The sequence below is a fragment of the Geobacillus sp. PK12 genome (assembly GCF_004123125.1).
In the GTDB taxonomy this organism is placed as follows: domain Bacteria; phylum Bacillota; class Bacilli; order Bacillales; family Anoxybacillaceae; genus Geobacillus; species Geobacillus zalihae.
The window spans coordinates 57,672-108,391 of sequence record NZ_SDKL01000040.1 but is presented as its reverse complement, the minus strand read 5'-3'; the positions used below and the strand labels follow the sequence as shown (position 1 = coordinate 108,391).

The following is a 50,720-nucleotide window of genomic DNA, read 5'->3' as shown; positions in this document are numbered from 1 at the left end:
AACGACCCAAGAATCCCACGCCCTTTAGGCGTGTGGAGTGTCAAGCATAAAAACGGCTGGTTTTGCGCAAAATGGAATTAAAGGAATATAGATGCAAAGCGAGGGAACAAGCGATGGCGGAAAAACGAAAACGCGAAAAAGCGAAGCATACGCTGACAAGCGCCCAAGAAGTAAGCTATGCCCGCGATTTTAAAATGGCGGACCAAGCGGGCGGCTATACGGCCAAAAAGGCGCGCCACTAGAAACGATTGCTATTTATACGCTGGCGCCGTCCATGCCATCCTAATGATTGAATCGTACGATTCACACTTCTCTATAGGGGGCATGGATGATGGGCCGTTCTCGCGGACAACGAACACGCGACAAAAACAAGGCGACTTTGCCGCAAGTGCCGAAACAGCTGAAATCTGACGGCATCGATGTGGAATACTCGGCAGAATTTGCCGACCATGAAGACCTTGAAGCACAGGCACGCGCTGCGGCAGCCGGCATCCGCCGGCAAGAGCGCAAACAGTAATCGAACATGGCGCCCGCTTTGATGGGGCGCCTTTTTCCTGTGAACCGCTTCCGCTTCGCTTTGCTTGGAGTGAGAGACTTTCTTTGTTCAACGCGTCTCTCAAGCCACGCTACACCGTCGCCTCGCCCTCGAGCTCCAACACTTGGCTGTACCGTTTGTAAAACCGCCCCAACTCCCCTTTGTAATGGTCTTTCCACGGTTTTTCCTTGCCGCAATAATGGATAAAAACGGTGTTTTCCTCAATCCAAGCTAAATCGTGTTTCGGGTTGGGCAAAAGCTGCAAAAAGTCATAATAGCGTGCGTCGTAGTTGTAGCGGTAGCAGTCGACCGGTTTAATTTTGTCCCAGTACAACCCGTTTAAGACGTCTTGGTCAGGAAGAACAAGCTTGAACCGGTTGTCGCGAATGAACTGGTAAATGTCCGCAAGCCGAACGTGTTCGCGCATCATCGCAATGTTCATCATCATCACACCCGTGTTGAAATACCCTTTCGCGTTCGGCGTTTTTAACCGCAACTTGTTGAACAAGTTTGCCACCTTCGTCGAATGGGTATGCTCAGCCGCAATGAACAAGTTCCCTTCAAAATCCATGTCATACAGCTCATCCATCGGGTTGATCGCCACAATATCCGGATCAAGGTACAAGACACGGTCGACATCTGGCGGCAAAAACAAATGCGCCGCCAGACGGTAATACATCTCCACCGTATAGTGGCGGAAAACAGGCGCATCATGAAACAGTTCTGGATCAACGTAAATCGGCACCAGCTCATGCCCCTGCCGGCGAACAAACTCGCCAAGCGCCTCAATCTCCTCCCCACTAATACGTGAATATAACAAGTAAAATCTGAATGGGCGGCGATTATGGCAAAATAATGAGTGCATCAACACTTTCAGCGGCGGCAGATAGTTGGCGTCTGTCGTCACTAAAACATGAAACATGCTCCATCACTTCCTTATCTCATCGATTCCCCTTTCTTTACAATTATATCTGAACACGGGCAAATGTTGCCCCCCTTTTGGCCTTGGACAGCAATGTTTTCCCATCATCCTTTTCGTTGGATCATATTTCCTGTCCATGATATAGTGGAAAGAGAACAGAAAAAGGGGGATTGGAAACATATGGGGAATGTTCGTTGGGTGTTGGCTCTCATTTCGTTTTTAGCAATCACACTTTTCTCCTGCAGCAAACCGCCATCGCCGCACGATGCATTAAAAACGTACACCTCCTACTGGACGAAACAGCAATTTGCGAAAATGTACGACATGCTCTCAGAAGAAACGAAAAAAACAGTCGGCAAAGAGCAATTTGTTGACCGCTATAAAAAAATTTACGGCGACATCCAGGTGTCTCACTTATCCGTTGCCCCAGTCCCTGTTCAAACTGATAAAAAAGACGGTGACAAAACGGAAATCTCCTTGCCGTTTTCCGTAAAAATGGACACAGTCGCCGGGCCCGTGCAGTTTCGCCACGAGGCAAAGCTTGTCAAAGAACAATCCAATGACAAAGAACAATGGCGCATAAAGTGGGATCCGTCTTATATTTTCCCACAGCTTGGCCCCAATGACAAAGTGCGGCTGAACATCACGCCGGGAAAACGGGGAGAAATTATCGACCGCAACGGCCAGCCGCTTGCCATGAACGGTACGGCATATGAGATCGGAGTAATTCCAGGGCAAATGGGCGACAATGCGGAAACCATCAAACAGAAGCTTGCCTCGCTGCTTGGCGTTTCGCCCGAAATAATTACAGAAAAGCTAAACGCGCCTTGGGTGCGTCCCGATTATTTCGTACCGATTCAAAAGGTGTCGAAAACTGATAAGCGGGTTGAGGAAGCTCGCCGCATCCAAGCCGTCGCCGTTAAAGAAACGCCCGAACGGGAATATCCGCTTGGCGCAGCAGCCGCTCATTTAGTCGGGTATGTGGGCACGATCACGAAAGAAGAATGGGAGGCAAAGAAAGATGAAGGCTACTCGCCAACCTCCCGGATTGGGAAACGCGGTCTTGAGGAGCTTTGGGAAGGGCGACTGCGCGCCCATGACGGAGCCCGCCTTTATATCGAAAAAGCGGACGGATCGACCGTGACCATCGCAGAAACAAAGCCGAGAGACGGCGAAACGATTGCGGTAACGATTGACGCCAAAGTCCAGCAGGCCATTTACCGCGAAATGAAAGGTCGCGCCGGCACAGCGGCGGCCATCCATCCGCAAACGGGAGAAATTTTGGCACTTGTCAGTTCCCCGTCGTTTGATCCAAACCGGTTCGTGCTCGGCCTTTCATCATCGGAATACGCAAAATGGCAAAATGACCCGCTCCGCCCGCTCGTTAACCGCTTTGCTGCGACCTATGCACCGGGATCAGCCATCAAACCAATTATTGCCGCCATCGCTCTTGAACAAGGCGCCATCACGCCAAAAGAAACAAAAACGATTCACGGCCGACGTTGGCAGCCGGATCGTTCATGGGGCAACTATTTCATCACCCGCGTCCACGATGGACCGGAGCGCGTCGACCTGACCAAAGCCCTTGTTTACTCTGATAATATCTACTTTGCCATGGCCGGCCTCGAGCTCGGCCCGGAACGGATGGAGTCCGGCCTTCGCTCATTCGGGTTTGGAGAAAAGCCACCATTTCCGTACCCAATTCCGGCGTCGCGTTTTTCCAATAGCGGGAGCTTGAAAACGGGACCACAACTGGCCGATACTGCCTATGGACAAGGGGAAATGCAAATGAGCATTCTTCACCTTGCCGCTGCCTACACCCCGTTTGTAACGGGAGGTGATTTGCTTCAACCGGTGCTCGAAAAAGGCCAACCGAAAACCGTCTGGAAACAAGGCGTCATCTCCAGCCAGACAGCCGCCATCGTCGCCGGCGATTTAGTCCGTGTTGTCGCTGATCCGAACGGAACGGCTCATGATGCTTACATCAAATCTATTCCGCTTGCCGGCAAAACCGGGACCGCCGAGCTGAAGCAGGAAAAAGGAACACAAGGAAAGGAAAATGGTTTGTTCGTTGCCTACCCGGCCGACCGCCGTGATCTGTTGCTTGCCCTGTTGATCGAAGGGGTGGAAAACGACGGCGGCAGCCGCTACGCCGTCAACGCAGCGAAGCGCATCTTTACTTCCCTCCGCTAGCCGATTAAGGCTGGCGGATGTTTTTTATACAAGTTAGATTATTTACAATTATCAAACAATATTTTATAATAAATGTATCGAGTCGTCTCCTGCCCGCTTCACCGCCCGGCAGATCAGACGGCTGGCATCACTGTTCATTGACTTCGCTACCCGTCACGGCAGCATTCATCGCTATGTTTGCCTTCCATATTATTGAAAAAGAACTGTGCGGCCTGACGGCATTTCCGCGCCGGAATGCCTTCTCAGTCCGTTCAAGCCGGTTCCTGTCTTTACCTTGCCTGGGAACCGGCTTTTTGCATGTCAGGAAAGGGGGGGAAACGAATGGCGGGAGCGCTTGATGGCGTGCGCGTCCTTGACTTGTCGCGCGTATTGGCGGGCCCGTATGCGACGATGATTTTAGGCGATTTAGGGGCCGATGTCATCAAAATCGAAGCGCCGGGCGGGTCGGACGACACCCGGTTTTGGGGGCCGCCGTTCCAAAATGGGATGAGCGCCTACTACACGGCCGTCAACCGCAACAAGCGAAGTGTAACCGTCGATCTAAAAACAGAACAAGGGCGGGAAACCGTTCGCCGTCTGGCGGAGACAGCCGATGTCGTCATCCACAATTTCAAAACCGGGACGATGGACAAATGGGGGCTTGACTATGAAGCGCTGTCCCGCCTCAACCCGCGCCTCATCTACTGCTCGATCACCGGGTTCGGCGAAACCGGTCCGCTCGCTTCGCTTCCCGGCTACGACTACATCATTCAGGCGATGAGCGGCTGGATGAGCATCAACGGCACCGCGGACACCGGCCCGCTCAAAGTGGGAGTGGCCGTCACCGACGTGTTTACAGGGTTGTATGCGGCCATCGCCGTCGAAGCGGCGCTTTTGGCTCGTGAAGAAACGGGGCGCGGACAAAAAATTGATTTATCGCTCTTTGACTGCGCTGTCAGTGCATTGGTGAATGTGGCGGCGAACTACTTAATGTCAGGTGACATTCCGCAGCCGCTTGGCAATGAGCATCCGAACATCGTTCCGTATTCAACGTACGAGGCAAGCGACGGTCCGATCGTCATCGCCGTCGGCAATGACCGGCAATTTCAGGCGCTTTGCTCGCTATTGTCCGACCGCTCGATCGGGTCTGACCCGCGTTTTCAGACAAACCCAGGCCGCGTCGCCCATCGGGACGAACTAAACCGGCGGCTGAATGAAGAAATCAAGCGGCGGACGCGCGCCGAATGGCAGCGCCTTCTCGCTGAAAAAGGGATCCCGTGCGGCCCGGTGCAAACGATGGACGAACTGTTTCGCCATCCGCAAACCGACGCGCGTCATATGACGGTCACCATGCACCACCCAACCGTCGGTCCGCTGAAACTTGTCGCCAGCCCGCTCAAGCTGTCTGGGACACCGGTCTCCTACCGGCTGCCGCCGCCGCTCGCCGGCGAACATAACAACGAAGCCGAAACCAGGTGGCAAAACGATCCAGAAGCCGAAGGCAACGATAACGAATCGCCATAACCAACGCGAAGACAAAGTTTCTGGAAACGGCCGGCTGAACGCCCGCCAGTGCACTGGCATGCAATGGAAACCGCCTTTACACAACAACGGATGCATAGGGGGATGGAAACGATGATGAACTTCGACTTTACACCGGAACAAGAAATGCTCCGGCAAACGGTGCGCAAATTCGTCGACAAAGAGATCATGCCGTATATCAAAGAATGGGACGAACGCGGCGAATTCGACCGCAACATTTTCAAACGGCTCGCCGAGCTCAATTTAATGGGAGTGTGCATCCCGGAAGAATACGGCGGCATGGGCATGGACTACAACTCGCTTGCCATCGTCTGCGAAGAGCTTGAGCGCGGCGATACGGCGTTTCGCACCGCCGTGTCGGTCCACACCGGACTCAATAGCCTCACTCTTTTGCAATGGGGAACTGAGGAACAAAAACAAAAATACCTTATCCCGCAAGCCCGCGGGGAAAAAATCGGCGCGTTCGGCCTCACTGAACCAAACGCCGGCTCGGACGTCGCTTCCATCCAGACGACAGCCGTCCGCGACGGAGATGACTACATTTTAAACGGACAAAAAACATGGATTTCCCTCGCTGACATCGCTGACCATTTTCTCGTATTCGCCTATACGGACAAATCGAAAAAGCACCGCGGCATTTCCGCCTTTATCGTCGAACGGACGATGCCCGGCTTTTCGTCGCGCCCGATTAAAGGGAAACTTGGCATCCGCTCTGGCAATACGGGCGAGCTGTTTTTTGACAACGTCCGCGTCCCGAAAGAAAACTTGCTCGGGGAAGAAGGCGAAGGATTCAAAATCGCCATGTCAGCGCTTGACAACGGCCGCTTCACCGTCGCCGCCGGCGCGGTCGGCCTCATTATGGCATGTCTTGAGGCGAGCGTTAAATACTGCCACGAACGAAAAACATTCGGCAAAGAAATCGGCCGCCATCAGCTCGTCCAGCAAATGATCGCCCGCATGGAAGCTGGTTTGCAAATCAGCCGCCTGCTCGTTTACAAAGTCGGCTTTCTCAAAAACGAAGGCCGGCGTTGCACGAGAGAAACATCGCTCGCCAAATGGATCGCCTGCGACTACGCGAACCAGGCGGCCGACGATGCCGTGCAAATCCATGGCGCCTACGGCTATTCGAACGAATACCCGGTCGAGCGCTACTTGCGCAACTCGAAAGCGCCGGTCATTTACGAAGGAACACGGGAAATTCATACGATCATGCAGGCCGAATATGTGCTCGGTTACCGCCAAGACAAACCGTTGCGCAAAACGCTGCCGGCATGGCGGCCGGCTGAAAACTGAATCACCAACGAAATCATGGGCGGCCAAACCGCTGACCCGCACCAAAACGCCGCTGCCCCCCATCAACCGATGAGGGGCAGCGGCTTATGGCTCTTTCTCCTCCATTTTGCAATATTGTTTGTACAAATCTTTTAGCGCCGCGCACAGAGCAGAATGGGCTTTCCCTAAATACCCTTCGTCAAGCTCGGCGAGCAGACCGTCGATGCCATCGCGCAGCGAATGGCCGCGAAGCAGGCGGGCCACGTAATCGCGCCCATGTTCAGTAGCCAGTGTGCACGATGCCTCCACGATCACCCCGTATTTTTTATCAATTTCCGCTGTGATCGTCAGCGTATCGTAAAGGCTTTTCGCCGCCATTCCGGCCGGCAGCCGCGCATGACCGGCGATAAACTGCGTTTTCATCCGCTTTCCCTCTTTCCTCGTCTTTCCTGTTGCTGTTATACCAGCTGCTATCTTATTTCGCGGCGTGCATCCATTTTCCCTGCCTCGTTTGGCGGTCAACGAAAAAAAGCCGCCGGCCAGACAAACCCAGCAAGCGGCATATCGTTGCTTTTTAGCGCTGCTGCACCGACGCAAGACGGCCTGCCTCCCAGTTCACCCACGCCCCGCTGTCTGGGTCAATCGAGGCGAGACGGAGCCAGCCGTTTTGGACTTTGCGCCGAAATTCGCTGTTTTCATCGAGCAACCGCTCGATATAGGAAAACGGCGCTTCAATGATGACGAGCAACCGAAGCGGAGAGTGGAACCACTCACGGTCAGATGCGGCGACGGACTGCCACGGCAAGCCGGCTAGCAAGTCGCTTCCGTTCCCTTGCATGACGCCGATGCCGCCGGTCACCGTCTGGGTCGTTTTGTCGCCGCTTCCGTAATGATGCGGTGCCACTGTCGAAGCATAATATTGCAAGTTGATCCACTGCCCAACCGTAGCCGGCCCAGCGATGATGCCGGCCAGCGCCTCACCGGTCGGATCTTCGCGCCAATCGTAGCTATGCAAAAACACCCGGCCGTCTAAATGAACGCCCTTTGTCAACGCCCGCCGCCCAATCAGGAAAGCGGCGTTCCCCGCCAATCCCCACTCCGGACGAATTTCACTCCAGTCGACGGCGCGCCGTTGCGCCTCCGCCACCGGATCGCGCGGCATGGCGCCGACATGCGGCAGCTTCGCCATCCGCTCAGCATTGGCTTGGCGGCTGACGTCGGCAAGCGCTTGTTTCAGCTGTCGAAACGCCGCCTCAGCCGCTTCGGATAACGGCGGCACTTCCACCCAACGCAACTCGTCAACGGTCGTGATATGTTCAGCGGCGACGAACACGGTCTCATCCGGGATGATGATTCCCTCTTTCGCCAATCCATCCCGCACGTGCGGTAAGTTGGCCAACGCGGCGAATACGCGGGCGTTGAACGCCCCAGCCGCGCCGCCGCACGCCCCGCAATCGAGCGCGGACGCATACGGGTTATTTGTCGTCTCGCTCTCATGGCCGCAGACGACGACAAGCGGGGCAAATGAAGACGTCAGGCCGATGTTCACGAGAAGCTGTTTTACGTATTGCACTTGCTCTTCTTTTGTCAACCCGATCGGCAGCCCAGTCGTTTCGTCATGCCCTTGGCAATCAAGCGACAGCGTCGTCTTCGGTTTTTGTTGCGCCGACATTTCCGCCTGATGAATGGCTTGCCCGGCCCAAGCCGGCGCCGCGCTGCGGGCGATCGTATGCAAACCGAGCCACGGGCCGCTCATTTCCGGAAGCAGCAAACCAGCCAGCAGATGCTGCTTGATTTTTTTAAACGTCCGGCCGACAAAGCGGAACAGATCGCGCCGCCGGCGGTACGGCGCCGCCGTTTCGGGAGAAGCGGTTTCGTTGATTTCATGCCGCGGCGCCACAATCGCCGGGCAAGATGGATGGGCGTCATCTCCGTCAAGCACGCGCGTTTGGATCGGCAAGCCGAAAAAGCCAGCGCAGCCGTACGTTTCAAACGGGCCGACCGCCTCTACATGACGGCGGAACGGCTCGGAGCGCACATCAATGCAAAACAATAGCTGCGCTGCCGCCTGCTCTTTTGGCTCCTCAGGTTGACGGGTGAGAACCGCTTCTTTCAACTTCGCTTCATACGTATCTTCCCACGCCTCAAGCCAAAGATGGCGGCGGCCAATCCGCCAGAACCGATCGGCGAACACCAGACGAGCTTGGCGGTCTTCGAGCGACAGGCGCCGCCAGTCGTCCAGCGTCATGCCGCCCCAGTGGATCCAGGCGGCCAACAGCGGCCCAACCGCACGATCGTCTTCGTTTTCTTCCTCCTTCAGCGGCAGATGGGGCGCTGTGAACACCCACTCCAGCGACAAACGAACGGCCAAGTAGTTGATCAGCCCGCCGATTTCGTCACCTGCACGGCGCGATTGCCAGACCATCATCCCCGCCCAGCCGGGCAGAGCTAATAAATGCGCTTCTAAATAGGCCACGGCTTCCTCATCCTGCACCCCGAGCTGCTCAAGCGCCCGTTGCAGCGCCTCCTCTGGATGGTGAGGCCAATCGAAAAGCCGTTTCCGCTCCTCCTTGGACAAGGACGGATCAAGAGGCGCCAAACGACGCCAAGACCCGTAAAAGCCGTGTTCACGGTGCGGCAGCGCCCACACCGCCTCTCCCCGATCGTAAAACAGCTTGCACCATTTGATCATTTGTTGATTCAACCGCTTTTCCAAACCAAGGCGCACAGACCGCGTGCGGATGGAAACAGAGCGCAGCGGCATAGCGGCGGCCAACTCGATCAGTTTCGGCATCTGAAGCGCTTCTTCGGGCACCGCATCGTTCCAAAGGAGGGCGCGGCATAGCCGTTCCGCTTCATGGCGCGGCGCAGGAAGCGGCTCGTCATCCAACCATCGTTGCAGACGCCGCTCGATGAAGGAAACGTCAATCTCCCCTTTGGATAGCGCCGCATGAAAAACGGCCATTGGCGGATACAAGTCGATGCCGTAAGCTTCTTGCAGCCGGTCAGCCGCGTCGACAAACGACTTGTCTTCCATCCCCATCCACGGATGGCGGGCGATAAACGCAGAAATCGGCCAAAGCGGAGCGATCACCTTCGCCGCTTCGCTGACGATCGCCTCGAGCGGACAAGCGGCTGCTTTTTTTGCCTCCGTTGACCGTTCAAGTGATATGACGCTTCTACTCATGAGCCATCCCCTCCTTTAGATAGGACGCCAAATAACGCGGGTGTGCTTCGGTCGCCGCCGGACGCGGTTCACCAAGATGAACAAACCACATGTACAGGCGAATGGCAAGCATGGAACTGCGCCGGTTCGCGATCCATACAGCAACCAGCGCCGCGGCAACAAACAGAGCGCAGACCAGCCATTCGAACGAAGCGGGCGGCAAAAAAGCGGACGACATCCCGTTATGAAGCAGCGCCATAAATTGATGGCGCACCGTTTCGGACACCAACGCCAAAGCAACGACAACCGCAAAGCCCAGCCAACGGCCTTCGCGAAAATCCGTAAGCCGTCCCCAGGCAACCGTTGCCGAGGCCGCAAGCAAAAGCGCGCTCAACAGCCGGGCCGGTTCGTGCGGAGCCGCCTGCCAAAACGCCCACCCAAGCAGCACGCCGAGGATGATGCCGCCCGGCCACGAACTGCCTGTTTTTCGCAATCCTGCCCGACCGACTCGCGGCACGACGGACCCGGACTGCAAAAAGAGCGTCGCTTTAAACAACCCGTGCAGCACTAAATGCACTACTGCGGCCCCGTAAGCGCCCAGGGCGCATTGCACAAGCATGACACCCATTTGCGCCATCGTCGAACCGACAAGCTGGCGCTTATAGTCGACGTGAACTAAGCTGATGCCCGTGCCAATCAAAATCGAGGCAAAAGCGATCAGAAACAGCGCCACATGCGCCCATGTTTCGTGAAAAAGCGGAGAAAAGCGCCAAAGCAAGAGCCCCCCAGCGTTGACAAGACCGGCATGCATCACCGCTGACACCGGCGTCGGCGTCACGGCTGATTCCATCAGCCAGCGATGAAACGGCCATTGCCCAGCTGGAATGACGGCAGCCAACATGAGCAATCCGCTCATCACCGCCCTTTCCCATAGAGCGAGACGAGCTAAACGTTCCGCCGACAACGCCGAGACGAGCGTCCATTCACCGACTCTCGCCCCAAGCCAAACAGCGGTGAGGGCCACAGCAATCCAACTTGCCAAAAACAGCATGCCCATCTGCCGGGCAACGAACTGAGCCGGCTCCCATTCTTTTTTCAACGCGGTCAACGCCACAAGCCCCACAAGCGGCAGCCCCCAGCACACTGCGATCAACCGCAAGTCGCCGGCCGCCCACGTGAGCGAAGCGGCAAACGACGTCCATGTCAAGAGCGAGAAATACAGCCGATAGCGGCGGTGGCCGTGCAAATAGCGAACCGCAAACCGTTGAATCGCCCAGCTGAGAAGCGAAATATAAACGGCGGACAGCCAGCTCGTCGCATCAAACCGCCACGGGCCGATGTCGACCGCGCCGGCGCCGATCCATCCGAATAGCGCCGCCGCCCCCGGCAACAGCAACAGCCAAACGTGCACATGCACATATCGTTCCGACACGCGCGGAAACAGCCACACGATCGCGCTTAGGAAAACGACCGCAATCGCCGCCAGCCATCCCCATGCGAACCATTCGTTCCCCATTGCCATCTCCTCCCCTCATCTGCTTGCACATCGTTCGAGAGAAAAAAGAAAAAACCGGCTATGTCAATCAGGCAAAACGGCCGAAAAAGGCCGTTCCATTGCCTATCGATTGCCCATAGCCGGTTTACCTTCAACCAATCATCGCTCGATTGTTTGAAGATCTCCCGTTCGTTGTCGCGCGGCAGGCGACGGTCGGTTTCCCTTCAACGAACCTAAGCCCACGTAGGTTTTTTGAAGGGCTCCCGACAGCATCGTCCACTATTTTATTCTATATAAGTTGCAATAAAGATTTTCCGATTGTTCGATTCTGTTTTCCTTCATAACAAGTCATTTTGATAGAATGCAGCGGGCGCTCTACTGGATGTAAAACAAAGTTTCAACTTATATATACTTACTATACAAAAGTTGTTTCAATTATACAATAACTTTGTTGATTTGTCATGGAAAAATTTATTTTGTCAACTGTTTCTCCAAATCGTTGAACAGCTTAAAGACAATAATCCGCTCACCCGTTCGGGTGCTTAAATCGGTATGAAAGCTTTTTACTTTTTCACCCGTGATTTCCAAAATCATCTTCTTCAAATCATCGACGCCCGATTCCACCAAACTCGTCCGCGACCGTTTCACCGCCAGCATCCCTTCCTTCGATTCACAAAGAGCGTACTCAGCAGGCGTCAGGATGCCGTGCAAAGAAACAATGATCATATCGCGCAAAATATCGGTTTTCACTGACACCGAGCCGCGGCCGAGAAAATCTTTTTCCCATTTCGTCAACGCTTTGCTGATTTCCGATTCCATCCAACCTTTTGACTTGTTCATGCCCTGATCCCCCTAACCAACCCGCGGCTTCTCGCCGCCATCCGCCACGTTGCACTGATAAACATTATTATAGCCGTAATTGGTGGATAGCGCTAGAGCAAAATGGGCAAGGCGCCGACAGAAAGCGGATTCATTCGCGTTTTGCCAGAGGCATGAGGCATCGTCTATTGGAACAAGTGCAGCGGCCCCGCACCGGTCGCGCCTGGGTCGATACCGGCACACGGCCGCCCCTGTTGAAACAAGAGCATCCGTTGTTCCGTTGGCCAGCAGGGAAACCAAACGCCCTTGCCGCACATCCTGTGACCCTATTTTTTGTTGCAACTGGGAAAAACAAAAACCAAGCCATTCCTCCTCCCCAATAACCCCGTCATCCAACCTGCGCGGAAACGTCGCCAAGAACAAGCAAACCGGCTTTCTCCTTTCCAAGCTGGCTACTGCTTTATACACCGGAGCGACCGCAGCCGGTTCAGCGCCGCCGCCAGCTCGAAGCGGCGCGGGCGAGCAAGTTCACCCGGATTCCCTTTTCGGAACGAAACGGAGCCTAGCCCTTGACGGTCCCATTGTTCTTCGATCGCATCGAGTAGTTGGCGGATGGTTTTCTTCCCGTCGAGCCATCCTTTTCGTTCCATATACAGCAGCGCCGCGGCAATCGCCCGAGTCTGGCTGTCATCGACCAGCTGCTCAAGCGCATAAAGCAATAGATCGGTTTGCCCGTACTGAATAACGTGCCGTCCGCGCGCGACGGCTTTTGCTTTTTTTCCTTTTTGGCTGTTCAAACTTTCGGGCAGCGGAATGCGCTCGTGAATGCGGCCGAACGACTCTCCGCCTTCCGCTTTCCGTCCCGACGGCATCTCTGCAGCGATCCGCTTCGCCTCCCCGGTCACATCAAACGGGACGTACTGCTCCATTTTGATCACGCAATCCGCGATGTCCAAGTAATCCCCCAACCCGCCGACGACAAGAACCGTCGAAATGCCGTAATCGCGAAATAGTTGACGCGCCTTGTCGATATACGGCGTGATAGGTTCGGCTTCTTTCGCCACGAGCGCCTGCATGCGCGCATCGCGGATGAGCAAATTCGTCGCGCTCGTATCTTCGTCAATCAAAAACGCCGATGCCCCGGCTTCAATCATTTCAATCATGCTCGCGGCCTGTGAGGTGCTGCCGCTCGCGTTTTCCGTCGAAAACTGCGTTGTCTCTTTGCCGTACGGCAACGCGCCAATGAGCGGCGAAATGTCAACACTGGCGACGCTCCGGCCGTCTTCGGCGCGAATTTTCACCGCCCCGCTGTCGGTGATGACAAACTCCCGCCCGTCGCCGGCGATATGGTCATACACGCCGTGCTCTAACGCCTGAAGCAGCGTCGATTTGCCGTGATACCCGCCGCCGACAATAAGCGTAATGCCTTTTCGGATGCCCATGCCTTTGATCGGTTCAGCGCGATGCGGAACGGGGATCGCGATCTCCAGCTCCGGCGGGCTTTGAAACGGCACCGCTCCACGTTGCAGCGGCTTGTCGCTCACTCCGCTCTCCCGCGGCAAAATCGCGCCGTTTTTGACAAACGCCACCAAACCATGCTCGCGCAAATAACGGCGAATGGCGTGCTGCTGATCGGCCAGCTCCACCGCCGGGCGGATGTCTTCTTCCCGAAGGCCGTACACCGCTCGCTCAATGACGGATGGAATTTGCTCGAAAAAGATGGCCTCGGCTTCTTTCGCCAAAATGCGCCGTCCATTCGCCGGCAAACCGACCGATAAACAAACCGTAATCGTCTCGTCAGCCACTTGCACCGCCGTCCGCTCGAGCACTTTTTGCCCCGGCGCATCAATCAAGACGAGTCCACTTTTTCCCGACCCGCGCGCCCGCAGCGGCCATTGCCGCAATGCATGATGGATACGGCGCGCTAGCACATCTTCGCAGCGGACGCGCCGCGGTTTCGTATTCGTCCACTCCGCTGCCAGCGCTGTTTTCGCCCGCGGCACGATCACCCGCACCTTGGACGGCTCAGCGAACGGATCGCCTTGTACATGGTCAATCGCAAGCGTAAACATTGGAAATCGATATGTACCTTCAATCGCTTTATACGCCTTATAGCCTTTTTGGTCGATCGACCGCAGCCGTTGTCTCAGCGTTTCCATCCAACCATCCCCTTTCTTTTCCCTTCATCTTTCCACGGACACCTTGAAATTGGAGGCAACTCCATGAATGCCCCATAGTCCTGCGTGACACGTTCATCATCATGTTCAACCATTGTGCGCCCCTATGCACCATTTTGATTGTACCGCAAACCCATCCCCTTCATCCATCACCAGCAAAAACAGCGGCCCGCCTATTTTTAGAACGAGCCGCCTGCTGCTTAACGATTTTTCATCCCTGTATAAATCAAAATCGCTTCTTTGAGAAATTCCGCCGCCCCCGGGTGGACGCGGTCATAGTACGCTTTGAACCGTTCGTCCTCAACATATAGGCGCGCCAACCCGGCGTGCGCTTCTTTAGAATAATGATCCCACCAAAAGCTAAGCCACTGCCGATGCAAGGCAACGGCCCGCTGCGCCTCCTCTCCGGCCGGGTCGCCGGACAACATCGCTTCTTTCAATGCCTCAAGCACGTCCTTGCTGAGCTTCTCTGCCTCATCAAACTGTTCCTTCGTCATGTTCCGCAGTGTTTCGTTTGAGCGATTCACTTGTTCCTCCCCATATTTTTGCCGGATTTCCTCCCCATATTTCTGTTCATTTTCTTCAATCAGCCGCTCCTTAAACGCGGCGAATTTCTCCTTGTCGCTCATCATCATTCCTCCTTCTTTCGCGGCAATCGTTTTTTCAACACTCGCAATCAACGCATCAAGATGACGCCGTTTTTCCAACAGCTGCTGGCGGTGCTGTCTGAGCGCCTTCAGTTCATCGAATGACGGAGAATGGACGATCTGTTTGATCGTTTCCAAATCGACGCCAAGCTCACGGTAAAAGAGAATTTGCTGCAAACGATCGACTTCGCGCCGCCCGTACAGCCGATACCCGGCTTCGCTCAACCGCGCTGGCTTCAGCAACCCAATCTCGTCGTAATACCGAAGCGTCCGGCTTGTCACCCCCGCCAGTTTCACCAGCTCATGCACCGTGTACTCCACTTCCTTCACCTCCTTATTCATGACGATACACCTTGACGCAACGTAAAGGTAAAGAGGAAAAAAGAAAAAAGGGCTCACGACCAGCCCCTCATTGAACAATCGCTGTTTTATTTGTTAAAAGCGATGCCTTTCATCAATTTTTCCTCGTTTTCTCGATATGCGGCATCTTCGTTATCACAATCGAATGGTTCAAATCGACGTTAGGCAACAGCTGCGGCTCGCTCGTTGTTTCCATCGCCCCTGCTTGTTTCACATGAGGCGAAAGCGGCTCGCCAACCGAATCGCGGATGATGATACGCTGGTGAAATGACGCATATCGTTCCTTTGTTTTGTCCGTCCCGTCCCATTGCAAGGGAAAGAGGACAGCACATACAACCAATATTCCCACCGCGGCCAACAGAAGAACATTTCGCTTCACTTAACCACCTCCATCCAAATTAGACGATGCAAAAGGCGATCTCGTTTCTCCTTTGCCGCTAAACAAAAACGCCATCACGTCCCGCAAAACGTCCGGTACGGGCGGGCGGACGGCGGGGGCAGTTCCGCGTATTTCTCTTGCTCCCGCGAGTAGGCGTACGGGTCGGCCAGCGCTTCCAAGAAACGCTCCATCACGCTGTAGTCGCCGCAGTTGACCGCGGCGGCCAACGCCTCTTCAACCCGGTGGTTGCGTGGAATCACAGCCGGATTATGGCGGCGCATCCGTTCATACGCTTCCTCTCTTGACACCGATTCTTGGCTGAGCCTCGTTTGCCAGCGCTCGTGCCACTCGCGAAACTCGGAAGCATCAAAGAGCGCCATTCCGGTGTACTCGCCTAACGTCAACGCCCGGAACGTGTTCGTATAATCAGCGCGGTGCGCCTCCATCAGCCGCAATAAATCCGCAATCAGCTTCTGATCTCCTTCCTGCTCCTCGGCAAGGCCGAGCTTCGCCCGCATCCCGCTAAGCCAATGGTCGTGGTATTGCTTCGGATAGTGGTCAAGCGCCCCTTGGGCAAGCGCGATCGCTTTTTCTTCATTCTCATCAAGCAACGGCAACAAGCTTTCCGCAAACCTTGCCAAATTCCAGCCCCCGATGTACGGCTGGTTTCCGTACGCATACCGCCCTTGCGTATCAATCGAACTGAACACCGTCGCGGGGTCATACGTATCCATGAATGCACACGGCCCATAGTCGATCGTTTCCCCGCTGATCGTCATATTGTCCGTGTTCATCACCCCGTGGACAAAGCCGACAAGCTGCCATTTCGCGATCAGTTCCGCTTGGCGTTCGATCACTTGTTCAAGCAAAAACAAATAGCGGTTCTCATCTTCCTCAAAGCCAGGAAAATGGCGCCAGAGCGCATAATCGGCCAGAGCGCGCAACTCCTCTATCGTCCCCCATTGCGCCGCGTATTGAAACGTCCCGACGCGCAGATGGCTCGAGGCGACACGGGTCAACACCGCCCCAGGCAATTCCGTTTCGCGCATAATCGTCTCTCCCGTGGTGACGACCGCAAGACTTCGCGTTGTCGGGATGCCAAGCGCGTGCATCGCCTCGCTCACAATGTACTCCCTCAGCATCGGCCCAAGCGCCGCCCGCCCATCACCGCCGCGCGAATACGGCGTCCGGCCCGAGCCTTTCAGCTGGATGTCCACCCGCTCGCCGCTTGGGGTGACGTGCTCGCCAAGCAGCACCGCCCGTCCGTCGCCAAGCATCGTAAAATAACCGAACTGATGCCCCGCATACGCCTGCGCCAGCGGCTCAGCTCCGTCTGGAATTTTGTTTCCAGCTAAAACGACCACCCCATCTTCACTTCGCAACGCTTCCTCATTCAGCCCAAGCTCTGCGGCCAGCGAACGATTCAACACCGCAAGCTTCGGCGCGCGCACCGGCGTGGGGAGGACGTTGCTGAAAAAGCGCTCCGGCAGCCTTGCATAACTGTTGTCGAACTTCCATCCTGCGTCCAACATCGTCATCTCCTTTGCGGCCAAAACAGCCTTTTTATATGAGTTTATTGTACGGCAAAGCGGGCGGCATGATAAACCGAAAACGCGCGATCCTAAACCAAAAACCGAACCGTCAACGTTCGACGAAAACCACCATATTTTCTCTTTCTTTCTCGCCCCGTTTCTTTGTATAATACCTGTGAGGAGGTGAGAAAAAGTGGAAGAGAAAACAATCATTCAAGCGGTGCTTCAAGCGCTCGAACAGCATTCTGACAAAATCAGCTCGAAAATGCAGGAAATGGAGCAACGACTGCATCATGAAATGCAAACGATGGAACAGCGACTTCACCATGAAATGCAAACAATGGAGCAACGACTCCGCAGTGAGATGCAGGAAATGGGACAACAGCTCCGAGCAGAAATCCGTGCTGTTGAGACTCGGCTTGAGGCCAAAATCGACTCCCTTCGTGAGGAAATGCAACAGATGAACAGACAACTGAACGAACGAATCGACCACCTTGAAGAAGAATTAACAGACACGCAAACCTCGGTTGAAGTGTTGACGACGAAAGTGCTCCACCACGACCGGAAGCTTCGCCAATTGGCTAAACAAGCATAACTCCTCTTAGTCGGCAATTTCCCTGTCCACCGCAAGCCCATTCGAGAGGATGCAAAATGTGAGGATCATTATGCGACGTCGCTTAATTATGGTTGAAAGGCCGAGACGTACACAAAGGCAGGTTCTGAGACGTTCTGTGAACAAATAAGACGGTTACGAATCACGACTGTTGAGAAAAGAAAACAAACCTACAAACAAAAAATTCCACCGGCCGTTTTATACGTGCTTATATATTCTTTTAACATTTGCAAGTATTCTTGAGAGTCCACAGAGCCGCCCATTGATCGAACCCACGATGACGCCAGGCGGCTCCCTAATTCAGGACTGTTGACCATTAGCAACAATCCAATGAGAGAAAGAACAAGCGAAACAAACTTCATTCTGTTTGAGTCTTTGAAAATATTCATTTTGAGTGCCTCCTTATCCGTCTAGGCCAGTTGAAGCATAAAAACAGAAGCAAGTTCCACAGGAAAACTTACTCAGATAACAAAACATTACTCATAGTAATAAAAACATACCCCTACAGGTTTAGCAGCATATCCATATCCTACTTTAGAATCCCATCCGATAAGCGGGTCGTACCAAACATCAACGTTATAAACTTTGTAATACGGTCTAGCAATGATGGTATAGGTTTTTCCTGCTGGAACTTGAATTTGATCAGTGTCTGTAACTTCATAAGATTTTGTCACAGTGACATACTCCCACCACCTGCGCTTCGCTTAATGGTGGGGGCTTCTCGGGTAATCCCATCTCATGATGGGAAGTTGACCGAGCAATCCCCGTGTGCCCCACGGTTCGAGGACAAGTTAGACTACCGCTAATCGTTTCATGCCCTCCTGTTTGATATTGATGGCCGCATTGACGTCCCTGTCGCTCTCGAATCCGCATTTACAGCGGAATATACGCTCAGAAAGCGATAGAGACTTCCTCACTTTGCCATAGCACGAACACGTTTTCAATGTTGGAAACCATTTGTCGATTTTGATCAGTTTCTTCCCCTGTTCGGCCAACTTGTCCTGCAGGAAAGAGGTGAACATGCCTCAGCCAACATGCTATCACCACCCCTTAAAACAATATACGGTAACAGCATGTCCCTGATTGCTTTTAATTATAATCGATCATGATCTCAAACGCCACGGAATTGGCCGAATCGTTACGTAAAACTCACAAAACTTTACAAGAGACTTACAGACGTTTTCTTCCTTATTCATAGCGCCCAGCTTCACCGAAGCTCCTCCCGTTTGATTGACGCTCCGAATACCTCACGTCGCGTGTCACTCACGGTATCAATCGCTATGCAGGATATCTCGAAAAATTGATACTGGCGTTTCGGTCTCTGTCCATTTCAAGTCTACAAGCATCACATCGAACTATCCGTTCAGACAGCTTTCACGATTTTTTACATACCCGCATGCACTGCACATTTTCGATGATCGATGCCATCTATCGGCTTCCATCCATTCGATCTATCATCGCACTTAACACTTCCACGAGAGCCTCTACTCCAACATTAAAATTCACGTTTTTTATAAAACTGTAACGAAAGCAAAAAGGAAATCGTCAACAATAAAATCATCACCGCTATAATGATTACCATCACTTCAACTTTAGAAAGATGATAAAGATAATGAACTACATTTTGAATAAACGGATAATTAACTTGTTCAAAAAATTTTGGAACAAGCGCAAATGTGCCAAAAAATAAAGCAAAACTCACCAATCTAGAGTGAATAAATCCAACTTTAAAAAATACCGGAAAGTAAATGCTGTTAATAAAAATGACAGCACATAACGCAATTATTATACTTTCGAGTGAAACATTGTGAACTTGAACGGAAGGATTTATCATTTGCAGTATATACGCAATCACTAGGTAATACGCAATAGCGATGACAGTAAAAACAAATATAGAACAATATCTTGCCATAACAACAGTTCGCCGTGTCAAAGGAAAACTATTTAACAAAATATCAGCTTTATTTTTATCGTCATGCGCACATGCTGATAGTATTAGGACATAATTCACCGCAATAATACTAATAAGAAAAACGACTGCGCTATCTTGTTTTAGAAATATCATCATCACTATAATATAAATTGCGGCAAATAAAAGTGTTTTCTTAAGAAGCAGTATATCTTTCAATATAAGCTGAAACATTGTTACATCCCCCTTTGAAAATACACGATAATATCTTCCAGAGAAGGCTTATCCACAATAATTTTATCTCCTAATATTCTTTTTATTTTTTGCTTATCTTTCGTTAACGCCTCAAATCCAAATTGATTTTCTTTAACGCTAATGAAAAGCGGCTGTATACTACTATGTAATAGTTCCTTTGGCCCTTTAACAAGCCCGTAGTTTTCAAATATTTCGTCTTTTGTACAAGAAAATATAATGTTCCCATCATTGATAAATGTGATGTAATCCGCGATCTTATCTAAATCTGAAGTAATATGCGTAGAAAAAAACACGCCCCTGTTTTCGTCTTGTATAAATGAAGATAGTATATCAAGTAGTTCGCTTCGAATAATTGGATCAAGCCCTGAAGTTGGTTCATCCATTATCAATAATTCAGCATGATGAGACAATGCGATTGCAAGTGAAAGTTTCATTTTCATCCCTTTCGATAAATGTTTAATTTTCTTTTTTAAAGGTAATGAAAACTCTTTTATATACTTATAAAACAACTTGTCATCCCAATTTTTATAGAAAGGCGCGACCACTCTTTTCACTTCGGATATGGTTAGTTCATCATAAAAATAGTTTTCGTCAAAGACAAATCCGATCCGTTCTTTTATTTCTTTCTCATATTTCACATTATCCAAGCCAAAAACTTTAATTTCTCCCTCATCTTTATGAATAAGGTTCATAATAAGCTTAATCGTTGTGCTTTTTCCCGCGCCATTTGGACCAATAAACCCCATAATATATCCTTTTTCGAGAACAAAACTAATATTTTTTAATGAAAAACCCTTGAACTCTTTCCGTAAATTTCTGACTTCTAAAACAGGTGACATATTATCCCTCCTCATAAATCACTTTCAATATTTCCTGCATCTCTTCCAATGTCAAGTTAATCGATTTCCCCGCTTCGACTGCTTCTGTTAACTTTTCCTCGATTATCTTTAGCTGGCTTTCTTTTAATAATTCTTTGTTTTGCGCTGCTACATATGTTCCCTTTCCTTGCACCGTAACAATATAACCTTCATTTTCTAATTCTTGGTATGCCCTTTTGGTCGTAATCACACTTATTTGCAGTTCTTTTGCCAAAGTTCTTATAGACGGCAGCATTTCATTTTCCGCCAACTCTCCCTTTATAATCAAGTTTTTTATCTGTTTGACAATTTGTTGATAAATAGGTTCATCTGATGAGTTAGATATAATAATATCCATTGCTATCACTCATTTCTTTTAAATAAAAACAAGCAATACTGTATATATTGAGTATACACAGTATTATTTGTTATGTCAATGGCGATTGATTGTCGCGAGTCTATGAACAGCTGAGGCAAGCGAAGATCGAAGACGATGGATGTACGTGGCGGATTCCGCTGCGATGACGAAGGACACGCTGGCGCAAACGAAAGCCGCCAACGCCTTTTTGATCACCAGAGAGCCGTCGTCGCTATACATCGTCAAAACAGTGCTTTCGGAGACGGAAAACATCCCGGTTTGTCCTCGTCACGACCGTTCCAAAGGAATGGAAGAGTCAACCCATGGATGCCCAAGAGATCTTGAAGCTGTATAAAGGGCAGATCACGGTGGAAATGAGCTTGGCTTTTTTGAAAGACCCTTTTTTTCACGGATGAGATCTATATAAGTTGAAACTTTGTTTTACATCCAGTAGAGCGCTCGCCGCACTCTATCAAAGCGACTTTGTATGCAGGAAAAACAGAATCGAACAACTGGGAAAATCTTTATTGCAACTTATATATGTCAAAAAGCCAGAACGAGTGGCGGTGTTGGGTGATTTGTTTTTTCTGGTCTTGGCCATTTACCGCGTCTTCCAGCGCCGGGTGCGTCCGTTCATCACACCCGAACGCCCATTACAGGGCGTAGGAGGCCGGAAATGGACCCGACCAACCGGACAAACGATTTTTCAATTGTTTTGGTATGTCAGAGTCGTCCTGTTGGAACGGCCGGATGGGCAAATCCAACACAGGCTGGGGAAACCACTCACCCCTGATCAGCGAAGGATTCTGCAAGGATTAGGGATGGATGAGAGCATTTACGTGTAAAGGTCATACGGAACGACTAGCTATGGTAAAAAAAGGATTGCCATCGCTTGTTGTGTTGGTCAAAAAGTTATTCTGAAAAACTAAATAAAAAATCCTTTGTTTCTACCTTGTTAGGGTGCGAAATGTGAGATTTCACGAGGCCTTAAAAAATAAAACTGACAGCCATGTTGACATGACTGCCAGTTTCAGAAACAATTCCCATCCATTTAGAAGTGTTGATCATCCCTTGTTGTTGGATCACTGATGCGATTGTCAGCCTCCGGAATGGCATCATACAGCGCCGGGTCAATATCATGAATGGAGCCGTCAGCCATGGCTTTGAACACCTCGTCTTCGCGCCCAAACGAATCCATCACCTTCGCTTTCGCATATTTAGCCTTCGGATCCTGTTCGTCGTGAGCAAGCTGGAGATGCGCCACGGTCGTTCCATCTTTGTTTTTGCGTGTCACCTGTCGTATGTTCGGGAGGGGGGCGAAAGGTGAGTCAAATGAAGTAGCGTCCCGCTTCAACCCAAGTCTTTCACGTTATCATCATAACACCTCTAAACCAAAACGTTGTGCCATCTTTTTGCCGAAATGGCGCCTTTATTGATTTTGTTCAATCAAAAAACGAGCAGCCGGTTTCTTATTTCATCCTTGGAAACCGACTACTCTTCATTATCCTCTCCAATCGATACACGTGAGTTCTTTGATAACCAACTTGCCAATTTCTTCTGACATACTTCCTTTTTGGCAACTTTGATACACATTTCAAATAATTCATCATCCGAAACAATTAACTCATAGCCATTCTTCATTAGGAAAGAATATGCAGCCATCACCACTGTTCGCTTGTTACCATCTGAGAAATAATGTCCTGTTGCTATAGCTATCATATAAACAGCAGCCTTTTCAAATTAAGGAAGGATACTGTTCTTCTCCGAACAAAATTGTGAATGGCTTTTGACATACATATTCAATCATGCCAGGGTCTTTTTCCCCAGGTAACCCTCCATAGCGACGCAACATCTCATCATGGATGTAGCGCAACTCTTCAGGATAAAGTCTTTCTATCATCTCAGTTTTTAGCTAACTTTTCTAGCGCTTTATCATAGCGCTTAATCCCTTGTTTTAAAATGGATTGAATTTTACGTGTATCGATGTTCTTTTTCTTCTGATTCAATTCTTTCTGCAACAGGTCCATTTCTTCTTCCCTCTTCCAATCGTACATGCTATCACCACCCCTAAAACAATATACGGTAACAGCATGTCCCTGATTACTTTTAATTATAATCGATCATGATCTCAAACGCCACGGAATTTGCCCAACCTCCTGTTCTTCATAAACATCCACTTGCCCATTCCATGCATTTTATCTTTCGGTTTGCTTCGAATAATGCTGGATACATCCACCGTCGTCAGCTTCCGATTTCCGATCCGATAGCTCTTTTTGTTGAGTCCCTGCACTACTTTCGTGACGCTTTCCAACTGCACATACAAATACACCGCTTCTTCTTCCGTCGTTGTCGATATGTAGCTTTCAATCATCTGAATGTATTCTCGCAAATATTCGCCCGGTGGACGAAACGGATCGCTATGGCACAAGCGTTTCTCCAACAAGAGACGGCCTAACTTTTTTTGTCCGCTGGAGCCCTTTGAAGAGAAAACCTGCCGGATTCGGCGAAGCGAACCCTTGACCAACCGAACACCACCAAAAGTAAAATGCGGTAAAGGCAAGGGCAGCTTTTTGATTACCTTCTTTTTTGTCCCCGTCGCCCTTGACGACTCTTTCTCGCCTTTGGCGGGTGTTGGTCAAGGGCGAATCCGGCTCCAAGGATGTCTCGCGACGCTCAATGAGATGGCCTGTGTGGAGTTTTCATAGAACTTTTGACGCTACCCTGTTTAGCTCGTTGAATACCCGTTCAATCTCGCGGTGAAGTCAATATATCGAAATAAGGATGTTAAAAGTGGATCCATTTCATAAGACCATGCATGTTCTTTGTTTAAAATTGGAAATCATGATGGTGTCCACCTCTTGGTAGTTGGTTTTGGTCACTGTATATGATTTACAAGGTGGTGGATCTTTTTATGTGCATTTATGCATCATTATGCGTTTTGCAACACGTTCTTAATAAGAAAACAGCACATTCTTTTCGATTAGTGTCTTTTCGAGCCTTTTAAATTTTTTAATTGATTCCTCTGATGACCGTTTACCAATTTCAATTACCAATGCCTCTATCAACGCAACAAGGGGAACTATTGAAAAATGTTCTTTGCTAACTTCTACTCTCAGTGTCACAGACGCGCATGAAATAACCGGACATGAAATATAGTCAGTGATCAATATAATATCATTGCCTAACTCATGGGCTAGTTTTACCGCTTCGATAACCCGGTTAGTATATGGTTCAAATGCAAAAGCCACTAAAATCTCATCTTTTTCAAATTGCAAAATCCTATCATAAATAACCTCCGTATCATGACTTAGTTGCCTTATCTTTGGATAAAATTCTCCAAGCAATTGTTCAAAATATAATGCAGTTGCTTTGTAAGGCCGGGTACCCAACACGTTGATATGGCTTGATTTTTCCATGAGATCAATCGCAACCCCAAAGTTCTCCATTAAACTAGAGTCCAAAGATTTGTTTAACAAATTTACCGATTCATTCCAAACTTGTACTAGGGTGGGGGCTTCCCCTCCCCATTTTCTAATATCTTCAATGGATTTTTTTAATGTCCACTTTGATTCGAAAGAGAATGATTCATCGTAGAGATCTTTTCGCAAGTCATTAAAATTTTCGTAACCTAAGGCATTGATTGTTCTCATTACAGTTGAGATCCCAACTTTGGCATTATTGGCAAGTTCTTTAATTGTCATCAAGCCTATTGATTGATAATTTTTTAAAATATAATCACATAACTGTCTTTGTTTTTTTGGCAAGGACTCTTTAATATGAACTATTTTATCAATTGTTGTTTTTGAATTATCTAATTCCATTTATATCCCTCCTCGTTTCCTTATCAATGATCTGTCAACATTGTCGATCTACCTTGAGTCCATTATATAACATGTTCAAAAAAAACCTAATGAAAACTCTATTTCGATAGTTTTGAACCCATTTTCGCAAATGACAAGGGACAAAATGGTTCGCCCCATCGTGGGCAGACTCTCATGTCATGATCACTACGCCAAAAAGACAAAAAACGGTATGTAAACGGACTCTGCTCCATAACGGATCAAGAGTTCCCGTATACATACCGTCACACATTGGCTTAATCAAAATCATGGATGACTAGATTACCTTAATCCAAATAATCACATAATTTTCAGTCAATAATAAAACGGTTAAATTCCTTGGTGAATATCTACTCCCATATTACTGCTTTTTTTATTGATGGAACTTGCCTCTTCTAAACTCATATTCTTTGTTTCCGGTGCCATGATAAGCGAGATGACAAAACCGATGAAAAACAATGCACCACAAATATACAATGTAACTGCCAACCCATAATTCGCCAAAATAGATGGGAAAAGGAACGTACCTACAGAAGAAGCGAAACGGCTTACGGCTGTAGCAAATCCCACTGCCGTACCTCGAATATGGGTTGGGAAAAGCTCATTCGGGTAGATCCATTCATGCATGCCCATTGCGTTATTGAATATTCCATAAATAATAAAGAGCACAAGGACAAAAACAAATGGCATATCCGATCCCGAGAATGCTCCTAGTATGAATAAAGAGATGGAAGATACAAAAAATGGCCAAATAAGCGTCGGTCTTCTGCCCCACTTTTCAACTAAATAAAGAAAAGGAACCAAGCCTGCGAGATAGAATATATTAATAATTGCTGATCCCAGATACTCCTTTGCTCCATCGGCGAAACCAAATTCTGCGAGGATCTCAGGAATATAAGTACCTATTCCAAAGGTCGGGATAACTTGGAGTGACCAGAAAACTGAAACGAAAAATGTCCATTTTCCATTCCCATTTCGAAATATATCAAGGAAAGAGGTTTTCGCTTTGGTCACTGGTTCGACTGACATGACCACATGCTCTCCGAATATTCTCTGGATAATAGCGTTTGCTTCTTTTTCCTTACCTTTGCTAGCTAACCAACGAGGAGACTCTGGCATATTTAAACGTGCGAGGAGCAAGAAAAGTACTGGGACTGCACTACTTGCAAGCATCCATCTCCAGCTTGTATCACCGATAGAAAGCATAAAGTATCCGATCAAAAAGGAACTAGCGTAACCAACATACCAGAGCGAATTAATTCCTCCAAGCAGGGCACCGCGATTTTTTTTCGGTGAAAATTCTGCCATCAAGGCTCCTGCAATCGGGTAATCTGCTCCTATCGCAATCCCTAAAATAAATCGTAAAATAATCAACTGTACAGGATCTTTAATAAAAAATTGTAGTATTGACACGACAAGCATGACAAACATATCGATGAGAAACATTTTCTTCCGGCCAATAAGGTCTGTAAGATAGCCCCCGATTATTCCACCGACAAACATTCCTGCAAGAGTAGCTGTTCCAAGCAGGCCCATTATGGTTAAAGACATATCGAACTGAGTCTTCATAACAGAAAGGGCTACCCCAATAATTCCAATAATATACCCATCGAGAAATGCACTTCCAGCGGAATAGGCAAACATTTTATAATGAAATCCACTTAATGGCATTTCCTCCATAGTACGTACTGCTGCTTTCATCAAATCTCCCCCTTGCGTACTTGTGGTTACTTTACAAATATCAAACCGTGTTATTGGTAAGCGTTTTCAAATAAAATTATGTTTCATGTTTCTCCCCTTTATAATAGCTGGGATCACTTTCACTATTCATTTTTGAATGATCGCCGGAATGACATGGCCTAGTTCACTCTCCCATCGCCTCAACTGATACACTGATTTCTGCTTCGCAAACAACTGTTGCCTATTGGGCGATGGGAGAAGATAAATAGTTAGGTAAAAGTCACAAGGATTTCTTTCTTTTATAAGATTTCTTAACATCACGTTGAGAATAACAGTAAAAACCCGTTTTTCCAAACTGTAAGATTGGCTAGGAATAGATGAATCTTCATAAGCCAAACAGCTACATAGGAATTTTAATCACAAAAATGGAGATATCATACATCAAATCCCCGTCATTCTAAATGCCTTTGAAGCTTCATTACCGATGTTCACAGCTTCAGTTCCTAGAAAACTCAAAATATCCTGTGCTGCACTAAAACCAGTTTGAATAGCTGTTTCCGTATAAAAGGTACCTAAGTAGTCTCCAGCTAGGTACAATCTTCCAGAAGGTCGCGTCAGAATAGGCTGAAGTTTATGGCGACCAGGAAAAACGTAAGCGGATCCAAGAGGGAAACGACTTACACTGGCTTCTACTACGTGACGGCTGAATCCAGGGAATATATCATCAAGATCTTTTAGATACCTTTGGATGATTTCTTCATCTGTTTTGTCTAGAAGTTGACGCCCTCTATCCGCTGGTGAGAAGACCATAAAACTACTGCCTGGTTGTCTAACGGTTTCAAAAGAACGTATAAGATTAGAGCTATGAATTAAAATATCAAATGATCTCTTAGGTGTGGCGATGGAATATACGTTATCCCAAATTTGCGGGCCCGTTTCATTAGTCAAAAATGCGGCACTAACGTGAGGCCCGTATTTTATTTGATCAAGAGCTGCTCCAACTTCAGGGTCGATATTGACAGCGATTTTGCGTGTAATAGGAGCAGGAGTTGCAAGAATCGCATAGCGTGCTTCCTCTTCGTGAGAAACTCCATTTTGGGTGTACCGTACGACGACAGAGTTTTTTTTCTGTTCTACTTCCTGAACAACAGCACCAAGTTGTATCCGGTCACCTAGTGCTGCCGCAATAGTATCTGTAAGAGTGGACGGCCCACCAACGATATTTCTAGAAAGCCCTTCGCTCTTGTTCCATATTAAATGAAAGTATCCTACTCCAGCCCCTGCAGTTATTTGTTCCGGATTCCCGGTAGAACGGCTAACCGTTGGACGAAAAATAGCGTCAGCATCTTCTGGTAATTCACCCACAAAATCAGTAAAAGTACGGTCGCCCAAGAAATTATAAATCCGTTGCTGATGAATTCGATAATCTTCCCCCGGACGTCGCGTAGCGATCTTTCCGTACTTCTTAACTGCAAGACGAACCTTTGCTCCCGCCCGTATTAAAGCAAAACGAGAAGACCATGACATAGGAATTCTAAAAGGATACCATTCAACTCGTCCATCGACTAAGATTTTTCCATTCATCGCCATTGCCGTCACAACTCCAGGGACCGGCAAAGCATCTATCCCTACGGAACGAAGCAAAGCGTCAGTGGCGGTATTAGGACCGGCAAATACGTGTCCTCCCCAATTTAGCCAGTAATTCCCCCGACGTTCTGATTTAATTCTCCCTCCTACACGCTTTTCCGATTCCAATAACAAAATATCGCGAAATCGAAGACGCCATGCGGCAGACAAACCAGCAAGCCCACCACCTACTATAATTACATCTTTCATTGGAGTTCCTCCTAATGCTTCCTATTTACCTGATTTTATTTAATTTCGTTCAAATCTTAGTTCCCCTAACTTATCTAATATCGTTCCAATTTTTAATTTGAATTTTTCAGAGGCAGGCACTAATGGTAATCTACTTGGTCCACCTGATAATCCGAGAACTTCTAGGCCTGCCTTAACTGTTCCAGGAATAGGTTCTTCTTCAATAGCATCGTATAACTCTAATAGTTCCTGATTTAACTTCATCGCTTCTTTCAAGTTGTTTTTATTTACAATTAAATCGTATAACTTTGCTAATTTTTTCGGAACCAAGTTGTGGACTACCCCAACAGCACCATGTCCCCCTAGTGCTAAAGTAGGTAAGATCAAATGTTCAAATCCAGTCAGCACTTTAAAGTTTGGATTGTCTTTTACTAATGCAATAAGTTTAGAAGTATGGATTCCATCAGCAGTGTTTTTAATACCGACAATTCCATCTATTTGACTTAATTCATAGATTAGTTCCGGTTCAAGCTCAACTCCTGTGGCATCTGGATAATGGTAAATGACAATTCCAATGCTAGAGTTCTCTGCTACTGCCTTGTAGTGGTCAATAATTCCTTTTTTGCTAGTTTTCATATAATAAGGGGTGATGACCAAAGCACAATCTGCCCCAACTTCAGCTGCGTATTGGGTGAGCTCAATCGTATCTTCTGTTCTATGGCATCCTGTCCCTGCCATAACAGGTAATCTACCATTTGATTTTTCACACACAAATTTAATTACTTCTTTTCTTTCTTCCATGGTCATTAATGAGTATTCTCCAGTACTTCCCCCCACTAAAAGACAGTTCATCCCCCCGCTTATCAGGTGTTCTATTAGTTGCTCCAGCCCATTATAGTCTATACTGTTGTCCTCTTTCATCGGCGTAGGTAAAGCCGGGATCATTCCGAAAGGTTTATACATTTTTATCCCCCCTAGTTTAATTTTTTAATTCAATACATTCTGCAAATTCATAACAATTTGCCTTTGAATATATATTACTAAACAGACGGAACTTTGTAAATCATTTTTTATAAAAAAGGAACTTTTATGTTCATAGATTTAATTTTTTTAATTTTCAAACCATAAAAAGGAAATGCTTAGCCGCAGCAATTCATAACGCCGTTCCCTGTCTAAGCTAATGGTTCACTGAGTCATTCCAGCCGGGGCGTTAAATACCTATCGAACACATTGGGCTAGGAATGCGCGCTAATCATGACAGTTTGGAATTCCTGATGTCAGAAATTCCTGTTGCTTAAATACATACCTTCATATACAGCGGAAGTATGGTATCTTTCCTAAATTTCGGTATAAGAAAGTTGACAGGCGGCTTTTCAGGGAAACACTTGGCCTGGCATTTTAGATCGGCGCCATCCACACCTTGTCAGGTGTATTCCATCCTTAAATAAATAAACGACAGCGAAGCGGTTTAGCCCCTATTCCAAGGGTGCGGACTGCTTCGCTGCCAATCTTGTCACTCATAGTCAAGACGGCTAGAAAGTTCAGGACGCCTAGTTAGCCCAACAGTAGCTTCGCCACCGCCTCAACGTGCGCCGTATGCGGAAACATGTCAACCGGTTGGATGTAGTCGACGTGATACGCCACGGCCAAGGCGTCGAGGTCGCGGGCGAGGCTGGATGGGTTGCACGAGACGTAAACGACCTTCTGCGGGCGGAAGCGCAGAATCGTTTCAAGCAGCGCCCGGTCGCAGCCGACGCGGGGCGGGTCGACGATGATGACGTCCGGCTTCCAGCCTTCGTTCACCCATTTCGGCAGCCAATATTCCGCTTTGCCGACGACATAGTGCGTGTTGGTGAAACCATGCTTTTTGGCGTTGTTTTGCGCGTCTTCGATCGCTTCCGGAATCGTGTCCATGCCGCGCACTTCTTTGGCATCGCGAGCAAGCCACAAACCGATCGTGCCGACGCCGCAGTAAGCGTCAACGATCCGCTCCGTTCCGGTGAGGGCGGCCGCTTTTTTCACTTCGTCGTACAATTTCACCGTCTGCAACGGGTTGAGCTGGAAAAAGGCACGCGACGACAGTTCAAACGACAAATCGCCGAGCGTTTCTTGAATATATTCGTCGCCGGCGAGCACTTCTGTCTCGTCGCCGAAAATAAGCGACGTTTTTTCGCCGTTGATGTTTTGCACGATCGATTTCACTTCTGGGAGGCGGCGGCGAATTTCGTCAATGAGCAGCTGTTTGCGCGGGATGTCTTTTGTCGCCGTCACCAGCACAAGCTGGATGTCGCCCGTATGGAAGCCAACGCGGACGACGATCGTCCGCACGACGCCCGTTCTTGTCCGCTCGTTGTAAATCGGGATGCGCAAGTCTTGCAAAATCGTTTTCACAATGTTCGTGACGCGCGTCGTTTGCGGATGCTGGACGCGGCATTCCGATAAATCGATGAGCCGGTGGGAGTTGATGCCGTACAGCCCGGCGAGCACCTTCCCTTCCTTCATTCCAACTTGAAACTGGCTTTTGTTTCGGTAATGCCACGGGTTGTCCATGCCGATCGTCGGGCGGATGTCAAGCTTGTCGACATCGAGGCGCCGGGCATGGCGGCGGAGCGCCTGGATGACAATGTCGCGCTTCGCCTCGAGCTGCGCCTCGTACGATAAGTGCTGCAACTGGCAGCCGCCGCACTGGTCATAGAGCGGGCATGGCGGCTTGATGCGGTTTGGCGAGCGCTTGCGGATGCGCTTGATTTTCGCCTCGGCGTAGGTTGGGTGGATGTCCGTCGCCTCAACGATGACTTCTTCCCCCGGCAACGCACCGGGGACGAAGACGACTTGTTTTTGGAAATAACCGACCCCTTCGCCGTTAATGCCGATCCGTTGAATCGTCACGGGAAATTGCTCGCCTTTTTTGATTTTGATGTTCATTTGTTGCTTTGCCATATCGGTCCCTCTCATTCGATACTTCTCCATAAATAAAGCGCCGCATAGCTGGCGTACGGCTTCCACCGCTCGCTAAGCGCCGCCATCTCTTTGACAGTTGGCCGCTGTTGAAGCCCGAATTGTTTTTCAACCGCCCGCTGCAAACCGATATCCGCCGGCGGAAAGACGTTCGGACGGCCGAGGCCGAAGAGGAGGAAATTTTGCACGGTCCACGGACCGATGCCGCGCACGGCGGTCAACCTCTCCATCACCTCGCCGTCTTCCATCTGCTCGAGTTCATCAAGCCGCAGCTTCCCCTCGGCAATGAGGCGCGACACATCGACGATATATTCGGCTTTCCGCCCGCTCAGCTGCAAGGCGCGCAAGTCATCGTACGAACGGGCGGCCACTTCTTCCGGGCGCGGGTAAAACCAAACGCCGTCCCGCTCCTCGCCAAACGCTTTCACAAACCGCTCTGTGAGCCGGTAACCGACTTTAAGATGAAGCTGCTGGTGGATCAAACATTTCATTAGGCAAAAATACAAGTCAAAATCGAGCACAAGCGGCAGCCCCTCATACTCGGCAAACAGCGGCGCCAGCTCGGTCGCGCGAAAATGATCATACACCAGAACGAGCGGCGTCCGCCATTGAAATAAATGAGAGACGCGCTCGATGATGTCTTCCTGCCGCTTGGGATGCGGCGCCGAGACGACAAAGCGAGGATCGTCTTTTGTGCCGATGCTTTCAATCACGACCGGCACCTTTAAACCATCGAGATGAAGCGGCACGGTGATGCGCCGCCGCTCTAAATCGACCGCCAGGAGCGGATCCAATGCAAGCCGTTCAAGCGCGTGGGCGAAATCATACGGCGCCGGCACAGTGATCGTTCGTTTCCACATCGTTCTCACCTTTCTCATTTGTCCGTGCCCCTATTATAACGAAAAACGCCCCGTCGAACCAACTTGTTGGCAGGACGAGGCAGCGGCATATGGTTCGGTTGACAGAACGAGGCGGGTTTTCGAATGGTCCGACACAAAACGTTTCGTACCGCTTTTGTGCTCAAGTGATGAAAGCGGCTTATGGGCGAAACAGCCACGGATGAAGGCCGGTCTTTTTGGCCATAAGGTCATCAAGGCTGGCGAACGTGTACCCTTGTTTGCGCAAGTCGTCGATCACGTTCGGCAATGCTTCGGCGTTGTCTTTGGACACGGAATGCAACAGCAAAATCGCCCCCGGATGGATTTGTTTCATGATTTGGTCGTAAGCATATTGCCAGCCGCGCTGGCGGTCGGTTTGCCAGTCGACGAACGCCAGCGACCAAAAGACGTGATAATAGCCAAGGTCGCGGGCGAGAGATAACGTCCGCTCGCTGAAAATGCCGCGCGGCGGGCGAAGGTACATCATCCCTTTTTGCCCGGTCAACTCTTCTGTCTTTTCCTTGACTTTTTCCAGCTCTTCGCGCACCTGCTCATCGCTTTCAGTTGTTAAATCGGGATGATGCCACGAATGGTTGCCGATGATATGCCCTTCCGCCGCCATCCGTTTGACTAAATCGGGCGCTGTTTGCAAATAATGGCCGGTGACAAAAAAGGCGGCCGGCACATGTTTTTCCTTTAACACGTCCAAAATTTGCGCCGTATAGCCGTTTTCATACCCGTTGTCAAATGTTAAATAGATCGTTTTTTCGCTCGTGTCGCCTAAATAAAAGGCGTCATATTTGGCGAGCAGCTCATCGAGCTCTTTTCCCGCCGATGGGGGCTCGTGGTTTTCGCTTCGCTTCAATCCCCAATGGATCGGCGCATTGCTTATGGCAAAAGCAGGGGCGGGAAAAAGCGCGAGCGCTAAAACGAGAGAAATGAGCCATCTCATGCCTAGTTCCTCCTTGGCCGCCATCTTTTCCTCTTTCTTATTGTTTTCACCCCTGACCGCTTTACGCGCGCCATTTTTTGCAAAAAAAAGCCCCAAAAGCGAGCGCTTTGGGGACAGAGAAGAAAACGGGATCAGCTTGTGAATACCAATAGCCATGTGCTTGAAATTCAGCTCTCCCTCTTACTTGAACACCGGCTCTTTGAACTGGGCCAGCTTTTCAAGCGACGATTTTTCCACATCTTCATGCAAGCTGTTGCCGTGCGAATCCATCGTGACAACAGCAGTGAAGTTTTCGACGCGCAAATGCCACATCGCTTCGGGGATGCCAAACTCCAGCAAATCAACGCCTTCCACGGATTTGATGCAATCGGCGTAATATTGCGCCGCGCCGCCGATGGCGTTCAAATACACGCCGCCGTGTTCTTTTAACGCTTGCAGCGTCTTCGCGCCCATGCCGCCTTTGCCGATGACAGCACGGACGCCGAATTTTTTCATGATGTCGCCTTGGTACGGCTCTTCACGGATGCTTGTCGTCGGGCCGGCAGCTTTGGCGTGCCAGCGGCCGTCTTCGTCTTTTAGCATGACCGGGCCGCAATGGTAAATGATTTGCCCGTTCAAATCGACGGGGGCATCGTGATCCATCAAATATTTATGAATGGCGTCGCGGCCGGTGTAAATGACGCCGCTGATGCGGACGACGTCGCCGACGCGAAGCTTCCGCACTTGTTCTTCCGACAGCGGCGGAACGAGATCGATGACGCGCGCCTCTCCTTGTTCAAGCGCCGCGGCCGCTTCCGCTTTTTCCAACTCTTTTGCAAAATCGACGTCTTCGCCGTCTTGGTACAGCCATTCGATGATCTCACCGGTCGCCGGATCGATTTTCACGCCCATGCGCCGGAACGCCCAGCAGTTGTAGGCGACCGAAACGAAGAAGCTCGCCGGGATGCGGTGCATGACGCCGATTTTACAGCCAAGCAGCGTCGATTCGCCGCCAAAGCCCATCGTACCGATGCCAAGTTTGTTGGCGTTTTCCATCATGTATTCTTCGAGTTGGCGCAATTCTTCGATCGGGTTGACGTCATCAACCGGACGGAACAGCTGCTCTTTCGCCAACTCATAGCCGGATGAGCGGTCGCCGCCGATGCCGACGCCGATAAAGCCGGCGCTGCATCCTTGCCCTTGCGCTTGGTACACCGCATGCAAAATGCATTTGCGGATGCCGTCCAAATCGCGGCCAGCGCGGCCGAGCCCCTCGAGTTCACACGGAAGGCTGTATTGGATGTTTTTGTTTTCACAGCCGCCGCCTTTTAAAATGAGGCGAACGTCAATGTAATCGTTTTCCCATTGTTCGAATTTAATGACCGGCACGCCTTCCCCTAAATTGTCGCCGCTGTTTTTGCCGGTGAGCGAATCGACCGAGTTCGGGCGCAGTTTGCCGTTTTTCGTCGCTTCGACAATGGCGGCCCGAATCGCTTTTTTCATTTCGATTTGATTGACGCCGACCGGCACTTTGATTTTAAACGTCGGCAAGCCGGTGTCTTGGCAAATGGGAGACACGTTTTCATCCGCCATCTGAATATTCTCGACGATCGTATTGAGCGCCATGGCCGCCCGCGTGCCGGCGTTTTCGCGCGCTTTCGCCCGAGCGATCGCTCGACGGACATCCTTTGGCAGCTTCGTAGATGTTTCCACAATCAAGTCATACATGCTTTGCTGGAATTTTTCCATTTGTCTAAACGCCCCTTCCCCTGTTCATCGTGCATAGGCAGTTGTCCTTATCTTTTTCTATTATACTCCGTTTCTCGCTGTTGTGTAAAAAATCTTTCTTTTCCATCTCATGATGGCTCCTTTCTCATCATACGAATGGGGTAGAGGCAAAACATCCAAAACGATTGACAAGCGTTGCTAAGGCGGCTAATAATGAACGATAGGACTTTGTCATGGAGAGAGGAGAAAGTGATGCGTTCATCGACCATACCGGCCATTACGCCGGCGTATGACCCTTGGGAAGCGTACGTCGATATTGAAGAATATGGACAACTACAACTGACGAATATTGAGTTTACCACAACGACGCTTTGCAATATGCGCTGTGAGCATTGTGCTGTTGGCTATACGTTGACAATGAAAGATCCCGAGGCGCTGCCGCTTGATATGTTGCTCCGCCGGCTCGAGGAAATTCCGCATTTGCGGTCATTAAGCATCACCGGCGGCGAGCCGATGCTGTCATTAAAATCCGTCGAACAATACGTCGTTCCCCTTCTCCGCTACGCGCACGAGCGCGGGGTGCGGACGCAGCTTAATTCGAACTTGACGTTGGATTTGTCTCGCTATGAACCAGTCATTCCGTATTTGGATGTGCTCCATATCTCGCACAACTGGGGGACGGTCGACGACTTTGTCGAAGGTGGTTTTGCCATGATGGAGCGGAAGCCGACGCGCGCCCAACGCGAGAAATACTTCCAGCGCATGCTTGACAATGCAAAAGCGCTGGCAAATGCCGGCGTGATGGTATCCGCGGAAACGATGTTAAACAAACGGACCGTCTGCCACTTGGAAGCGATCCACCGCCAAGTTGTCGAGGAAATGGGCTGTCGGCGCCATGAAATCCATCCGATGTATCCGAGCGATTTTGCCAGCGCTTTAGAGACGTTGAGCTTGGACGAATTGCGCGAAGCGATTCACCATTTGCTTGACATTCGCGACGAAAACGTCTGGATGCTGTTTGGCACGCTGCCGTTTTACCCGTGCAGCGACAACGAAGAAGATGTGCGCCTATTGAAGCGGCTGTATGAAAGCAAAAACGTCACCGTGCGCAACGATCCAGACGGACGTTCACGGCTCAATGTCAATATTTTCACCGGCGATGTCATCGTCACCGATTTCGGTGATGAACCGCCGCTTGGCAACATCATTCACGATTCGCTGCCAGACGTGTATGACAAATGGCGGCGCTCAAAGCTTGCTAGGGAGCTTCTTTGCCACTGCCCGTCGGCACGCTGCCTCGGACCGAACGTTCTTGTGAAGCAGACGTATTACCGCGGCGTCGATTTTACGAAGCGGTCCGCGCGCATTGGCCGATAAAAAACGTCAAGGAGCTTTTCCTTGACGTTTTATCTTGGCTGTTCACTCACCACATATGACATGTACAGGCGATCCTGCACCGGAATCCACGCCCCAACCCCTCTTGTCGTCACGTTTTTGACGACAATTTTCTTTTTGTTTCCTTTGAGCACGACGTACACTTCCCCGTATGTTACTTTCCCTTTTTCATTCACCGCCGGAGCGTACGCGTACAAATAACCTATTTTTTTCGCCGGTACGTTGTACGGTTGGTCTTTTTTCGTGCCAAGGCCGACAACCGTGCTGAAAGAGAGCGGCAAGTTCGTCTTTTCCATCGCTTTGTTTAACATCATCCGCTTAACCGCGTCTTCATTCGGCACTTTCACCGTCAACCCGCCGCGGACGTATTTTTGCATTTCTTGTTTATAGTACAACTTTTGCGCCGTATCGCCGCCGCGGTTATCAAGGAAATTCGTGTTGACCTTTTGATATTCCCAGTTCGTCGACGTTTCGATCGACTGGTAATTGAGCGGCCATTGGCCTAAATAAATCGTCGCCCTGAAGCCAATGGCCCATGGCGTGTCGGTCGCCGAAGATTCATTAAAGAGATGGATCAATTCGGGATTCTCAATTTTCACATTCGCCGATCTTAACAGCTGTTTTGTAAACGAGCTCGGTTCCAAATGCGGCAAATCTTGAGTCGGGTTCGGATACGTATTTTCCTTCGATATATCCATCACCGCACCGGGCGCCGGTTTGCCGGCAGCCGCCAGCGCCGAAAACGCCGCCGCATAAAGAAGAAGCACGCTCCCAAACAGCGAAACAGCCCACTTTTTCATCGTCTTCACTCCTTTCTTCCCACGTTATTCACTGTTAGTTTCTTTCAAAATGCGCCGTTTATCCGCGGCGGCGAAAATTTTCCCCGTTTGACGCCCCACTTCCCGCACCCGCAAAAAACACCCGGACGGCGAACGCCCGGATGCAGTCACTTACAGCAAGTAAAAACCGATGCCCATGATCGTATAGGCAGCGAGCAATGTTGCGCCTTCAAACCAGTTCGTATCACCATCATTTGACAGCACGATCATCAAAAGGACGGAAGCAGCCATCGCCACCAGCTCAGGAAGTGAAAAGACAAGCGGCATCTTTTCCGGAAACAAAAGCGAAACGAGCACAAGCACCGGCGCAACGAACATGGCGATTTGCAATGTCGAGCCGACGGCAATTTCCACCGCGACATTCATTTTGTTTTTGTACGCCATAATAACCGCGGAAGCGTGCTCCGCCGCATTGCCGACGATGGCCACGATGATGATCCCGATAAACAGCTCGCTCCAGCCGAATGACTCAGCGACCGTTTCAAACGTGTGAACGAGCCGTTCCGATAAATAGGCGACCGCAACCGTCGCCAGCGCCAAAATGGCGGTCGCTTTCCCTTTGCCCCATTCGGGCTCTTCATGTTCTTCCACTTCTTCTGATTTATGCTGATATACGCCGCGATGGGTGACAAGCCGGAAATAAAGGGCAGCGGCGTAAAGCAAGATCATGATGATCGAAATGCCAACGCTCAACGCGACTTGTTCGCTGTGATTCATATGCATGGTAAACACTTCCGGAATGACAAAAGCGATGAAGATGGCAAAAGTCAGCAGCCCGGCATTATGACGAGCATCATAAATGTTGAATTCTTGCCGCTTATATTTTAGTCCGCCGACAAAAAATGATAGCCCAGCCACCAAAAGCAAGTTCCCGAGCACCGAACCGGTTAAGGAAGCGAGCACGACGTCAACGAGTCCAGCCTGCAAGGCAAAAATGGAAATGATCAGCTCGACCGCGTTGCCAAACGTCGCGTTCAACAGCCCGCCAATGCGCGGTCCGGCGACGATCGCCAAGCTTTCCGTCGCTCGCCCCATGTAGCTGGCGAGCGCAATGATCGTCAAACAGTACAACACAAACATCAAGACAGTCGGCCAATGAAGAAACCCGCCGATGACCGACACCGGCACGCCGATCCATGTCATCCAAGCAAACACCTTGTTCATTTCTCTTCCACCTTTCCTCTTGATTGTTTTCGTTGCATTGACCGCCGTTTCTATGTACGATGGATAAGGGCATTCATTCGCCCTGGGAAACATCCGGCCTCGCTTGTTTGATCGGCCGGCGATTTCAACTGAAATGGGGATGCACGATGCGTTTTGCCATCTTAACCGGGATTGTCGCCGTCTCTGGTCTGTCGCAAGGGATGTTGCTGCCGCTTCTGGCGATGCTTCTTGATGAAAACGGCGTCTCTTCGTCCGTTAACGGGGCGCACGCCGCCGCCCTGTATATCGGTGTCTTGACCATTTCGCCATTTTTGGAGCGGCCGCTGAGACGCTATGGCTATCGGCTCCTCATTCTCCTTGGTGGTTTCATTGTAATATGTTCGCTTATTCTTTTTCCACTTTTTCCTTCTCTTTTCTTTTGGCTCGTTCTTCGCTTTGCCATCGGCATCGGCGATCATATGCTTCATTTTGCGACGCAAACGTGGATTACGGACTTTTCGCCGCCGGCGGAGCGCGGACGGCGGCTGTCGCTGTATGGGTGGGCGTTCGGCCTCGGCTTCACCATCGGCCCGCTGTTGGCTTCACTCGCTTCGGTCGAGAAGGCGCTTCCGTTTTATTTAGCTGCTCTCCTTAGTTTCGCCGGTTGGATCGGCGTCTTTTGGCTGCCGAACGAAAAACCAAAGCCGCTTGAACGCTCTTCGTCGGCGGCCGGTCGGTTTATTGGCGCTTGGAAACAGGCATGGCCAGCGCTTTTGTTGCCGTTTGCGTACGGTTTTTTAGAAGCGGCTGTTCATTCCATCTTCCCGCTGTACGCCTTGCGTGAGCGGATGAGCGCTGAGCAGATCGCCTTCATCTTGCCATGCTTCTCGCTTGGGGGCATCATCTTTCAGCTTCCGCTCGGAGCGCTCAGCGACCGGTTCGGGCGGCGCGAGATCATCACCGGTGCACTCTTGGCCGGCGCCGGTTGTTTTTTGATTGCCCTCACTGTCGGTGCGTCCATGGTTGGGTTGGCTGCCTGTTTGTTCACCGCTGGCATGTTTACCGGTTCGCTCTTCTCTCTCGGCATCGCCTATATGACCGACCTGTTGCCGAAAGAACTGCTTCCCGCCGGCAATTTGTTGTGCGGGATGCTATACAGTCTCGGCAGCATGACAGGCCCGCCGCTTGCCGGCAGCGTGGTGGATCTCTCTAGTCGCGCCTTTTTCCTTGCGGTCAGCGCTGTCCTCCTCGTTCCGGCCATTTGCCTCGTCAGCCGCCGGGAACAGGAAACAGCGGCTTGACCGTTTTTTTGTTTTTTATTTTTTATTTTTTCAAAAAAATCGTTGACCATTTTGTTCCCTCTGTTATATAATAAAACCAAGATATCAAGTTTCTGTTTTAAAACAGTATAAAGGAGTGGCGATCATGAGCAGAACGGAACGGAAAAATATGATCGAGTTTATCGAAAAAGTGCGGGGATTGTCGCGCGAGGAACTCGCCTATATGACTGATGCAGAAATTGAATACATTTATGAGCGCTATTACCACCATCACGAAGAAATCGTTGAATAAAGCGGCAGCGGCTCGATGTGCCTGTGTTTGCATGAAAGGAAAGGTGCCCTCAAAAAAGGAAGGGCACCTTTTTTTGATTTCCATCTATACACATAAAACGACCGCCGGGGCACAATATTACAATATGTTGTGGTATGTTGAACGAAGAACCACCTTTTGAGACAGCTTCTTTCAATGATAGCCGTTTTGGCCGTTGGCGCTGCCACTCGTCTTATGCTTTGGTCTGTTTTTTCCTTTTTGCTTCGTGCCCCCGTCTTTTTTCGTATGTTTCGTCATCTTGATCCCCCCTATGCCAAGATCCCTTGCATTGTTACGATATCCCGCCTCGGCACCGTTTATGCACGCTAACGCTGCCGTCTTTTCCCTTCGCGCTCACAGTCAAACATGGCGTTGAGTTCCCCGCCTAAGACAAGAATCATGCCGGACAAATAAAACCAAACCATCAACACGATCATCCCGCCAAGGCTGCCGTACATCGCCGTGTAATCGGCAAAGTTGTTGACATAATACGCGAACGCCAGCGACGCCGCAATCCAGCCGGCGGTGGCAAACAGCGCACCGCGCACGACGTTGACGCAACGAAGCTGTTTGTTCGGCGCGAAATAATAAAGGGCAGTAAAGACAGCAAACAATAACAGCGAACTCGTCACCCAACGAAATGCATTCCAAACATTCAAAAACTGTTGCGACAACCCGAGAGCAGAGAACAAAAACAGCCCGATTATCCGCCCGAAGACCGGAAGCACGAGGGCAACGATGATGACCATGATCATGCCGAGCGTCAACACAATCGACAGCCCGCGTACGATCCAAAACGGCCGGTCTTCTTGCACATCATAAGCGCGGTTGAATGCCCTCATAATGGCACTCATGCCATTAGACGCTGACCAAATCGCTGCGATGATGCTAAACGACAACAATCCTCCGTTTTGCTCATCGATGAGGCGATGAACGTTCGTCTCAATGAGGTGAAGCGCCTCTTTCGGGGCGTATTGCCGCACGAGCGCAAGCACATCTTCATGCGGAATCGGCAAATACGCCAACAGCGTCATTAAAAACAGCAAAAACGGAAAGAGCGACAGAAGAAAGTAATATGCCAATTCCGCCGACAAGCGCGGGATTTCATCTTCCGTAAAACGGCGGGCCAACTCACGGATGAACGCCAAATTTACGACCATCGGCTGCCCTCCTTCCCCGTTTTTCCCTAGACGGGTGCGCCGCCCTCAAAGTCATTTTGTTTCCTCCACACCAAGTCGATGGTCGCGGATGATCCTCTCAAGCAAATGCTCGCACCCTGAGCGGACGAGGCGATACACTTCGGCAAAATTCCCGGTATAATACGGATCAGGCACATCGTCTTTTTCCCGGTCGGGAACAAAGTCAAGCAACCGGGCGAGCACCGCTTTCGAACGGGAGCCAGCCAATCGGCGCAAATCGTTCAAGTTGGCTGCGTCCATGGCGATGATGTAATCAAATTCTTCCAAGTCACGATGGTTCACTTGCCGGGCGCGGATGCCGGAGTAGTCGATCTTATTTTCCGTCAAAACCCTTCTTGTCCCCACATGCGGCGGCTCACCGACATGCCAGCTGCCTGTTCCCGCCGAATCAACGGCAATCAGACCGTCAAGCCCCCGCTCTTTCACCAAATGACGGAAGACCGCTTCCGCCATCGGCGAACGACAAATGTTTCCAAGACAAACAAACAGCACTTTAATCATCCAAACAGCCACCCCTCTCTCTATGTCCACGGTGCTTTCCACCGTTAGTTTTCCTTCATTTCTTTTCATCTAGCCCTTTTTGGCCCTAAAAGGACGGGGATGTCACGACAAAACAACTCCAGCGGGGGAGCGTGTGCGAATGGGCCAACAACTCTTGCGCGCGTTCACGACAACCATTTTGAAGAAAACGCGGTGTTTCACCAACCTTTTAGACTGGCACTATGCATGTGCACCTACATTTTACCACATCATCCGTTTTTCATCAGAAAAGCAAGCCATGCAATCTCTCCCCATTCTTCCTGCACCTATGGTACAATACATAGTAACTTGCCATGAAAGGAGTAAACGAATGGATTTATCAAAACGGTCGGCGGAAAACGTCGCCTACATGATCGAACAGTTGAAGCAAAAGTTGAAAGTGCTGAACTTGGATGCCATCAAGCCGTCCCATTTTTCCGAGGAATGGTACGATGAGTTGAGAGACATTTACGAGATGGTGATGAAACGCGAGACGTTCAGCCCAAGCGAAATGCAGGCGATTGTCGAAGAGCTCGGAAGCCTGCGCAAAAAATAACGCTCCCATCTGCTGTTAGGCAGGCAATGCAGCTGTTTCGTATAAAAACAATTCCTATCGAAAAACTATGATTGACATTATCGTCAATTGTGCTAAAATTTTAATCAATTAAATGACATGCGTTGCATACGTTGCTCGAGAGTGAGGGAGGAATGGGCTCAATGAACTCCGACAACCTGCCGCCTATAGCAAAGTGCCAATTCCAGCTAAAGAAGATCTTTAGTAAAATAAGGGGCTCCCTTTCTCCCGCTCTTTCTGATTCATGCAAGGAAGGATTTTTGCCGCCGAATTGCCGTTTGGCCGCTATATATCCGACTAATTACGTGGATTTTCTTTGATTTTGTGAGGAGGAGAAACCGATGCTCACGTATGATCAGTGGGAAACGGCGGAAAAACCGTCTTTTCCGTCCGATAATGAAACAAAAGGGGCGCTTGACGTCCTGGCCTGGGCGTATCGCGAATACGGCGATGAGATCGTATACGCGTGCAGCTTCGGCATCGAGGGGATTGTGCTGATTGATCTCATCTCTCGGGTCAAACCGAACGCCGAAATTGTCTTTTTGGATACCGGTCTGCATTTTCCAGAGACATACGATACGATCGCGAAAGTGAAAGAAAAATATCCGTCGCTTCGCATCGTGATGAAGCAGCCGCGCTTGACGTTGGAAGAACAGAAGGCGCAGTTTGGCGACGAGTTATGGAAACGCGACCCGAACAAATGCTGTGAGCTGCGCAAAGTCATTCCGCTGCGCGAGGTGCTGACCGGGGTGACGGCGTGGATTTCCGGCTTGCGCCGCGAGCAATCGCCGACGCGGCGGCATGTCGAGTACATTAACAAAGACGACAAGTTCCGTTCGATTAAAGTTTGTCCGCTCATTCACTGGACGTGGAAAGACGTTTGGAATTACGTGTATAAACACGGCCTTCCGTACAACGTGCTCCACGACCGCGGCTACCCGAGCATCGGTTGCGCCCCGTGCACCGCTCCGGCTACAGATCCGAACGACTTGCGCTCCGGGCGCTGGGCTGGCCAAGGAAAGACGGAATGCGGTCTCCATCTCGCCTAAGGAGAGAACATTGACATGCTCCTTGCCATTGCTTTGATCGCATCCTTTTTCTTCGCCATGAACATCGGGGCAAGCGGCGCGGCGGCCTCGATAGGCGTCGCTGATGAATCGGACGCCATTCCGAATCGTCAAGCTGCTGTTTGACAGCGACGTCTATACGGTCATCGCCATCTTGAGCGTCTGCTTGGCGTCATTAGCCTAAAAAAAGAGCGCTTGCCTCATGAACATGGCAGCGGCATTTCACAACATCTATCAATCTAGGAGGTTATGAACATGAGCGTAAGCATCCCGCATGGCGGCACATTGATCAATCGTTGGAATCCGGACTATCCGCTTGATGAGGCGACCAAAACGATCGAGCTCTCCAAAGCCGAACTGAGCGACTTGGAGCTGATCGGAACGGGCGCCTACAGCCCCCTCACTGGTTTTTTAACGAAAACGGATTACGACGCGGTTGTTGAAACCATGCGTCTTTCTGACGGCACCGTCTGGAGCATTCCGATCACGCTCGCGGTAACAGAAGAAAAAGCGAAAGAGCTCGCCGTCGGCGATAAGGCGAAACTCGTTTATCGTGGCGACGTCTACGGCGTCATTGAGATTGCTGACATTTACCGCCCGGACAAAACGAAAGAAGCGAAGCTCGTTTATAAAACGGATGAACTTGCCCACCCAGGCGTGCGCAAACTGTTTGAAAAGCCGGATGTGTATGTCGGCGGGGAGATTACGCTTGTCAAACGGACCGACAAAGGCCAATTCGCCGCGTTTTATTTTGATCCAGCGGAAACGCGGAAAAAGTTTGCTGAGTTTGGCTGGAACACCGTTGTCGGCTTCCAAACGCGCAATCCGGTTCACCGCGCCCATGAATACATTCAAAAATGCGCGCTCGAGATCGTTGATGGCCTGTTTTTAAACCCACTCGTCGGCGAAACGAAAGCGGACGATATTCCGGCTGACATCCGGATGGAAAGCTATCAAGTGCTGCTGGAAAACTATTACCCGAAAGACCGCGTTTTCCTCGGCGTCTTCCAAGCTGCGATGCGCTATGCCGGTCCGCGTGAAGCCATTTTCCACGCAATGGTGCGCAAAAATTTCGGCTGCACGCACTTCATCGTCGGCCGCGACCACGCTGGTGTCGGCAATTATTACGGTACGTATGATGCGCAAAAAATCTTCTTGAACTTTACGGCTGAAGAGCTTGGCATTACGCCGCTCTTTTTCGAACATAGCTTTTACTGCACGAAATGCGAAGGGATGGCATCGACAAAAACGTGTCCGCATGACGCGAAATACCATGTCGTCCTTTCCGGCACGAAAGTTCGTGAAATGCTGCGCAACGGCCAAGTGCCGCCGAGCACGTTCAGCCGCCCGGAAGTGGCCGCCGTCTTGATCAAAGGGCTGCAAGAACGCGAAACGGTCGCCCCGTCAGCGCGCTAAAGGAGGATGGCGATGAGCACGAACATCGTTTGGCATCACACATCGGTCACAAAAGAAGATCGTCGCAAGCGCAACGGCCATCATAGCGCCATCCTTTGGTTCACCGGGCTGTCCGGCTCCGGCAAATCGACGGTGGCCAATGCCGTCTCCAGACGACTGTTTGAGCTCGGCATTCAGAATTATGTCTTAGACGGCGACAACATCCGGCACGGGCTCAATAAAGATCTCGGCTTTTCCGCCGCCGACCGGACGGAAAACATCCGCCGCATCGGCGAAGTGGCAAAGCTGTTTGTCGACAGCGGCCAGTTTGTGCTGACGGCGTTCATCTCGCCGTTTGCCGAAGACCGGGCGCTCGTCCGCCGCTTAGTCGAAGAAGACGAGTTTATCGAAATTTACGTCAACTGCCCGCTTGAAGAATGCGAAAAGCGCGATCCGAAAGGGCTGTATCAAAAAGCTCGCCGCGGGGAAATCCGTGAATTTACGGGCATCGACTCGCCGTACGAAGCGCCGGAAGCACCGGAGCTGACGATCGAAACACACCGTTATTCGGTTGACGAATGTGTCGAGCAAGTGCTCGCCTACCTGCGCGAGCGAGGAATGATCCCGGATGCGAAAACAGACTGATTCCCCCGTCCTCTGCCAAAAAAGAACGGGAGGTCATTTGACAAGGTCGTTTTCATCCCAAGGCAGACCATTTACAATAAAAGCAGCCGAGCATCCATGCCGTTTTCCGGCGGCTGGCTGAATCATGCACGAAGGGGCTGAAACAACGATGGGCAAAGTATATCTTGTCGGCGCCGGCCCCGGCGACCCGGAACTCATTACCGTCAAAGGATTAAAATGCATCCAGCAGGCGGATGTCATTTTGTACGACCGTCTCATCAATGAAGAGTTGCTTTCATATGCCAAGCCGGACGCCGAACTCATCTTTTGCGGCAAGCTGCCCGGCTTCCATGCCATGCAGCAGGAAACGATCAACCATGCGCTCGTCTGGCATGCCAAAAAAGGAAAAACGGTCGTCCGCTTAAAGGGCGGCGATCCGTTCGTGTTCGGGCGCGGCGGCGAAGAGGCCGAGGCGCTGGCCAAACATGGGATCGAATTTGAGATCGTTCCCGGCATCACCTCCGCCATCGCGGCGGCGGCTTACGCCGGCATCCCTGTCACCCATCGCGCGTTCAGCTCAAGCGTCGCCTTTGTCACCGGGCATCGGCGCGACGGAAGTCGTGACGAGATCAAATGGGAAAGCCTCGCCAAAGGCATCGATACGATCGCCATTTACATGGGGGTTCATCACTTGCCATACATTTGCGGCCAGCTGATGAAATACGGCAAAGCGCCGGAGACGCCGGCGGCGGTCATCGAATGGGGAACGACAACGGCTCAGCGCACCGTCACCGGCACACTCGCGACGATCGCCGGAATCGCCGCCAAAGAAAACATCCAAAATCCGAGCATGATCATGATCGGAGACGTCGTCCGGCTGCGGGCCAACATTCAATGGTTCGAACGGTTGCTTGCGTCATCGGCAGCCGCTGAGGCAACATCGTGAGGCGATGGCGATGGAAGCTGTTTTATATGTCAGCCACGGCAGCCGCATTGCCGCCGCGCGCCATGAAGCGGCGCGTTTCGTCGAACAGTGCCGGAGGGTCATCGATATTCCGATTCAAGAGCTATGCTTTGTCGAGCTCGCGGAACCGGACATTGTCACCGGCGTTGACCGTTGTGTCGCCCAAGGGGCGACACGCGTCATCGTCGTTCCGCTTCTCCTTCTTTCTGCAGGGCATGCCAAACACGATATTCCAGCGGCATTGGACATCGCGAGACGGCGCCATCCGTCCGTTGATATCCTCTGCGGCGCTCCGTTCGGCGTCCATGAAGCGATGATCGACATCGTGATCGACCGCATCAGCGAACAGTCCGCACCGCTTGACGGCGAATCGATGATCCTTCTTGTCGGCCGCGGCAGCAGTGATCCAGACACGAAGCGCGACATGTCCGCCATCGCTGCGCTTTTAAAAGAAAAAACGAACGTGCCGCACGTGGACGTTTGTTTTCTCGCTGCCATCCGCCCGACGCTTGATGAAGGGCTCCAACGGGCCCATGCATCGGCGTATCGGCGTGTGTTTGTCGTCCCGTACTTATTGTTTACCGGCGTCTTAATGAAAACGATCGAACGGAAGTTGCAGGGGTTCTCTGTTTCCGACAAAGAGTGGCATTTATGCTCTTACCTAGGCGATCACCCGCGGCTTGTGCTGCTCATTCAACAACAAGTATTATCGCTATCATCCGTAAAAAAAGGAGCTTGAACCATCAAGCTCCTCTTTTCATGTACTTTCCGCCTCATCTATTATATGATGGAAACAGAACAACCGTGATGAAGGAGGACTCATCGGCGTGAAAAGAGTTCATGTCATCGTGGAAGGGCGCGTGCAAGGCGTCGGGTTTCGATACTTCGTCCAACACGAAGCGCTAAAACGGCAGCTGACCGGTTGGGTGAAAAACAATGATGACGGAACAGTGGAAATGGAAGTTCAGGGGGATGAAAGCGCCCTTCAACTCTTTTTGGACACCATTGAAGCCGGAACGATGTTTGCCAAAGTCGCCCGCATGCACATCGAGCCGCGCGATGTCCGCTCCGATGAAAAACAATTTCGCATTATGTACGGGAGCGGCTTTTGACAACTAGGCTCATCCCCTCAAGCAGCGGCCTTCCCGGCTTTTTCGGCCATCGAGCCGGCAGAAGCGCCGGCTCGCTTGCCAAAATCCGAAGGGACAGCGTCTTCCTTGCTTTTCTGATCGCCAAACCAAAAGCGGTTCTGCCTTTCCCACGCTTCTCGCCGCTCGATTACGTCGGCCGCAAATGCGGCGCCGCATAGTGGAAATATGTCTCCAAGATGGCCATGTTCGCCTGCTCATTTTTTCCCCGCGCTTCGCGACAAAGCGGGTCGAACATGTCGACAGCGGAGGGCGGGTATTCGCCGCATATGTCCACGCCGAGCACTTTTTTATGGAATAAAAGCAACCGCAGGCAGGCGAGCAACCGGGATAGCGGAATCACTCCTTGATCCCAGTTCGTGACCGCGTCTTCGCGACGAAGAGCGTCTTTATCGATGCTGATATAGATGCTTCCGGTCGGGATGGCCTCGATGAGCGCTTTTGGCCATTCATCATGATCATCAAATGGAAGAACAGTCATTTTCGGAGATAAACGGAGTTGATGCGAAGAAGCAGTTGGGCCAACGATCACGACTTTTTGCAGCCGCGGATGCTTAAGTGCATAGGAGACCCATGAGCCGCACGAAATGACATCATCCCCTCCTTCAGCATCCGTATGGCGGTCAAAAAGCACAAGCGTAAACGGTTCGTTGATTTCTTTAAGCAATAAATACGTGACATAATGGTAGTTGCCGCTGCCGATCAGCACCGCCCCGCGCTTCCGCCGCCGCTCAAGCCGCCGCTCAATTTCAGCAAGCGCCGCTTCGCTGCAATACAAATTCGTCTCCGGCACGTCGGCGAGATCGACCCATTCGTGCGGGAACTGAAACAGCCGCTTTTGCGGCCGGTACACGCCGTCAAAATTCAACACCGTGACACCATTGCCTTGAAACCCCATCGATCATCACCCTTCTTTCGTTGAATCATCATTCAACGCTTTGTAGGTGCGGATGAGTCCAAGATGTGTCTCTTTTTTTATTATACAATAGAAGTCGAAATAGTTCCGCTCACACGCCTCGGTCATGTACAATAATAGAAAAACAAACAGCAAGGAGGGAGCCGCTTGCAACCGATCGACACGGCCGCCGTACAAGAGGCGCTGAATCGTTTTGCCAATCGCGACGTATATATTCATTTGGAAACGACGAACGGAGCATACGCCTCCCATCATAACGATGGCTTTTATTCCGTCGGCGCCTACATCCGCAACGCCTGCATTCGCTTCACCCGCGGCAAGATTACCGGCCCTGGGCCATATCGCGTCGGACTGAAGCTTGATCTTGGCTGGGTGTACGCCGAAGGGCTGACCCATTGGGAATGGACAGAAAAAGGACAGTTGCTGCTAGCAGGCCATGATGATCAAGGGAAATTGGCCGTGGCTCTCGAACTAAGCAACGAACCGTTTGTGTAAGGAGGGAGTTCCGTTGAATGAACGACATGTGCTCGTTGTTTTTCCCCACCCGGACGATGAAGCGTTCGGCGTGTCGGGAACGATTGCCGAGCATGCGCAAAACAGCACGCCGGTGACATACGTTTGCTTAACGCTCGGCGAAATGGGGCGCAATATGGGCGTGCCTCCGTTTGCCAACCGCGAAACGCTTCCACACATCCGCAAGCAAGAACTGGAGGAAGCATGCCGCATTCTTGGCATTCATGATTTGCGCCTGCTCGGCTATCGCGACAAGACGGTCGAGTTTGAGGATGAAGAAGAGCTGGCTGACCGGATCGCCGCCATCGTGGCGGAAACGAATCCATCGCTTGTCATTACGTTTTACCCCGGCTACAGCGTCCATCCCGATCATGACGCGTGTGGAGCCGCTGTCATCCGCGCCTTAAAGCGCTGGCCGAAAGAAGAACGGCCAACCGTCCATTGCGTTGCGTTTGCGAAAAACTGCGAACAAGACCTTGGCCAGCCGGATGTCGTGCGCGATGTCAGCTCGGTGATCGAGACGAAGCTGGCCGCCATTCGCGCCCACCGTTCGCAAACCGAAGGGCTGATGCAGGCAGCCTCCAAGCGCGGCGATGCGCTTGCCTGGCTGAAAACGGAGCGGTTTTGGACGTATCGGTGGGATGATTAAGCGGTCGGACACCGATTTGGGTGGGGGCGCTTTGTTCCGCCCCCCTATTTTCCTATTGGGTGCGATCCCATTGTCCAAACGCATGCAAACATCGCTGTCCGGCCAGGCAGCTGCTATCTTCATCTATAGCCAAACATACGCTTCTTCGGCCAATTCCCCCTTCAGCACAGTGACCGCTTTTCCTTCCAGATGCACTCTCTCCCCCGCCATCGTCACCCGCACAATGCCGCCGCGGGCTGAAGCTTGGTAGCCGACTAACGTCGTTTTCCCAAGCTTGTCCGCCCAATACGGCCCAAGGCAGCAGTGCGCCGAGCCGGTGACTGGATCTTCAGGAACACCAATAGTTGGAAAAAAAGCCCGCGATACAAAGTCTACTCCCTCCGTCATCGAGCGGCTTGTTACGATCACACCGAGGGCATCCACTTGTTGAAGCAAGTGAAAATCCGGCTGCAGCTCATGCACGATTCGTTCTGAATCAACTTCCACTAAATAGTCAAACCGGTTTCGCCCGATAAACAGCGGTTCAGCTGGCAAGGCACCAACAAGCGCAGCAGGAGGCGACTCGTCCAACATTGGCGCTTCATTCGGAAAATCAAGCCGAATCCAGCCATCGTTGTTGACAGCCGTTAACACCCCGCTGTTCGTGAAAAAGGCAATCGCTTCATCTCGGCGGTGTTCCCCGCGCTCCCACAGCACATGGGCGCTCGCCAACGTTGCATGGCCGCACAAGTCAACCTCTGCTTTAGGAGTAAACCAACGCAGACGATAGCCGCCCTCATGTGGAACTAAAAAAGCCGTCTCAGACAAATTCATTTCTGCGGCAACACGCTGCATCCACTCATCACGGGCCGGCTGCGGCAACAAGCAGACGGCCGCCGGGTTGCCGGCAAACGGCCGGTCAGTGAACGCATCGACAATATACATCGGAATGTTCATAGCTCTTTCCCTCTTTCCCCATTTCGTTCTTTTTCGTTCGCCAATAGCTGGGCCAACTCTTCATCCCATCGGCCGCGCTGCCGGAAAGAATCAGCAGCGAGCGCCTGAAACAGCCGCTTCCGTCCCTCAGCGTCCTCCACTTCGCGCAATACAACGTCGCGGGCCCGCTGCAAAAACTGAAGATACGGCCCATACTCTTCGCCATACTTCTCCTCAAGCTGGCGGCGAATGCGGCGGGCCACCGCCGGACTTGCCCCCCCGGTCGACACGGCAATGGTAAGCGGACCGCGGCGGACAACAGCGGGAACGTGAAAATCGCATCGCTCCGGGTCGTCCACGACATTTACGAGTTGACCGGGTGTTGCTGCTTGCGCCACCGCTTCATTCACCTTGCGATCATTCGTCGCGGC

51 protein-coding genes, 3 pseudogenes and 1 riboswitch (1 of these 55 only partly in view) are annotated in these 50,720 nt (G+C 50.9%); of the genes and pseudogenes, 20 read left to right on the top strand and 34 right to left on the bottom strand.

Annotation, left to right across the window (positions count from 1 at the left end; all coding sequences use genetic code 11):
• Positions 1 to 113: 113 nt before the first annotated feature.
• On the top strand, positions 114 to 242 hold the full coding sequence (locus ETR37_RS13635; RefSeq protein WP_013146323.1) for a YfhE family protein: 129 nt from the start codon (positions 114 to 116) through the stop codon (positions 240 to 242).
• 89 nt (positions 243 to 331) lie between these two features.
• The gene (locus ETR37_RS13630) at positions 332 to 517 is read left to right on the top strand and encodes a YfhD family protein (protein WP_011229952.1); all 186 of its coding nucleotides are present in this window, start codon (positions 332 to 334) and stop codon (positions 515 to 517) included.
• A 109-nt stretch (positions 518 to 626) separates the two neighbouring features.
• On the opposite strand, the gene ETR37_RS13625 is transcribed toward ETR37_RS13630, so the two are convergent.
• A complete protein-coding gene (locus ETR37_RS13625; RefSeq protein ID WP_129447391.1) occupies positions 627 to 1,457 on the bottom strand; it encodes a glycosyltransferase family 8 protein in 831 nt (276 codons plus the stop codon).
• A 180-nt stretch (positions 1,458 to 1,637) separates the two neighbouring features.
• On the opposite strand from ETR37_RS13625, the gene ETR37_RS13620 reads away from it, so the two are divergent.
• From ETR37_RS13620 to ETR37_RS13610, 3 genes are all read left to right on the top strand, one after another.
• Positions 1,638 to 3,650 carry a penicillin-binding transpeptidase domain-containing protein gene (locus tag ETR37_RS13620; protein ID WP_015373962.1) on the top strand — a complete coding sequence of 671 codons (2,013 nt, stop codon included), beginning with the start codon at positions 1,638 to 1,640 and terminating at the stop codon, positions 3,648 to 3,650.
• Between the two features lie 321 nt (positions 3,651 to 3,971).
• Positions 3,972 to 5,153 (top strand): CaiB/BaiF CoA transferase family protein, encoded by a 1,182-nt coding sequence (locus tag ETR37_RS13615; RefSeq protein WP_129447390.1) that lies wholly within the window; start codon positions 3,972 to 3,974, stop codon positions 5,151 to 5,153.
• Between the two features lie 111 nt (positions 5,154 to 5,264).
• The gene (locus ETR37_RS13610; protein ID WP_015373960.1) at positions 5,265 to 6,464 is read left to right on the top strand and encodes an acyl-CoA dehydrogenase family protein; all 1,200 of its coding nucleotides are present in this window, start codon (positions 5,265 to 5,267) and stop codon (positions 6,462 to 6,464) included.
• An 84-nt stretch (positions 6,465 to 6,548) separates the two neighbouring features.
• On the opposite strand, the gene ETR37_RS13605 is transcribed toward ETR37_RS13610, so the two are convergent.
• From ETR37_RS13605 to ETR37_RS13565, 8 genes are all read right to left on the bottom strand, one after another.
• The gene (locus ETR37_RS13605; protein ID WP_011229948.1) at positions 6,549 to 6,866 is read right to left on the bottom strand and encodes a DUF3870 domain-containing protein; all 318 of its coding nucleotides are present in this window, start codon (positions 6,864 to 6,866) and stop codon (positions 6,549 to 6,551) included.
• 151 nt (positions 6,867 to 7,017) lie between these two features.
• Entirely contained in the window at positions 7,018 to 9,630 is a 2,613-nt protein-coding gene (locus tag ETR37_RS13600; RefSeq protein WP_129447389.1) for a DUF2309 domain-containing protein, read from the bottom strand.
• Positions 9,623 to 11,125: an NADH dehydrogenase subunit 5 gene (locus ETR37_RS13595; RefSeq protein ID WP_129447388.1), complete on the bottom strand. Its 1,503-nt coding sequence runs from the start codon at positions 11,123 to 11,125 to the stop codon at positions 9,623 to 9,625. The genes ETR37_RS13600 and ETR37_RS13595 overlap by 8 nt, the downstream gene beginning before the upstream one ends.
• Positions 11,126 to 11,575: 450 nt before the next feature.
• A complete protein-coding gene (locus tag ETR37_RS13590) occupies positions 11,576 to 11,944 on the bottom strand; it encodes a Na-translocating system protein MpsC family protein (RefSeq protein ID WP_011229945.1) in 369 nt (122 codons plus the stop codon).
• A 431-nt stretch (positions 11,945 to 12,375) separates the two neighbouring features.
• On the bottom strand, positions 12,376 to 14,082 hold the full coding sequence (locus ETR37_RS13580; RefSeq protein ID WP_129447386.1) for an ABC-ATPase domain-containing protein: 1,707 nt from the start codon (positions 14,080 to 14,082) through the stop codon (positions 12,376 to 12,378).
• Between the two features lie 218 nt (positions 14,083 to 14,300).
• Positions 14,301 to 15,089: a MerR family transcriptional regulator gene (locus tag ETR37_RS13575; protein ID WP_129447385.1), complete on the bottom strand. Its 789-nt coding sequence runs from the start codon at positions 15,087 to 15,089 to the stop codon at positions 14,301 to 14,303.
• 112 nt (positions 15,090 to 15,201) lie between these two features.
• Positions 15,202 to 15,486, bottom strand: coding sequence for a hypothetical protein (locus ETR37_RS13570; protein WP_015373954.1), 285 nt, complete (start codon positions 15,484 to 15,486; stop codon positions 15,202 to 15,204).
• Between the two features lie 74 nt (positions 15,487 to 15,560).
• Positions 15,561 to 17,018 (bottom strand): protein adenylyltransferase SelO, encoded by a 1,458-nt coding sequence (locus tag ETR37_RS13565; protein WP_129447384.1) that lies wholly within the window; start codon positions 17,016 to 17,018, stop codon positions 15,561 to 15,563.
• 193 nt (positions 17,019 to 17,211) lie between these two features.
• On the opposite strand from ETR37_RS13565, the gene ETR37_RS13560 reads away from it, so the two are divergent.
• Positions 17,212 to 17,613 carry a hypothetical protein gene (locus ETR37_RS13560; RefSeq protein ID WP_020754888.1) on the top strand — a complete coding sequence of 134 codons (402 nt, stop codon included), beginning with the start codon at positions 17,212 to 17,214 and terminating at the stop codon, positions 17,611 to 17,613.
• A gap of 494 nt (positions 17,614 to 18,107) precedes the next feature.
• Here the strand turns inward: ETR37_RS13560 and ETR37_RS13550 are convergent, their stop codons facing one another.
• From ETR37_RS13550 to ETR37_RS13525, 6 genes and pseudogenes are all read right to left on the bottom strand, one after another.
• Positions 18,108 to 18,305, bottom strand: coding sequence for a hypothetical protein (locus tag ETR37_RS13550; RefSeq protein WP_223810869.1), 198 nt, complete (start codon positions 18,303 to 18,305; stop codon positions 18,108 to 18,110).
• A gap of 117 nt (positions 18,306 to 18,422) precedes the next feature.
• Positions 18,423 to 18,656: pseudogene (locus tag ETR37_RS13545) on the bottom strand (zinc ribbon domain-containing protein); the annotation flags it as partial.
• A 253-nt stretch (positions 18,657 to 18,909) separates the two neighbouring features.
• The gene (locus ETR37_RS13540; protein ID WP_223810961.1) at positions 18,910 to 18,990 is read right to left on the bottom strand and encodes a transposase; all 81 of its coding nucleotides are present in this window, start codon (positions 18,988 to 18,990) and stop codon (positions 18,910 to 18,912) included.
• 136 nt (positions 18,991 to 19,126) lie between these two features.
• The gene (locus tag ETR37_RS13535) at positions 19,127 to 19,774 is read right to left on the bottom strand and encodes an ABC-2 transporter permease (protein ID WP_020754885.1); all 648 of its coding nucleotides are present in this window, start codon (positions 19,772 to 19,774) and stop codon (positions 19,127 to 19,129) included.
• 2 nt (positions 19,775 to 19,776) lie between these two features.
• The gene (locus ETR37_RS13530) at positions 19,777 to 20,634 is read right to left on the bottom strand and encodes an ABC transporter ATP-binding protein (protein ID WP_033005464.1); all 858 of its coding nucleotides are present in this window, start codon (positions 20,632 to 20,634) and stop codon (positions 19,777 to 19,779) included.
• A 1-nt stretch (position 20,635) separates the two neighbouring features.
• Positions 20,636 to 21,010: a GntR family transcriptional regulator gene (locus ETR37_RS13525; RefSeq protein WP_033005463.1), complete on the bottom strand. Its 375-nt coding sequence runs from the start codon at positions 21,008 to 21,010 to the stop codon at positions 20,636 to 20,638.
• A 163-nt stretch (positions 21,011 to 21,173) separates the two neighbouring features.
• Between ETR37_RS13525 and ETR37_RS20810 the strand changes: the two genes are divergently transcribed.
• Together ETR37_RS20810 and ETR37_RS13515 are read left to right on the top strand one after the other, a co-directional pair.
• Positions 21,174 to 21,365: a hypothetical protein gene (locus ETR37_RS20810; RefSeq protein ID WP_423219838.1), complete on the top strand. Its 192-nt coding sequence runs from the start codon at positions 21,174 to 21,176 to the stop codon at positions 21,363 to 21,365.
• A gap of 181 nt (positions 21,366 to 21,546) precedes the next feature.
• Positions 21,547 to 21,855, top strand: a pseudogene (locus ETR37_RS13515) (IS1634 family transposase); the annotation flags it as partial.
• 206 nt (positions 21,856 to 22,061) lie between these two features.
• Here the strand turns inward: ETR37_RS13515 and ETR37_RS13510 are convergent.
• The 12 genes and pseudogenes from ETR37_RS13510 to ETR37_RS13455 all read right to left on the bottom strand — a co-directional run bounded on the left by ETR37_RS13510 (position 22,062) and on the right by ETR37_RS13455 (position 34,860).
• Complete coding sequence (locus ETR37_RS13510; RefSeq protein WP_033008313.1) at positions 22,062 to 22,274, bottom strand: hypothetical protein; 213 nt, start codon at positions 22,272 to 22,274, stop codon at positions 22,062 to 22,064.
• Positions 22,275 to 22,501: 227 nt separating this feature from the next.
• A pseudogene (locus ETR37_RS13505) lies at positions 22,502 to 22,738 on the bottom strand (type II toxin-antitoxin system death-on-curing family toxin); the annotation flags it as partial.
• Between the two features lie 173 nt (positions 22,739 to 22,911).
• Positions 22,912 to 23,064 (bottom strand): hypothetical protein, encoded by a 153-nt coding sequence (locus ETR37_RS19180; RefSeq protein WP_020754317.1) that lies wholly within the window; start codon positions 23,062 to 23,064, stop codon positions 22,912 to 22,914.
• A gap of 74 nt (positions 23,065 to 23,138) precedes the next feature.
• On the bottom strand, positions 23,139 to 23,450 hold the full coding sequence (locus ETR37_RS13500) for a hypothetical protein (RefSeq protein ID WP_223810868.1): 312 nt from the start codon (positions 23,448 to 23,450) through the stop codon (positions 23,139 to 23,141).
• A 511-nt stretch (positions 23,451 to 23,961) separates the two neighbouring features.
• Positions 23,962 to 24,831, bottom strand: coding sequence for a MurR/RpiR family transcriptional regulator (locus tag ETR37_RS13490; protein ID WP_020754320.1), 870 nt, complete (start codon positions 24,829 to 24,831; stop codon positions 23,962 to 23,964).
• Between the two features lie 348 nt (positions 24,832 to 25,179).
• Positions 25,180 to 26,550: an MFS transporter gene (locus tag ETR37_RS13485; RefSeq protein WP_240673899.1), complete on the bottom strand. Its 1,371-nt coding sequence runs from the start codon at positions 26,548 to 26,550 to the stop codon at positions 25,180 to 25,182.
• A 420-nt stretch (positions 26,551 to 26,970) separates the two neighbouring features.
• Positions 26,971 to 28,365 (bottom strand): flavin monoamine oxidase family protein, encoded by a 1,395-nt coding sequence (locus ETR37_RS13480; RefSeq protein WP_081212629.1) that lies wholly within the window; start codon positions 28,363 to 28,365, stop codon positions 26,971 to 26,973.
• Positions 28,366 to 28,404: 39 nt separating this feature from the next.
• Positions 28,405 to 29,307: a 4-hydroxy-tetrahydrodipicolinate synthase gene (gene dapA, locus ETR37_RS13475; protein WP_020754323.1), complete on the bottom strand. Its 903-nt coding sequence runs from the start codon at positions 29,305 to 29,307 to the stop codon at positions 28,405 to 28,407.
• A 591-nt stretch (positions 29,308 to 29,898) separates the two neighbouring features.
• Entirely contained in the window at positions 29,899 to 31,299 is a 1,401-nt protein-coding gene (rlmD, locus tag ETR37_RS13470) for a 23S rRNA (uracil(1939)-C(5))-methyltransferase RlmD (RefSeq protein ID WP_129447382.1), read from the bottom strand.
• Positions 31,296 to 32,162 (bottom strand): DNA-3-methyladenine glycosylase family protein, encoded by an 867-nt coding sequence (locus ETR37_RS13465; protein ID WP_060788719.1) that lies wholly within the window; start codon positions 32,160 to 32,162, stop codon positions 31,296 to 31,298. Before ETR37_RS13465 ends, rlmD begins: the two co-directional genes overlap by 4 nt.
• Before the next feature lie 178 nt (positions 32,163 to 32,340).
• Positions 32,341 to 33,132 carry a delta-lactam-biosynthetic de-N-acetylase gene (gene pdaA / locus ETR37_RS13460; protein WP_015373941.1) on the bottom strand — a complete coding sequence of 264 codons (792 nt, stop codon included), beginning with the start codon at positions 33,130 to 33,132 and terminating at the stop codon, positions 32,341 to 32,343.
• 180 nt (positions 33,133 to 33,312) lie between these two features.
• Complete coding sequence (locus ETR37_RS13455; protein ID WP_129447381.1) at positions 33,313 to 34,860, bottom strand: fumarate hydratase; 1,548 nt, start codon at positions 34,858 to 34,860, stop codon at positions 33,313 to 33,315.
• A gap of 231 nt (positions 34,861 to 35,091) precedes the next feature.
• On the opposite strand from ETR37_RS13455, the gene yfkAB reads away from it, so the two are divergent.
• Positions 35,092 to 36,216, top strand: a complete 1,125-nt coding sequence (gene yfkAB, locus ETR37_RS13450) for a radical SAM/CxCxxxxC motif protein YfkAB (protein ID WP_129447392.1) — start codon at positions 35,092 to 35,094, stop codon at positions 36,214 to 36,216.
• 29 nt (positions 36,217 to 36,245) lie between these two features.
• On the opposite strand, the gene ETR37_RS13445 is transcribed toward yfkAB, so the two are convergent.
• Positions 36,246 to 37,034, bottom strand: a complete 789-nt coding sequence (locus ETR37_RS13445; RefSeq protein WP_015373938.1) for a YfkD famly protein — start codon at positions 37,032 to 37,034, stop codon at positions 36,246 to 36,248.
• Positions 37,035 to 37,184: 150 nt separating this feature from the next.
• Entirely contained in the window at positions 37,185 to 38,237 is a 1,053-nt protein-coding gene (gene cax / locus ETR37_RS13440) for a calcium/proton exchanger (RefSeq protein WP_011229927.1), read from the bottom strand.
• Between the two features lie 146 nt (positions 38,238 to 38,383).
• Between cax and ETR37_RS13435 the strand changes: the two genes are divergently transcribed.
• Together ETR37_RS13435 and ETR37_RS13430 are read left to right on the top strand one after the other, a co-directional pair.
• Positions 38,384 to 39,517 (top strand): MFS transporter, encoded by a 1,134-nt coding sequence (locus ETR37_RS13435; RefSeq protein WP_015373936.1) that lies wholly within the window; start codon positions 38,384 to 38,386, stop codon positions 39,515 to 39,517.
• A 124-nt stretch (positions 39,518 to 39,641) separates the two neighbouring features.
• The gene (locus tag ETR37_RS13430; RefSeq protein WP_011229925.1) at positions 39,642 to 39,788 is read left to right on the top strand and encodes a BH0509 family protein; all 147 of its coding nucleotides are present in this window, start codon (positions 39,642 to 39,644) and stop codon (positions 39,786 to 39,788) included.
• Positions 39,789 to 40,132: 344 nt separating this feature from the next.
• Here the strand turns inward: ETR37_RS13430 and ETR37_RS13425 are convergent, their stop codons facing one another.
• Both ETR37_RS13425 and ETR37_RS13420 read right to left on the bottom strand, forming a co-directional pair.
• Positions 40,133 to 40,966, bottom strand: coding sequence for a YihY/virulence factor BrkB family protein (locus ETR37_RS13425; RefSeq protein ID WP_015373935.1), 834 nt, complete (start codon positions 40,964 to 40,966; stop codon positions 40,133 to 40,135).
• 51 nt (positions 40,967 to 41,017) lie between these two features.
• A complete protein-coding gene (locus ETR37_RS13420; protein ID WP_013146347.1) occupies positions 41,018 to 41,506 on the bottom strand; it encodes a low molecular weight protein-tyrosine-phosphatase in 489 nt (162 codons plus the stop codon).
• 349 nt (positions 41,507 to 41,855) lie between these two features.
• Here ETR37_RS13420 and ETR37_RS13415 point away from each other — a divergent pair, with 349 nt between their 5' ends.
• The 7 genes from ETR37_RS13415 to ETR37_RS13380 all read left to right on the top strand — a co-directional run bounded on the left by ETR37_RS13415 (position 41,856) and on the right by ETR37_RS13380 (position 47,260).
• A complete protein-coding gene (locus ETR37_RS13415; protein WP_011229922.1) occupies positions 41,856 to 42,080 on the top strand; it encodes a DUF1128 domain-containing protein in 225 nt (74 codons plus the stop codon).
• A gap of 129 nt (positions 42,081 to 42,209) precedes the next feature.
• Positions 42,210 to 42,314, top strand: a riboswitch (SAM riboswitch).
• Positions 42,315 to 42,439: 125 nt separating this feature from the next.
• Positions 42,440 to 43,147: a phosphoadenylyl-sulfate reductase gene (locus ETR37_RS13410; RefSeq protein ID WP_015373933.1), complete on the top strand. Its 708-nt coding sequence runs from the start codon at positions 42,440 to 42,442 to the stop codon at positions 43,145 to 43,147.
• Between the two features lie 273 nt (positions 43,148 to 43,420).
• The gene (gene sat, locus ETR37_RS13400) at positions 43,421 to 44,581 is read left to right on the top strand and encodes a sulfate adenylyltransferase (RefSeq protein WP_015373931.1); all 1,161 of its coding nucleotides are present in this window, start codon (positions 43,421 to 43,423) and stop codon (positions 44,579 to 44,581) included.
• A 12-nt stretch (positions 44,582 to 44,593) separates the two neighbouring features.
• Entirely contained in the window at positions 44,594 to 45,205 is a 612-nt protein-coding gene (gene cysC / locus ETR37_RS13395; RefSeq protein ID WP_015373930.1) for an adenylyl-sulfate kinase, read from the top strand.
• Between the two features lie 148 nt (positions 45,206 to 45,353).
• A complete protein-coding gene (gene cobA / locus ETR37_RS13390; protein ID WP_015373929.1) occupies positions 45,354 to 46,130 on the top strand; it encodes a uroporphyrinogen-III C-methyltransferase in 777 nt (258 codons plus the stop codon).
• 10 nt (positions 46,131 to 46,140) lie between these two features.
• The gene (locus tag ETR37_RS13385) at positions 46,141 to 46,887 is read left to right on the top strand and encodes a sirohydrochlorin chelatase (protein WP_033005041.1); all 747 of its coding nucleotides are present in this window, start codon (positions 46,141 to 46,143) and stop codon (positions 46,885 to 46,887) included.
• Positions 46,888 to 46,975: 88 nt separating this feature from the next.
• On the top strand, positions 46,976 to 47,260 hold the full coding sequence (locus tag ETR37_RS13380) for an acylphosphatase (protein WP_013146356.1): 285 nt from the start codon (positions 46,976 to 46,978) through the stop codon (positions 47,258 to 47,260).
• Positions 47,261 to 47,426: 166 nt separating this feature from the next.
• Here the strand turns inward: ETR37_RS13380 and ETR37_RS13375 are convergent, their stop codons facing one another.
• Positions 47,427 to 48,194 carry an arginase family protein gene (locus tag ETR37_RS13375; RefSeq protein ID WP_020754345.1) on the bottom strand — a complete coding sequence of 256 codons (768 nt, stop codon included), beginning with the start codon at positions 48,192 to 48,194 and terminating at the stop codon, positions 47,427 to 47,429.
• Positions 48,195 to 48,359: 165 nt separating this feature from the next.
• On the opposite strand from ETR37_RS13375, the gene ETR37_RS13370 reads away from it, so the two are divergent.
• The gene (locus ETR37_RS13370) at positions 48,360 to 48,707 is read left to right on the top strand and encodes a YojF family protein (protein WP_013146358.1); all 348 of its coding nucleotides are present in this window, start codon (positions 48,360 to 48,362) and stop codon (positions 48,705 to 48,707) included.
• A gap of 13 nt (positions 48,708 to 48,720) precedes the next feature.
• Positions 48,721 to 49,374, top strand: coding sequence for a bacillithiol biosynthesis deacetylase BshB2 (gene bshB2 / locus ETR37_RS13365; RefSeq protein ID WP_015373926.1), 654 nt, complete (start codon positions 48,721 to 48,723; stop codon positions 49,372 to 49,374).
• A gap of 123 nt (positions 49,375 to 49,497) precedes the next feature.
• Here bshB2 and ETR37_RS13360 read toward each other — a convergent pair whose 3' ends face one another.
• Both ETR37_RS13360 and ETR37_RS13355 read right to left on the bottom strand, forming a co-directional pair.
• On the bottom strand, positions 49,498 to 50,310 hold the full coding sequence (locus tag ETR37_RS13360; RefSeq protein WP_129447380.1) for a PhzF family phenazine biosynthesis protein: 813 nt from the start codon (positions 50,308 to 50,310) through the stop codon (positions 49,498 to 49,500).
• Positions 50,307 to 50,720, bottom strand: partial view of a precorrin-2 dehydrogenase/sirohydrochlorin ferrochelatase family protein gene (locus ETR37_RS13355; RefSeq protein ID WP_129447379.1) — the 3' portion only. 228 nt of this gene lie beyond the right edge of the window; 414 of the gene's 642 nt are visible here — the last part of the coding sequence; its start codon lies off the right edge, out of view; its stop codon occupies positions 50,307 to 50,309. Before ETR37_RS13355 ends, ETR37_RS13360 begins: the two co-directional genes overlap by 4 nt.

Bases quoted from the DNA above. Each gene is read 5' to 3' on its own strand.
- ETR37_RS13635 (WP_013146323.1), top strand. From the start codon at position 114: ATGGCGGAAAAACGAAAACGCGAAAAAGCGAAGCATACGCTGACAAGC.
- ETR37_RS13630 (WP_011229952.1), top strand. From the start codon at position 332: ATGGGCCGTTCTCGCGGACAACGAACACGCGACAAAAACAAGGCGACT.
- ETR37_RS13625 (WP_129447391.1), bottom strand. From the start codon at position 1,457: ATGTTTCATGTTTTAGTGACGACAGACGCCAACTATCTGCCGCCGCTG.
- ETR37_RS13620 (WP_015373962.1), top strand. From the start codon at position 1,638: ATGGGGAATGTTCGTTGGGTGTTGGCTCTCATTTCGTTTTTAGCAATC.
- ETR37_RS13615 (WP_129447390.1), top strand. From the start codon at position 3,972: ATGGCGGGAGCGCTTGATGGCGTGCGCGTCCTTGACTTGTCGCGCGTA.
- ETR37_RS13610 (WP_015373960.1), top strand. From the start codon at position 5,265: ATGATGAACTTCGACTTTACACCGGAACAAGAAATGCTCCGGCAAACG.
- ETR37_RS13605 (WP_011229948.1), bottom strand. From the start codon at position 6,866: ATGAAAACGCAGTTTATCGCCGGTCATGCGCGGCTGCCGGCCGGAATG.
- ETR37_RS13600 (WP_129447389.1), bottom strand. From the start codon at position 9,630: ATGAGTAGAAGCGTCATATCACTTGAACGGTCAACGGAGGCAAAAAAA.
- ETR37_RS13595 (WP_129447388.1), bottom strand. From the start codon at position 11,125: ATGGGGAACGAATGGTTCGCATGGGGATGGCTGGCGGCGATTGCGGTC.
- ETR37_RS13590 (WP_011229945.1), bottom strand. From the start codon at position 11,944: ATGAACAAGTCAAAAGGTTGGATGGAATCGGAAATCAGCAAAGCGTTG.
- ETR37_RS13580 (WP_129447386.1), bottom strand. From the start codon at position 14,082: ATGGAAACGCTGAGACAACGGCTGCGGTCGATCGACCAAAAAGGCTAT.
- ETR37_RS13575 (WP_129447385.1), bottom strand. From the start codon at position 15,089: ATGAATAAGGAGGTGAAGGAAGTGGAGTACACGGTGCATGAGCTGGTG.
- ETR37_RS13565 (WP_129447384.1), bottom strand. From the start codon at position 17,018: ATGTTGGACGCAGGATGGAAGTTCGACAACAGTTATGCAAGGCTGCCG.
- ETR37_RS13535 (WP_020754885.1), bottom strand. From the start codon at position 19,774: ATGTTTCAGCTTATATTGAAAGATATACTGCTTCTTAAGAAAACACTT.
- ETR37_RS13530 (WP_033005464.1), bottom strand. From the start codon at position 20,634: ATGTCACCTGTTTTAGAAGTCAGAAATTTACGGAAAGAGTTCAAGGGT.
- ETR37_RS13525 (WP_033005463.1), bottom strand. From the start codon at position 21,010: ATGGATATTATTATATCTAACTCATCAGATGAACCTATTTATCAACAA.
- ETR37_RS20810 (WP_423219838.1), top strand. From the start codon at position 21,174: ATGACGAAGGACACGCTGGCGCAAACGAAAGCCGCCAACGCCTTTTTG.
- ETR37_RS19180 (WP_020754317.1), bottom strand. From the start codon at position 23,064: ATGTACGATTGGAAGAGGGAAGAAGAAATGGACCTGTTGCAGAAAGAA.
- ETR37_RS13490 (WP_020754320.1), bottom strand. From the start codon at position 24,831: ATGGAATTAGATAATTCAAAAACAACAATTGATAAAATAGTTCATATT.
- ETR37_RS13485 (WP_240673899.1), bottom strand. From the start codon at position 26,550: ATGAAAGCAGCAGTACGTACTATGGAGGAAATGCCATTAAGTGGATTT.
- ETR37_RS13480 (WP_081212629.1), bottom strand. From the start codon at position 28,365: ATGAAAGATGTAATTATAGTAGGTGGTGGGCTTGCTGGTTTGTCTGCC.
- dapA (WP_020754323.1), bottom strand. From the start codon at position 29,307: ATGTATAAACCTTTCGGAATGATCCCGGCTTTACCTACGCCGATGAAA.
- rlmD (WP_129447382.1), bottom strand. From the start codon at position 31,299: ATGAGAGGGACCGATATGGCAAAGCAACAAATGAACATCAAAATCAAA.
- ETR37_RS13465 (WP_060788719.1), bottom strand. From the start codon at position 32,162: ATGTGGAAACGAACGATCACTGTGCCGGCGCCGTATGATTTCGCCCAC.
- pdaA (WP_015373941.1), bottom strand. From the start codon at position 33,132: ATGAGATGGCTCATTTCTCTCGTTTTAGCGCTCGCGCTTTTTCCCGCC.
- ETR37_RS13455 (WP_129447381.1), bottom strand. From the start codon at position 34,860: ATGGAAAAATTCCAGCAAAGCATGTATGACTTGATTGTGGAAACATCT.
- yfkAB (WP_129447392.1), top strand. From the start codon at position 35,092: ATGCGTTCATCGACCATACCGGCCATTACGCCGGCGTATGACCCTTGG.
- ETR37_RS13445 (WP_015373938.1), bottom strand. From the start codon at position 37,034: ATGAAAAAGTGGGCTGTTTCGCTGTTTGGGAGCGTGCTTCTTCTTTAT.
- cax (WP_011229927.1), bottom strand. From the start codon at position 38,237: ATGAACAAGGTGTTTGCTTGGATGACATGGATCGGCGTGCCGGTGTCG.
- ETR37_RS13435 (WP_015373936.1), top strand. From the start codon at position 38,384: ATGCGTTTTGCCATCTTAACCGGGATTGTCGCCGTCTCTGGTCTGTCG.
- ETR37_RS13430 (WP_011229925.1), top strand. From the start codon at position 39,642: ATGAGCAGAACGGAACGGAAAAATATGATCGAGTTTATCGAAAAAGTG.
- ETR37_RS13425 (WP_015373935.1), bottom strand. From the start codon at position 40,966: ATGGTCGTAAATTTGGCGTTCATCCGTGAGTTGGCCCGCCGTTTTACG.
- ETR37_RS13420 (WP_013146347.1), bottom strand. From the start codon at position 41,506: ATGATTAAAGTGCTGTTTGTTTGTCTTGGAAACATTTGTCGTTCGCCG.
- ETR37_RS13415 (WP_011229922.1), top strand. From the start codon at position 41,856: ATGGATTTATCAAAACGGTCGGCGGAAAACGTCGCCTACATGATCGAA.
- ETR37_RS13410 (WP_015373933.1), top strand. From the start codon at position 42,440: ATGCTCACGTATGATCAGTGGGAAACGGCGGAAAAACCGTCTTTTCCG.
- sat (WP_015373931.1), top strand. From the start codon at position 43,421: ATGAGCGTAAGCATCCCGCATGGCGGCACATTGATCAATCGTTGGAAT.
- cysC (WP_015373930.1), top strand. From the start codon at position 44,594: ATGAGCACGAACATCGTTTGGCATCACACATCGGTCACAAAAGAAGAT.
- cobA (WP_015373929.1), top strand. From the start codon at position 45,354: ATGGGCAAAGTATATCTTGTCGGCGCCGGCCCCGGCGACCCGGAACTC.
- ETR37_RS13385 (WP_033005041.1), top strand. From the start codon at position 46,141: ATGGAAGCTGTTTTATATGTCAGCCACGGCAGCCGCATTGCCGCCGCG.
- ETR37_RS13375 (WP_020754345.1), bottom strand. From the start codon at position 48,194: ATGGGGTTTCAAGGCAATGGTGTCACGGTGTTGAATTTTGACGGCGTG.
- ETR37_RS13360 (WP_129447380.1), bottom strand. From the start codon at position 50,310: ATGAACATTCCGATGTATATTGTCGATGCGTTCACTGACCGGCCGTTT.